General features: G+C 55.1%; 47 protein-coding genes (2 of these 47 running past the window's edge). 34 read left to right on the plus strand and 13 right to left on the minus strand.

The annotated features are described in order from the left end of the window. The 4 genes in view from ACR0AY_RS08675 to ACR0AY_RS08690 are tightly spaced (at most 53 nt apart) and all read left to right on the plus strand, a layout consistent with a single transcriptional unit that may run on beyond the window. A protein-coding gene (locus tag ACR0AY_RS08675) for an amino acid ABC transporter ATP-binding protein (RefSeq protein WP_304621969.1) crosses the window boundary here: on the plus strand, positions 1–566 show its 3' portion. The gene continues 181 nt to the left of window position 1, outside the view; only the last 566 of its 747 coding nucleotides appear in the window; its start codon lies beyond the left edge, outside the window; the stop codon is at positions 564–566. A 1-nt stretch (position 567) separates the two neighbouring features. Further along, a complete protein-coding gene (locus ACR0AY_RS08680; protein WP_170393841.1) occupies positions 568–1,410 on the plus strand; it encodes an amino acid ABC transporter permease in 843 nt (280 codons plus the stop codon). A gap of 36 nt (positions 1,411–1,446) precedes the next feature. Continuing rightward, positions 1,447–2,280, plus strand: a complete 834-nt coding sequence (locus tag ACR0AY_RS08685; RefSeq protein ID WP_170393843.1) for a transporter substrate-binding domain-containing protein — start codon at positions 1,447–1,449, stop codon at positions 2,278–2,280. 53 nt (positions 2,281–2,333) lie between these two features. Then, on the plus strand, positions 2,334–3,215 hold the full coding sequence (locus ACR0AY_RS08690) for an amino acid ABC transporter permease (RefSeq protein ID WP_170511711.1): 882 nt from the start codon (positions 2,334–2,336) through the stop codon (positions 3,213–3,215). A gap of 7 nt (positions 3,216–3,222) precedes the next feature. Here ACR0AY_RS08690 and ACR0AY_RS08695 read toward each other — a convergent pair whose 3' ends face one another. The 3 genes from ACR0AY_RS08695 to ACR0AY_RS08705 all read right to left on the minus strand — a co-directional run bounded on the left by ACR0AY_RS08695 (position 3,223) and on the right by ACR0AY_RS08705 (position 5,728). After that, entirely contained in the window at positions 3,223–3,540 is a 318-nt protein-coding gene (locus ACR0AY_RS08695) for a non-heme iron oxygenase ferredoxin subunit (protein WP_170511713.1), read from the minus strand. A 3-nt stretch (positions 3,541–3,543) separates the two neighbouring features. After that, positions 3,544–4,488, minus strand: coding sequence for a fatty acid desaturase family protein (locus tag ACR0AY_RS08700; RefSeq protein ID WP_170511715.1), 945 nt, complete (start codon positions 4,486–4,488; stop codon positions 3,544–3,546). A 154-nt stretch (positions 4,489–4,642) separates the two neighbouring features. Beyond that, positions 4,643–5,728, minus strand: coding sequence for a hypothetical protein (locus tag ACR0AY_RS08705; RefSeq protein ID WP_480454016.1), 1,086 nt, complete (start codon positions 5,726–5,728; stop codon positions 4,643–4,645). Positions 5,729–5,823: 95 nt separating this feature from the next. On the opposite strand from ACR0AY_RS08705, the gene ACR0AY_RS08710 reads away from it, so the two are divergent. Together ACR0AY_RS08710 and ACR0AY_RS08715 are read left to right on the plus strand one after the other, a co-directional pair. After that, positions 5,824–6,753 carry a LysR substrate-binding domain-containing protein gene (locus tag ACR0AY_RS08710; RefSeq protein ID WP_170511717.1) on the plus strand — a complete coding sequence of 310 codons (930 nt, stop codon included), beginning with the start codon at positions 5,824–5,826 and terminating at the stop codon, positions 6,751–6,753. Between the two features lie 96 nt (positions 6,754–6,849). Beyond that, positions 6,850–7,899, plus strand: a complete 1,050-nt coding sequence (locus tag ACR0AY_RS08715) for an aromatic ring-hydroxylating dioxygenase subunit alpha (protein ID WP_170422580.1) — start codon at positions 6,850–6,852, stop codon at positions 7,897–7,899. Positions 7,900–7,933: 34 nt separating this feature from the next. Here ACR0AY_RS08715 and ACR0AY_RS08720 read toward each other — a convergent pair whose 3' ends face one another. Then, positions 7,934–8,737 carry a phytanoyl-CoA dioxygenase family protein gene (locus tag ACR0AY_RS08720; protein WP_480454018.1) on the minus strand — a complete coding sequence of 268 codons (804 nt, stop codon included), beginning with the start codon at positions 8,735–8,737 and terminating at the stop codon, positions 7,934–7,936. 272 nt (positions 8,738–9,009) lie between these two features. On the opposite strand from ACR0AY_RS08720, the gene ACR0AY_RS08725 reads away from it, so the two are divergent. The 5 genes from ACR0AY_RS08725 to ACR0AY_RS08745 all read left to right on the plus strand — a co-directional run bounded on the left by ACR0AY_RS08725 (position 9,010) and on the right by ACR0AY_RS08745 (position 16,963). Then, complete coding sequence (locus tag ACR0AY_RS08725; protein WP_480454020.1) at positions 9,010–10,260, plus strand: FAD-dependent oxidoreductase; 1,251 nt, start codon at positions 9,010–9,012, stop codon at positions 10,258–10,260. A 14-nt stretch (positions 10,261–10,274) separates the two neighbouring features. Further along, complete coding sequence (locus ACR0AY_RS08730; RefSeq protein ID WP_170511722.1) at positions 10,275–10,532, plus strand: sarcosine oxidase subunit delta; 258 nt, start codon at positions 10,275–10,277, stop codon at positions 10,530–10,532. Next, complete coding sequence (locus ACR0AY_RS08735; protein WP_170511724.1) at positions 10,519–13,389, plus strand: 2Fe-2S iron-sulfur cluster-binding protein; 2,871 nt, start codon at positions 10,519–10,521, stop codon at positions 13,387–13,389. The genes ACR0AY_RS08730 and ACR0AY_RS08735 overlap by 14 nt, the downstream gene beginning before the upstream one ends. 1 nt (position 13,390) lies before the next feature. After that, complete coding sequence (locus ACR0AY_RS08740; RefSeq protein ID WP_170393861.1) at positions 13,391–13,879, plus strand: aminomethyltransferase family protein; 489 nt, start codon at positions 13,391–13,393, stop codon at positions 13,877–13,879. Between the two features lie 291 nt (positions 13,880–14,170). After that, the gene (locus ACR0AY_RS08745; protein WP_170511726.1) at positions 14,171–16,963 is read left to right on the plus strand and encodes a bifunctional aconitate hydratase 2/2-methylisocitrate dehydratase; all 2,793 of its coding nucleotides are present in this window, start codon (positions 14,171–14,173) and stop codon (positions 16,961–16,963) included. Positions 16,964–17,235: 272 nt separating this feature from the next. Here the strand turns inward: ACR0AY_RS08745 and ACR0AY_RS08750 are convergent, their stop codons facing one another. Further along, positions 17,236–17,997 (minus strand): aldolase/citrate lyase family protein, encoded by a 762-nt coding sequence (locus tag ACR0AY_RS08750; protein ID WP_170511727.1) that lies wholly within the window; start codon positions 17,995–17,997, stop codon positions 17,236–17,238. Between the two features lie 200 nt (positions 17,998–18,197). On the opposite strand from ACR0AY_RS08750, the gene ACR0AY_RS08755 reads away from it, so the two are divergent. Further along, entirely contained in the window at positions 18,198–19,088 is an 891-nt protein-coding gene (locus ACR0AY_RS08755; RefSeq protein ID WP_170509122.1) for an SMP-30/gluconolactonase/LRE family protein, read from the plus strand. Here ACR0AY_RS08755 and ACR0AY_RS08760 read toward each other — a convergent pair. Next, positions 19,085–20,083, minus strand: coding sequence for an ester cyclase (locus ACR0AY_RS08760; RefSeq protein WP_170511729.1), 999 nt, complete (start codon positions 20,081–20,083; stop codon positions 19,085–19,087). The two genes, ACR0AY_RS08755 and ACR0AY_RS08760, sit on opposite strands and share 4 nt — an antisense overlap. 157 nt (positions 20,084–20,240) lie before the next feature. Between ACR0AY_RS08760 and ACR0AY_RS08765 the strand changes: the two genes are divergently transcribed. From ACR0AY_RS08765 to ACR0AY_RS08835, 15 genes are all read left to right on the plus strand, one after another. Further along, positions 20,241–21,290 carry an ABC transporter ATP-binding protein gene (locus ACR0AY_RS08765; protein ID WP_170394099.1) on the plus strand — a complete coding sequence of 350 codons (1,050 nt, stop codon included), beginning with the start codon at positions 20,241–20,243 and terminating at the stop codon, positions 21,288–21,290. Positions 21,291–21,375: 85 nt separating this feature from the next. Beyond that, on the plus strand, positions 21,376–22,602 hold the full coding sequence (locus ACR0AY_RS08770) for an extracellular solute-binding protein (RefSeq protein ID WP_170394097.1): 1,227 nt from the start codon (positions 21,376–21,378) through the stop codon (positions 22,600–22,602). Positions 22,603–22,665: 63 nt separating this feature from the next. Then, a complete protein-coding gene (locus ACR0AY_RS08775; RefSeq protein WP_170394095.1) occupies positions 22,666–23,694 on the plus strand; it encodes a carbohydrate ABC transporter permease in 1,029 nt (342 codons plus the stop codon). A gap of 1 nt (position 23,695) precedes the next feature. After that, a complete protein-coding gene (locus tag ACR0AY_RS08780; protein WP_170394093.1) occupies positions 23,696–24,577 on the plus strand; it encodes a carbohydrate ABC transporter permease in 882 nt (293 codons plus the stop codon). 178 nt (positions 24,578–24,755) lie between these two features. After that, positions 24,756–25,745 (plus strand): nuclear transport factor 2 family protein, encoded by a 990-nt coding sequence (locus ACR0AY_RS08785; protein ID WP_170511731.1) that lies wholly within the window; start codon positions 24,756–24,758, stop codon positions 25,743–25,745. Between the two features lie 132 nt (positions 25,746–25,877). Continuing rightward, positions 25,878–26,414, plus strand: a complete 537-nt coding sequence (locus ACR0AY_RS08790) for an ester cyclase (RefSeq protein WP_170407056.1) — start codon at positions 25,878–25,880, stop codon at positions 26,412–26,414. A 4-nt stretch (positions 26,415–26,418) separates the two neighbouring features. Then, positions 26,419–27,750 (plus strand): histidinol dehydrogenase, encoded by a 1,332-nt coding sequence (hisD, locus tag ACR0AY_RS08795; protein ID WP_170511734.1) that lies wholly within the window; start codon positions 26,419–26,421, stop codon positions 27,748–27,750. After that, positions 27,747–28,799 (plus strand): ester cyclase, encoded by a 1,053-nt coding sequence (locus tag ACR0AY_RS08800; protein ID WP_480454023.1) that lies wholly within the window; start codon positions 27,747–27,749, stop codon positions 28,797–28,799. The genes hisD and ACR0AY_RS08800 overlap by 4 nt, the downstream gene beginning before the upstream one ends. A gap of 1 nt (position 28,800) precedes the next feature. Further along, complete coding sequence (locus ACR0AY_RS08805; protein WP_170511739.1) at positions 28,801–29,568, plus strand: SDR family oxidoreductase; 768 nt, start codon at positions 28,801–28,803, stop codon at positions 29,566–29,568. Beyond that, positions 29,568–30,587, plus strand: coding sequence for a LacI family DNA-binding transcriptional regulator (locus ACR0AY_RS08810; protein ID WP_170465610.1), 1,020 nt, complete (start codon positions 29,568–29,570; stop codon positions 30,585–30,587). The genes ACR0AY_RS08805 and ACR0AY_RS08810 overlap by 1 nt, the downstream gene beginning before the upstream one ends. Further along, entirely contained in the window at positions 30,584–31,573 is a 990-nt protein-coding gene (locus ACR0AY_RS08815) for a nuclear transport factor 2 family protein (protein ID WP_170422637.1), read from the plus strand. Before ACR0AY_RS08810 ends, ACR0AY_RS08815 begins: the two co-directional genes overlap by 4 nt. 152 nt (positions 31,574–31,725) lie before the next feature. Continuing rightward, positions 31,726–32,688: a cupin domain-containing protein gene (locus ACR0AY_RS08820; RefSeq protein ID WP_480454025.1), complete on the plus strand. Its 963-nt coding sequence runs from the start codon at positions 31,726–31,728 to the stop codon at positions 32,686–32,688. Between the two features lie 102 nt (positions 32,689–32,790). Further along, complete coding sequence (locus ACR0AY_RS08825; protein ID WP_480454027.1) at positions 32,791–33,915, plus strand: cobalamin-independent methionine synthase II family protein; 1,125 nt, start codon at positions 32,791–32,793, stop codon at positions 33,913–33,915. After that, positions 33,912–34,616, plus strand: coding sequence for an alpha/beta fold hydrolase (locus tag ACR0AY_RS08830; RefSeq protein WP_170511744.1), 705 nt, complete (start codon positions 33,912–33,914; stop codon positions 34,614–34,616). The genes ACR0AY_RS08825 and ACR0AY_RS08830 overlap by 4 nt, the downstream gene beginning before the upstream one ends. Before the next feature lie 463 nt (positions 34,617–35,079). Beyond that, complete coding sequence (locus ACR0AY_RS08835; RefSeq protein ID WP_170511746.1) at positions 35,080–35,802, plus strand: response regulator; 723 nt, start codon at positions 35,080–35,082, stop codon at positions 35,800–35,802. Here ACR0AY_RS08835 and ACR0AY_RS08840 read toward each other — a convergent pair. Further along, a complete protein-coding gene (locus tag ACR0AY_RS08840; protein ID WP_170511748.1) occupies positions 35,781–37,193 on the minus strand; it encodes an ATP-binding protein in 1,413 nt (470 codons plus the stop codon). The two genes, ACR0AY_RS08835 and ACR0AY_RS08840, sit on opposite strands and share 22 nt — an antisense overlap. Positions 37,194–37,457: 264 nt before the next feature. On the opposite strand from ACR0AY_RS08840, the gene ACR0AY_RS08845 reads away from it, so the two are divergent. The 6 genes from ACR0AY_RS08845 to ACR0AY_RS08870 all read left to right on the plus strand — a co-directional run bounded on the left by ACR0AY_RS08845 (position 37,458) and on the right by ACR0AY_RS08870 (position 50,003). Beyond that, entirely contained in the window at positions 37,458–39,233 is a 1,776-nt protein-coding gene (locus ACR0AY_RS08845; protein ID WP_170511750.1) for a type I secretion system permease/ATPase, read from the plus strand. Between the two features lie 39 nt (positions 39,234–39,272). After that, positions 39,273–40,604, plus strand: a complete 1,332-nt coding sequence (locus ACR0AY_RS08850; protein ID WP_480454028.1) for an HlyD family type I secretion periplasmic adaptor subunit — start codon at positions 39,273–39,275, stop codon at positions 40,602–40,604. Positions 40,605–40,926: 322 nt separating this feature from the next. Then, complete coding sequence (locus ACR0AY_RS08855) at positions 40,927–41,607, plus strand: hypothetical protein (RefSeq protein WP_170511754.1); 681 nt, start codon at positions 40,927–40,929, stop codon at positions 41,605–41,607. Between the two features lie 310 nt (positions 41,608–41,917). Then, positions 41,918–44,707, plus strand: a complete 2,790-nt coding sequence (locus ACR0AY_RS08860) for a calcium-binding protein (protein ID WP_480454030.1) — start codon at positions 41,918–41,920, stop codon at positions 44,705–44,707. Positions 44,708–45,062: 355 nt separating this feature from the next. Then, positions 45,063–47,657: a hypothetical protein gene (locus ACR0AY_RS08865; protein ID WP_170511758.1), complete on the plus strand. Its 2,595-nt coding sequence runs from the start codon at positions 45,063–45,065 to the stop codon at positions 47,655–47,657. A 417-nt stretch (positions 47,658–48,074) separates the two neighbouring features. After that, complete coding sequence (locus ACR0AY_RS08870) at positions 48,075–50,003, plus strand: heparinase II/III domain-containing protein (RefSeq protein ID WP_480454032.1); 1,929 nt, start codon at positions 48,075–48,077, stop codon at positions 50,001–50,003. 205 nt (positions 50,004–50,208) lie between these two features. On the opposite strand, the gene ACR0AY_RS08875 is transcribed toward ACR0AY_RS08870, so the two are convergent. The 6 genes from ACR0AY_RS08875 to ACR0AY_RS08900 form a co-directional block, all read right to left on the minus strand. Beyond that, positions 50,209–51,126 (minus strand): lysylphosphatidylglycerol synthase domain-containing protein, encoded by a 918-nt coding sequence (locus ACR0AY_RS08875; RefSeq protein WP_170511762.1) that lies wholly within the window; start codon positions 51,124–51,126, stop codon positions 50,209–50,211. A 4-nt stretch (positions 51,127–51,130) separates the two neighbouring features. Continuing rightward, complete coding sequence (locus ACR0AY_RS08880; protein WP_170511764.1) at positions 51,131–51,964, minus strand: class I SAM-dependent methyltransferase; 834 nt, start codon at positions 51,962–51,964, stop codon at positions 51,131–51,133. Positions 51,965–51,977: 13 nt separating this feature from the next. Then, positions 51,978–53,027, minus strand: coding sequence for a glycosyltransferase (locus ACR0AY_RS08885; RefSeq protein WP_170818297.1), 1,050 nt, complete (start codon positions 53,025–53,027; stop codon positions 51,978–51,980). A gap of 131 nt (positions 53,028–53,158) precedes the next feature. Further along, positions 53,159–54,835, minus strand: coding sequence for a glycosyltransferase family protein (locus ACR0AY_RS08890; RefSeq protein ID WP_170511768.1), 1,677 nt, complete (start codon positions 54,833–54,835; stop codon positions 53,159–53,161). After that, positions 54,828–55,823: a glycosyltransferase family 2 protein gene (locus ACR0AY_RS08895; protein ID WP_480454034.1), complete on the minus strand. Its 996-nt coding sequence runs from the start codon at positions 55,821–55,823 to the stop codon at positions 54,828–54,830. The genes ACR0AY_RS08890 and ACR0AY_RS08895 overlap by 8 nt, the downstream gene beginning before the upstream one ends. A 272-nt stretch (positions 55,824–56,095) precedes the next feature. Continuing rightward, positions 56,096–57,058 carry a LysR family transcriptional regulator gene (locus ACR0AY_RS08900; RefSeq protein ID WP_170511772.1) on the minus strand — a complete coding sequence of 321 codons (963 nt, stop codon included), beginning with the start codon at positions 57,056–57,058 and terminating at the stop codon, positions 56,096–56,098. 127 nt (positions 57,059–57,185) lie between these two features. Between ACR0AY_RS08900 and ACR0AY_RS08905 the strand changes: the two genes are divergently transcribed. Further along, on the plus strand, positions 57,186–57,671 hold the start of the coding sequence (locus ACR0AY_RS08905; protein ID WP_170394045.1) for a TAXI family TRAP transporter solute-binding subunit. It continues 522 nt past the right edge of the window; 486 of the gene's 1,008 nt are visible here — the first part of the coding sequence; its start codon is at positions 57,186–57,188; its stop codon lies beyond the right edge, outside the window.

The following is a 57,671-nucleotide window of genomic DNA, read 5'->3' on the forward strand; positions in this document are numbered from 1 at the left end:
CCGGGCGTCTCGTGATCGATGGGATCGAAGTCTATGAGGGTGCCAAGGAAATCCGTGAACTACGACAGGAAGTCGGCATGGTCTTCCAGCAGTTCAACCTGTTTCCGCACCTGACTGTGCTTGAAAACCTGATGATCGGACCGATGAAGGTGCGCAAGCTATCCAAGGCGCAGGCCGAGGAAACCGCGCGCAATTATCTTGATCGCGTTCACATCCCCGAGCAGGCCGACAAGTACCCGGCGCAATTGTCGGGGGGGCAGCAACAGCGCGTCGCGATCGCGCGGTCCTTATGCATGGAAACACGGATCATGCTGTTTGATGAACCGACATCCGCGCTTGATCCCGAAATGATCAATGAGGTGCTGGATGTGATGGTTGAACTGGCCGATACGGGCATGACCATGGTGGTTGTCACGCATGAGATGGGGTTTGCGCGCAAGGTCGCCGACACGATGGTCTTTATGGAGGCGGGGCAGATCGTTGAAATCTCGCCGCCCGATCAGTTCTTCACCAACCCGTCAAGCGAGCGCTGCCGTCTATTCCTGAACCAGATATTGGAACACTAACGTGACCGATCTGGGCATATCACAGGGACGCGGGCAAGCGCTGCCGAAGCCGCCACTATACAAGCGGTTCTTTGGCTCGGTGTTAGTGTCCGTCGTGATCTATGCGGTTATTGTCGGGTTGATCGCCTACGGGTCATATGTTGGCGCGCAGGGTATGGGCTATAATTGGCAGTGGTATCGCGTGCCCCAATTCCTGTACCGCAACACCGAGATTGGGTTCGAGTGGGGCGAAATCCCCATCGGACTGGTTGCCACGATCAAGCTGTCAGTTACCTCGTTTCTGCTGGCCACAGCTATCGGGTTGCTAGTGGCGTTACTGCGCTTGTCCGGCTTGGTAGTTGGCACTGCTGTCGCGGTTGCCTACCTTGAACTGATCCGCAATATCCCGCTGCTGGTTCTGCTTTACCTGTTCTATTATGTCCTGGGTCCTATCTTTGGATTTGATCGATATACCGCCAGCATCCTGACTTTGGCGGTGTTTCATTCAGCCTTGATTTCAGAAATCCTACGGGCGGGGATCAACGCCATCCCATCTGGTCAGTGGGAGGCGGCCAAGTCTATCGGTATGACCCCCTATCAGACCTACAGATATATAATTCTGCCGCAATCTGTTCGCTTTATGCTACCGCCCATGACGGGCGAGGTCGTCCACCTGATCAAATCCTCGGCTATTGTCAGCGTCATTGCCGTGGCTGAACTCACCACCTTCGGGCGCAACATCATATCCGACACATATATGAGTTTTGAAATCTGGTTCACTATCGCGCTGGTCTATCTGGTGGTGACCCTGATCCTGTCGATTGGCGTTAGCTATCTGGAGAAGAAATATGCCGTCGACCAATAACCACAAGAACTTAACCGGACAACAAGGAGAACCAAGATGAAGCTATCTCGCAGAATGCTCGGGGCGGCCCTGGGCGCGGTCGTGGCAACAGGCATGGCGACCTCAGGCTGGGCGCAAAGCGCGACTCAGGAACTGTCCCGCGAAAGTGTGATTGAAACGATCAAACAGGATGGAGTGATCCGGATTGGTCTTTCGCTGTTCGTGCCGTGGTCGATGCGCGACAAGAATGGTGATCTGATCGGGTTCGAACTGGATGTCGGTCGCAAGCTGGCCGAGGACATGGGTGTAGAGGTCGAGTTTGTACCGACCGCCTGGGATGGCATCATCCCGGCGCTCGTATCTGGCAATTTCGACGTGATCATCTCGGGCATGTCGGTGACTGCGCAGCGAAACTTGACGATCAACTTCACCGATCCTTACGCGTATTCGGGCCTGGCTATTATGGCTAACAAACAGTTGACCGATGGTATGTCTTTGGAAGATTTCAATAAACCTGAGGTCACCTTTGCCGCTCGTCGCGGTGCGACACCAGCTACGGTGATCGCGGAAAACTTCCCCAACGCGACGCTGCTGTTGTTTGATGAAGACGGTGCATCAACGCAAGAAGTGCTGAACGGAAACGCGCATGCCTCAATGGCGGCCCAACCCACACCGAACCGCGAGGCCGGTCGTCATCCAGAAACTCTGACCGTTCCGTTCGATAACCTCTATGATCCGCGTGGCGAAGCGTTCGGAGTACGCAAGGGCGATCCGGACGCCATGAATTTTTTCAACAATTGGATCGCTCAGAACTGGCGGTCGGGTTGGTTGGAAGAGCGTCACAACTATTGGTTCGCAACTGAAGAGTGGGCAGACCAGGTTGCCCAGTAACCAATTAGCCGGGGGCGGATCAGCCGCCCTCGGGCCTGAAGCGGAGCGCCCAGGTGCCTGAATTTCTTAGAAAACTCAGATGGCCAGATTATCTGATCGTGGCGGTATTGATCGCCTTCTTCGGATATATCTGGCTGTCGATCGAAGGTACGCTGAACTATAAGTGGCGGTGGGAATTGATCCCCAGCTACATCGTCGGCTGGCATACTGGGCGAGAAGAGTATTTTGCCAATCTATTGCTGCAAGGCTTGGTGGCGACGGTTCGTATCAGCATCTATTCCGGCATTTTGGCGCTCATTCTGGGTACAATTCTGGGGATCGCGCGCTGTTCTGCCAACCTGACCATACGCATGCTGGCACGCACTTATCTTGAATTTCTGCGTAATGTGCCACCGGTTGTTGTTGTCTTTATTTTCTTTTTCTTCCTGTCGCAGCAACTGATCGACGCACTAAACCTTGAACGCTGGTCACGTGGAATTGCGCGGCAGGAAGACAACCACATCTGGACATTTTTCTTTGGTGAGATGCGGCGCTTTCCGTCGCTTGTCTCAGGTGTCATCGTTCTGGCGCTGTTTGAAAGCGCATTTGTCGGCGAAATTGTCCGTGCCGGTATTCAATCGATCCCCAAAGGTCAGCGTGAAGCTGCACGCTCGATCGGGATGAGCCGTTTGCAAGAGCTTCGCTATGTCGTGCTGCCGCAGGCGATGAAAAAGGTCGTGCCGCCGCTGGCCAATCAGTTCATCTCATTAATCAAGGACAGCTCGATCCTGTCGCTGATCTCGGTTCAGGAACTGACCTACAAGACCGTCGAGTTGGTCGCTTCGTCCCGGATGATCTTTGAGGCATGGATCACAACGGCTGCATTCTATTTTGTCGTCTGCTTCGGCCTCAGCCGCATCTTTGCGCGGCTAGAGAAACGATCTGACAAGCGCTAGGTTCAGGTCACATTCGGACCTGAACCATTCCACCCTGAACCCGTGTCTCAAAAACCCGCATTGCTCGGGTCGCGGGCGCTGAAACGGGCTTGCCATCACGCACATCGAATGCGCCCTGGTGCAATGGGCATTCGATAACATGCCCATCAAAATAACCGTCACACAGATCAGCCCCGCCATGGTTGCACAATGCCAGCGAGGCATAGACACCGCTGGGCGTGTCATATACCGCAATCAATCTGGGTCCGATCTGAACCCGCGTGACCCAGTTTTCTTCCAGTTTCGATGCCTCGATCACATCGCGCCAAGATTTGTCTGCCGCCATCTCTCAGGCCTCGGCTTTGGGTTGCATGATCTGCCGCAGAATGTCGCGATGCGCAGCCAGATATCCACCTTTCTCGACGAAGATATGATCCTTTAACTTCTCATGCAGACGGGGCAGAGCGTGGAAGGGAACTGAGGCGACATAGTGATGTTCGGCATGATAGTTCATATTCCAGCATAAAAATGACATCGGCTTTGACACCAGATTGGTGCGCGTGTTTTCTGACATCTGCGCCACGGTGGGACGTCCGACATGCTCGGTCATTCGTATGAATCGCATCACCGGCTCACCCAGAAACAGGGGTATGATCCAATACCAGATCAATCCCCACCATCCGGTGAAGGCCATAGCCAGAAAGGTCAAAGCGTAAATGGCCAGCATGCGGCGCGCGTCCCAATATACCGATTGATGCTCCTCTTTGGGAATGAAACTCAACTCGGCCTTGCTGAGCTTCCCAAAGGCATGTCGGAACAGCTCGGTAAACTTACCGCGCCAATAAGGCAGGGCTGACAGGTACAAAAAGTACTCGCCAAGGGATTTGGGCAGCGGGATCAGTTCGGGATCCTCTCCGTTCAGTTGCGTATATGTGTGATGATCACAATGTTCGTATCGGAAGAACCGATGGGGCAGAATGATGATCAGCCCGCAAATCTGACCAACCAGATCATTCAACCACCGGGTGCGAAACACGGTATAGTGCACACACTCATGCTGAAGTGAGAAATGATGCACCAAGACGACCCCTTGCAGAAACATCGCGGGCCAAATCAGCCAACTGTTCCAGGCTAGGGTGATCAATGTTGTCGTGCAGGCCAGCACTAAAATCCACATCGCAAGATGACGTAACCCGGGCGCGTTCGAGCGTTGCATGAATCCCTTGAGTTCTTCGCGCGTCAGTTTTCCTTCGGCCAGAGCCTGAGTCAGCGGCGTAACAATAGCTTTTGACATGTGATTTCCATGATTTTGCCGGAGCGGGGGTCTTGCCCTCTGCGCATATTCCGGCACCGGAGACGGGAGTGCTCCGCACCATAGGGCCAACTCGAACAGACCCTATTATCTAAGAGTATTTCCACAGCTCGTGATTCGATCAAGCCGCTATTGATCAGCCAACTGCACGTAGACCGATATCCGGATCGGGATGGGCGAACAGGGCGGCCGCGCAAGGGTGCCGATCCAGGATTGATTGACCGCTAGGTAGCCGTTCGGCATGGAATGTACCGTGGTCCCAATAAGTTACGCCATCGATTTCGATGGAAGGATCAATAACGTTCCAGCTGATTTCACCGGGGGCGTACGCCCCGCAGGTGTGGAAATGCAGGATGCGTGGATTTCCGAAAGCTGAGCCGCCCCAGCGTTCATAGTTTTCGCGCATATCCCAGGGGTAGCCGCAGCCCGGATGGATACCTGCATGCCAAGAGTGCACGAAATTGCGATCAATTCCCAACTGGTTGGCTACCCGGTCATAATGCGCCTCGGCCCGTGCGGCGTTGGCGGGATCGCCGTCAAAACGCTGCAGCCGTCCATTCTCCATCATCGCAAAGACAGGGCGGTCGAATTCGATGGTGTAGTCATCGTAATACTTCGACCCCGTTCCCGTCAGAAAACTGATCGCCACACGGCCCGAGAAACTGTGGGCAGGAACCGGAGTAAAGACTGACATCGGAAAGCGCAGGATCGAGGTGTCGCCCGATGGTTGCAGGTTCATCACTGGCCGACCGCTTACATCAGTGCCCAAAGGGCAAGTGATCCGCACCTCGCTGGCCGCGTCCAAGACCGCGTTGATATCGGCCTTAAGCTCCATGAACGCATCGTGGTGGCCGTTGGAAAAACCAGACCCCAGCATTTCTTTGGTTAAAGCGAAGCTAACGATGACTTTCTTACCCTGCGGCATGTCCGAGAACCGCAACTGATCCCCAAGCCGGGCCAGAAATAGAATGATGTCTGCCGCTTCGAACCGGGCAAGCAGATCGGGCGATAATTGCGGATTGTCCGGATTGAAGCCTACATCAACCGTGTCGACCCCCAGCCCAAGTTGACGGGCCGCCTGACTGACAACATTTGCGCTGTCGGCGTCGAAATATCCAAACTCTGCAGGTTCATAGGCAATCAGCAGCCTGTCACCCGCCGCCGCGCGGGCGCAATTGACCAGCAGATTGTAAGCGCCCCGCTCTGGCGTCATGTCGGACATCGACATCTCCTGATTACTTGACATTATCAACTTACGGCCTAAGGCCGCCGGCAATCCATTTGAAAGTGATAATGGCTGACATTAGGATGACTAATATGATCTTGAATCTGCCATACTCCGCGCTGCGAGCCTTTGAGGCAGTTGTACGCCATTCCGGCTTTTCACCTGCCGCCGAGGAACTGGGGGTCAGCCAAAGTGCCGTCAGCCAGCACGTCAGATCGCTCGAAGAATGGCTTGGGCGGGATTTGCTGGTGCGCGGTGCGCGGCAATCGCGACCTACCCGCGAAGGTGAGCAATTGGCGCAGGCAATCTCGGATGGGTTGGGGCGCATTTCAGATGTGTGTGCGCAACTTCGCGATCGAACGCGTGCGGACCGGACCATCGTGATTTCATGCTTGCCGGGGTTTGCATTCAACTGGCTGTTTCCAAGGCTTCTGCACTTTGATTTGGCCCACCCGGACCTGTCTATTTCGATCGCGACGGATACGGGATACTATCCGTTTTCCGGCGCAGATTCCGATATCGGCATTCGATATGGTCTTGGTGAATATCCCGGGTTTGAAGTGGATTTGCTTATGCGGGAAAGGCTGTTTCCCGTTTGCGCGCCCGCGCTGTTGCCTGAACTGAAGCGCATTGAAGATTTGTCACAGCACACACTGCTGGTAGATGAAAATCTGCACCATGGTACGTCCAGCCCAACATGGGAGTTCTGGGCGCGGCAATCCAATCTGACATTGCCGTCTGGAGTGCGCACGCGCCGATTGGGCCAATCAAACATGGTCATACAGGCAGCGATTGAGGGGCTGGGGGTGGCGCTTGGGCGCGAACCGCTGGTTATTGATGCGTTGTGCGATGGCCGTCTGGTGCGACCGTTTCAGCAACTGACCCAATCGCCACTTTCCTATTGGCTCGTCCGGCGCCCTGATAGCAAAGACAGCCAAAAAGTCAGCGAGTTCCTGAACTGGATCAAGGCCGAAGTTGCTTCGCAGCCCGATCTGCCCCCGTCGGTAATGCTGCCGAATTAGCTTGCCTTATATGTATCATTACAAATCCAGAATGGTGTATTGCACTGACGCTGCCATAATGGCGCTAAGCCAACTGATCAAATTGGAGAGCAAACCATGTACCTCAGAAATTGCTGGTATGTTGCCGCCTGGAGCAAGGATATCGGGCGTGAACTGAAGGCTGAGACATATCTGGGTGAGAACATTGTGCTCTATCGTCAGCAGGATGGGACGCCCGTTGCGCTTGAGAATGCCTGCCCGCATCGCAAGCTCCCGCTATCCGATGGCAATCTGAAAGGGGATCTGGTCGAATGCGGCTACCACGGGCTGACATTCGATTGTTCGGGCAAATGTACGGACAGCCCAACGCAGCGGGGGATGACGCCTCGGCGCGCGGTGGTGAAGTCTTATCCAGTTGTCGACCGCTATCGCCTGCTCTGGATCTGGATGGGCGATCCTGAACTGGCTGATCCGGATCTGATTTTCCCAATCGAAAACTTTGATGACACGAGCTGGGGCCTAACCGATGGCGGGGTGATGGATATCGATTGCCATTATCTTTGGGTTTGCGACAACCTGCTTGATCCCAGCCACGTGGCCTGGGTACATGTCTCGTCATTCGCCGGCGCGGGAACGGATGAAGAGCCTCTGGACGTCAAAAAGACAGATCGCGGCGTGATTGTCTCGCGCTGGATCGAAAACAAACCTCCATCGCCTTACTATGCCAAACTGGTCTCGTTCGACGGCGATTGCGACCGCTTGCAGCATTACGAAATGTGCATGCCCGCAATCGGGCTGAATAAGTCCATCTATACTCCGGTTGGCACGGGTGGATATGACAAAGATCCTGTCGATGAGACATTCATCAACATCTCTTACAACTTCATGACGCCAATCAACGAGGATCAGACCAGGTATTTCTGGTTCCAGCATCGCAACTCTGATCCGGACAATGCCGAGGTTTCGAAATTCATGAATGATGGTGCGCGGATGGCGTTTCTTGAAGACAAAGATGTGCTGGAAAAAGTGCACAAGGGCATGAAAAACGCTCAGACACCGCATATTGATCTGGGTTTGGATGCCGGGGCAAAAACATACCGACGCGTGCTCGACCGAGCGATCGAGGCCGAGGCCGCTGTGCCAGAGGGTGCAATTCGGCAAGCCTAAAACTTGAACAGGGGCCAGTTCCCGGCCCCTTATCTTAGGTGTTGCTACAGATGACAGGGAAGCGCCCACCGGCAAAGGGAGCACCCGATTTCAGGTCGTCATCATGCAGCCATTCAGTAACGCTATCGCGCGGTTCATAGGTGGCACCTTCAACGGCAAAACGTACCGCATATCCACGCCTGCGACGGGTCGAGGTTCGGTTGCCCATCGCCGAATGCACAGTCATTCCATCGAAGGCCAGGGCATCGCCAGGTTCCATCTGTTCATAGTGGAATATGTCATATTTAGTGCGATCCGCCTCGAAATCGGGCATGTCGATATAGTCCGGGTTATCCTCTTCCAGATAGTGAAGAAACTTGCCAAGTTGGTCAGTTTTGAAAGGCCGGTATTTTGCGCCCCAAGCGTGCGAGCCACGGACAAATTCCAGCGCTCCATTGTCTGGGTCGACAGGATCAAGTGCGATCCACATTGTCATGATGGGACCGGCCACAGGCCAATAGGGCTGATCTGTATGCCAGCCGGTCTGGGTGCGTGTGCCAGGTTCTTTCACGAAAATTTGGTCATAGATCAACGAAGTCCAGGGGCTGCCCGCCACCTCGGCCACGCGCTTTCCAATATCTGAGTTCAGACAATAGTCCTGAAAGATACCCGGTTTTTCACGCATATTTTTATAGGCAAAATACCGGTCACCCTTTTTGACCTCTTCGTCCACGGCATCACGCAACTTATTTAACCAATCGTCCCTGAGGATGTTTCTCAATAAAACGACGCCGTCGCGCGCATACGTTTGCTGAACAGTATCTGTATCCGGTGTGTTCATCATAGTTCTTCCATCCATAGCAACCGCCTCATTTCCCGGCGGGTTTGAATTCAGGCGCAAAGCGCCACGGTCTGCATGGAGTCAGAGAGAGGGTGAACTGCGGCAGTTTATGATAAAGCAGGGCCAGCGGGATCGGGCCGACCATTTGCCAGCAAGATTCCGATGAAACTGTTCAATTTTGAAGGTCATGCGCCATGGTAGCCCACGACCTTTGATTGCCCAAGAATTTTTGCTTAACGGTAAATATATTTATTGATGATAGATTATTTTTAGTAAATATTATGATTGCTATGCAAAAATATTCGGCATTCTCACTCGCGCGAAACGCACTTTCGGGCCACAAAAACTGGGCTCGGGCTTGGCGAAGCCCTCCGCTCAAAGATCAATACGAAGTCGTGGTGATCGGGGCAGGGGGTCACGGGCTGGCCACGGCTTATTATCTGGCCAAAGAGTTTGGCATAACCGACGTCGCCGTGCTGGAACGGGGCTGGTTGGGTGGCGGAAACATAGCGCGCAATACGGTTACGATTCGGTCAAATTACATGCGTGACGAGTCGATCCCGTTCTACGTCAAATCCGTCGAGATGTACGAAGGGCTGACGCATGAGTTGAACTTCAACATGATGCATTCCAAGCGCACCATGGTGGATGTGGTGCAGACCTGGCCCAAACTGCGAGAGTTGCGGCGACGGCAATTGGTCATGGACATCTATGGCTCGACATATGAACAAATCACCGCAGAAGAATTGCGCAAACGCATACCTGCGCTGACAGGCGGTGGGCCAGATGCGCGCCTGCCGATCATCTGCGGAATGGTCCACACAGATGCGGGTGTAAACCGGCATGATGCGGTGGCCTGGGGCTACGCCCGCGCGGCGGATGCGATGGGGGTCGAGATGCACCAGCAGACCGCCGTGCAAGCATTGATCCGTGGCGCTGATGGGCGCATCGAAGGTGTCGAGACCAATCGCGGCACCGTGCGGGCGAAAAAGGTTGTGGTGGCCGTATCGGGCCATACCAGGACATTGACCGAGACAGCGGGGCTCAAGCTGCCATTGCGCACGATGAACCTGACGGCCTTTGTGTCCGAACCAGTGAAGCCTTTGGTGGATGTCATCGTAAATTGCCCGGACAGTGGGTTCTATTTCAGCCAGTCTGACAAGGGCGAGATGGTGATCGGCGGCGCTCCTGATATGGGGCAAAGCTTTCGTCGCGACACCAAGCAACATGTGTTCGAAGACACTGTGACCGCGATGCTGTCGCTTTTCCCGAGCTTCAAGAAACTCAAACTAATGCGCCAATGGGGTGGGCATCTTGATATTGCCCATGATGCCTCGCCCATCATGGATCAGACTGACGTACCGGGGCTGTTCGTGACCGCTGGCTGGTGGGGCGGATACAAAGCCATTCCTGCGGGCGGACTGACGCTTGCGCATCTGGTCGCCAAAGGCGAGCCGCATCCGCTGATGGCCTCGTTCACTTTGGACCGCTTCCGCCATCTGGAATTTGTGATGGAAGCCGGGACCACGACGACGAGATAGGAAGGGACAGGATCATGATGCTCATCCCCTGCCCATTCTGTGGCAAGCGCAATGAAAGCGAGTTCGTCTATGGCGGCCCGGTCGGTGCTGCTCGACCCGATGCCAACGCCGTCAGCGATGCTGATTGGGTCGAATACCTGACCATAACGCCCAACCCGATGGGGCCTGTGCAAGAGCGGTGGTGGCACGCACGGGGCTGCGGCGAGTGGCTGACAATCTGGCGGGATACCGTGACACATGACATTGTGGAGGTGCCCGATGGCGCAGATTAATCGCCGCGCAGTGGGTGGTCGTGTTGATCGAAGCCGCCCTCTGACGTTCCAGTTCAATGGGAAAACTCACGAAGGGTTCGAAGGGGACACTCTGGCCTCGGCCCTGCTGGCGAACGGGGTACGAGTAACAGCCCGTAGTTTCAAGTACCACCGCCCACGCGGCATTGTCGGACACGGGCCTGAAGAGCCGGGAACACTTGTGGAGCTGGAAGGCGAGGACGCCTCGGGCAACCGTCCAGCGACCACGGTTCCATTGCGCGAAGGGCTGAACGCACGCTCGGTCAATTGTTGGCCTTCACCCGAGTTTGATCTGGGTGGGATCAATCAACTGCTGAGCCGTTTCATTCCTGCGGGCTTCTACTACAAAACTTTCAAATGGCCTAACTGGCATCTGTTTGAACCGTCTATTCGCAAGGCAGCGGGGCTGGCCGCAGCGCCTGCGCACCCGCCGTCATCGGGGCATTTCGAAGCGCGCTACGCGCATGCAGATGTCTTGATTGCAGGTGCAGGTCCCGCTGGCCTGCAAGCTGCACTTGAGGCTGGTCGGGCGGGCAAGCGTGTCTTCCTCGCAGACGAGGGAACCGAAGCGGGCGGCAGCCTCGTGAACCGCACCCTGACCATTGGCGGGCGTCCGGCGATGGATTGGGTGGGCGAAGCGGTTCAAGAACTAAGCCAAATGGCAAACGTCACCCATCTTCAGAACGCGACCGTATGGGCCTATCGCGAACACAACCTAGTGATCGTCAATGAACGCGAGCCGGATCAGGCCAGCATTCTAGAACGCAACTGGCGGGTCCGTGTTGCTGAGGTGGTGATTGCCACCGGGGCCACGGAACGGTCGATGGTGTTTGCCAATAATGACAGGCCGGGCGTCATGTTGGCCTCATCCGTGCAGGCCTATGTTAATCGTTGGGGCGTGACACCCGGTCAGAGTGTGGTTCTGTTCACCAACAACAACAGCGCTTACGCAGTGGCCGCCGATCTGGTCGCAGCTGAGGTAACGGTTAACGCGATCCTCGATAGCCGCGACACGGTTCCAAGGGAAGCTCTTGATCTGGTGTCGGGGATAACCGTCCATGCCGGAACAGTAGCCGCCGATATCCGAGGGTACAAAAGCATCCGTGCTGTCAAGGCCGTTCCCAAGTCCGGAGGCGCAGGCACCTGGATCGACTGCGACTTGTTGGCTCATTCCGGCGGTTGGAATCCGACGGTGCACCTGTGGTCTCAGTCCCGTAGCACACTTCGGTTTGATGAAGAACTCGCTGCGTTTTTGCCCGATCAACCGATTCAATCCTGTCGGGCCGTCGGCGCGGCGGCGGGGGATCTCACACTGGATCGGATCATCGATGACGGTTCAGAGCTGCCTTATTCGATTGAACCGCTATGGCGCGTAGATGTGCCAGGGCAACGCGGAAAGGCATTCCTGGATATTCAGAACGATGTTGCGGTCAGCGATGTGCATCTGGCGCTGCGTGAAGGATATGACAACGTGGAACATGTCAAACGCTACACCACTGGCGGGATGGGCATAGATCAGGGCAAGACGGGCAATATCAACATTATTGGCACCGTTGCTCTGCAAAAGGGCGTTCCATTGCAAGATGTTGGCACGACGACATTCCGCTCTCCCTACACGCCGGTCTCATTCGGTGCGATTGGGGGGCTGCGTGAGGACTCGGTGTTGTTCCCCTACCGGCACACGCCGGTGACCCAATGGAACAAGGATTATGGCGCAGTGATGTATGAGGCTGGTGCCCGATGGCGCCGTCCGGGGTTTTTTCCCAAACCCGGTGAGGGCCTGCAAGAGGCGGTGAACCGGGAATGCCGCGCGGTGCGTGAAGGCGTTGGCGTATACGACGGTTCGCCGCTCGGCACGTTCGAGCTTAAAGGGCGCGATGTTCCGCGCTTTCTGGATTTTCTGTATTCGAACATCATGTCCAGCCTGAAGCCCGGCGATGGTCGCTATGGTCTTATGTTGTCGGATGACGGTCTGATCATAGATGACGGGGTGGCCTTTCGGCTGGATCAGCACCGCTGGATGATCTCGACCTCAACAGGTCACGCGGACGCCATCAACCAGCACATGGAAAAGCTGCTTCAGACCGAGTTTCCTGACTGGCAGGTCATGATCACAACTGTGACAAGCCAGTGGAACAACGCCACCATTTGTGGACCCCGCGCGCGCGATGTCATGCTCGCGCTGTGTACGGATATCGATCTGTCGCCCGAGGCATTCCCCTTCATGTCGTTCCGGGACGGTACGGTTGCGGGGTTCCCTGCGCGGGTTGTGCGCGTCAGTTTCACCGGTGAGCTATCCTATGAGGTCAACGTTGCCCCACGCCACATGGCCGCCTTGTGGAACAAGGTGATGGAGGCAGGCGCGCCTTTTGGCATTCTGCCTGTCGGATCGGAATCCAGTCATGTCTTACGCGTGGAAAAGGGGTTTCTGTCGCTAGGGCATGAGGTCGACGGCACCGTGGACGCCTATGACCTGGGCATGGGCTGGGCAATGTCGAAGAAAAAGCCCGACTACCTAGGCAAGCGCTCGGTCCACTTGCGCCGTGAAGCGGTAGGGGAACGCCGGGAATTGGTCGGCATCTTGCCCGAAGACCCTGACAAGCAAGTGCCCGAAGGCGCGCCACTGACCCCTGAAGGTCGCAAAGAAGCGACCGAAGGATTGGTTACCGCCTGCGTCTGGAGCGTTGTCAACAATCGCTGGGTTGGCCTGGCGTTGCTGAAGAACGGGCAGGAGCGACACGGGCAAACCGCGCATGTTCGGCTGAAAGACGAGGTGATCCCGGTGACCATCACAAAGCCTGTATTCCATGACCCCGAGGGTCAGCGCCTGAGGTCCTGAGATGAGCTACGACGTCAAGATCGAACGCCAAACCCTGAATGCGCTGTTTGACCTCAAAGGGGATCCCGAGGTTGTTCAAAATTGGGCCGAATTTTCTCTGCCAAACCGCCCCAACACAAGGGCGATGCAGGAAGCGTTTGAGGTATATCACATTGGACGCAATCACTGGATTGTACGTGCTTCGCTGGAACTGGAAGAGGCACTGGAAGCACAGCTCAAACCAACGGATTGCCCTGCGGACATCAGTATAGTGCGGATATCGGACACCCTTACCTTCTTTAGTGTCGCCGGACCCCAAGCCGCTGAAGTGATGGCTATTGCCTGCCCGCTTGATCTGCATGTCACTGCTTTTGATGAAGACGCAGTAACCTATTCCGAGTTGTTTGGCCTAAAAGCACTTGTGATGCGCTGCGAGGCTGGTTTTGAGTTTGCGGTTGAACAGAGTTTTGGCGACATGGTTCAGGATTATCTGACCCGAGCAACTGCCTGACGCAATTCGAAGCAGGGGCGGTTTACGCCTTATGGCTATTCATTATCTCGGCGGTCTATATGCATATCGTCCGGGAACAGGGTTCAGATAAGGACATAGCGGACTTATCGAAAATCATTGGCTGGCACAAAATCCTTTGTGAAGTGTTGCTTTTAGACGGGACATCGCGCCACAGGTGCAAGGCTTGCAAGTTCCGATCATTTAGTATACCGCCGCATACAATTAGGATCCTCGGGCGTTCATAACGTCTTTGAGCCCCTGCTAATCGCGCCACATATACCGGAAAGAGCCATGAGCCTTTACACCAACTACCTCGACGAAATTGAAGCCCGCAAAGCGCAGGGTCTGCATCCGAAACCGATTGATGACGGCGCGCTTGTCAAAGAGCTTGTTAGGCAGATCAAGGACGTCGATCATGCGCATCGTGCGGATTCTCTAAACTATTTCATCTATAATACGCTGCCCGGCACGACCAGCGCCGCTGGCGAGAAGGCACGTTTTTTGAAAGAGATCATTCTTGGCGAAGCGCTGGTTGACGAAATTTCAGTACCCTTTGCCTTTGAACTGCTGTCGCACATGAAAGGCGGTCCTTCGGTTGAGGTTCTTCTTGATCTGGCATTGGGTGGTGATCCCGAGATCGCAAGGCAGGCTGCCGAAGTGCTGAAAACACAGGTCTTCCTGTATGAGGCTGATACGGATCGTTTGAAGGAGGCGTTTTCTGCCGGAAATCCGGTCGCACGCGACATTCTTGAAAGCTATGCGCGGGCCGAGTTCTTTACCAAGCTGCCCGATATCGAGGAAGAGATCAAAGTTGTCACGTATATCGCTGCCGAGGGCGATATTTCGACTGACTTGCTTTCGCCGGGCAACCAGGCACACTCGCGCTCGGATCGGGAGCTGCATGGCAAGTGCTTAATCTCGCAGCAAGCGCAAGATGAGATTCAAGAATTACAGCGCCAGCACCCAGATAAACGCGTGATGCTGATTGCTGAGAAAGGGACAATGGGCGTTGGCTCGTCCCGGATGTCGGGTGTCAACAACGTTGCGCTTTGGACAGGCAAGCAGGCCAGCCCATATGTGCCATTCGTAAACATTGCCCCGATCGTGGCCGGCACGAACGGTATCTCTCCGATCTTTCTGACCACCGTTGGTGTGACGGGCGGGATTGGTATCGATCTGAAAAACTGGGTCAAAAAAGTCGATTCCGAGGGGAATCCGATCCTCAACAATGACGACAGCCCTATCCTGGAGCAAAAGTACTCGGTCGAAACCGGGACAGTGCTCACGATCAATACGAAAGACAAAAAGCTTTATGACGCCGATGGCGCCAATGAGCTTGTTGATATTGCCTCGTCCTTCACTCCGCAAAAGCAGGAGTTCATGAAGGCCGGCGGATCCTACGCCATCGTGTTCGGCAAGAAGTTGCAAACATTTGCAGCACAGACACTGGGAGTCGAGCTGAAGTCTGCATTTGCGCCGTCGAAAGAGATCAGCCGAGATGGGCAGGGCCTGACCGCGGTTGAAAAGATCTTTAACCGCAACGCTTTGGGAGTAGCGGAAGGCACGGTCTTGCACGCCGGGTCGGACGTACGGGTCAAGGTCAACATCGTAGGATCGCAGGACACCACTGGCCTGATGACCTCGCAAGAGCTCGAGGCGATGGCGGCGACCGTGATTTCTCCAACCGTCGATGGGGCGTATCAGTCCGGTTGCCACACCGCCTCGGTCTGGGACAAGAAGGCGCAAGCCAACATCCCGAAACTGATGGCGTTTATGAACAATTTCGGCCTGATCACAGGGCGCGATCCCAAGGGTGAATATCACTCGATGACCGACGTGATCCACAAGGTTCTGAACGATATCACCGTGGATGATCGCGCCATCATCATTGGGGGCGACTCGCATACACGCATGTCCAAAGGTGTAGCTTTCGGGGCGGATTCGGGCACCGTTGCCTTGGCACTGGCCACGGGCGAAGCAACCATGCCCATTCCGGAATCCGTGAAGGTGACGTTCAAAGGCAAAATGGCCGACCACATGGATTTCCGCGACGTGGTCCACGCGACACAGGCGCAGATGCTGAAGGCGTTCGGCGATAACGTGTTCCAGGGGCGTATTATCGAAGTTCATATCGGTACCCTTCTGGCGGATCAGGCTTTCACCTTCACCGACTGGACGGCCGAGATGAAGGCGAAGGCTTCGATCTGTATTTCCGAAGACGAGACCCTGATCGAGTCACTGGAAATCGCCAAAGGTCGGATTCAGATCATGATCGACAAGGGAATGGAGAATGAGGCACGGACCCTGAAAGGCCTGATCGACAAAGCCGACGCACGTATAGCCGAGATCAGATCCGGCGCAGTTCCAGCACTGAGGCCGGATGAAAATGCCGAGTATTTTGCCGAGCTGGTCGTTGATCTGGACGAGATCAACGAGCCCATGATCGCCGACCCTGATGTGAACAACGCGGATGTCTCCAAGCGTTATACGCATGATACGATCCGGCCTGTTTCCTACTACAAAGGGGAAAAGAAAGTGGATCTGGGATTTGTCGGATCTTGCATGGTCCACAAGGGTGATCTGATCATCGTGTCGCAGATGCTTAAGAACCTTGAGAAGAAGGAGGGCAAGATTGAATTCAAAGCCCCTCTGGTCGTCGCGGCGCCAACCTACAATATCGTTGATGAGTTAAAGGAAGAAGGTGAGTGGAGCATTCTTCAGGAATATTCCGGTTTCGAATTCGACGATCTTTTCCCCAAGACATCAGCGCGAACCGAATACGAAAACACGCTGTATCTTGAGCGTCCGGGCTGCAACCTTTGCATGGGCAATCAGGAAAAGGCTGAGAAAGGTGATATTGTTCTGGCGACATCTACCCGCTTGTTCCAAGGGCGTGTTGTCGAGGACTCGGAAGATAAGAAAGGTGAATCCCTTCTGGCTTCCACACCGGTAGTTGTACTGTCTGCCATCCTCGGGCGAACTCCGAAAATCGAGGAATACAAGGCCGCTGTCGAAGGGATCGACCTGACCCGCTTTGCACCTCCGGTCGCCAAGCCCGCAAATTCCAATTCGGCACATTTCTGATTGGAGAAGGCCGGTCGCCGCTAAGGCGCACCGGCCTTATGCTGTTTAACAGGATCCACTCTGAATCAATAAGCCTAGCAATACTGGTTTTGCGGTATGAGATTTTGGCCCCCTTAGGTAGAGTGCCACGCTGGAAATCTAAGACTATACAATGCGAATAATCCGCAATCGCGCATCGCATTTCTAGCAAAGAAAGTACTGTCGTCGCAGCATTTACCAGCCCGCGGATATTTCGACCCCAAGGCCCTTTCCACTAAAAAGCCCTGTGCGTTTCACGTCCTCGCGGTGCCATGGAAGTTCTCCGCTTCCGCGTTTGCAGCGCGAAGCATGAAGGCGTGTTCTGAAGCGACGAAGATCATGGTCACCCCATAGTCGCGCAGCTTGAGTCCGGCTTCTGCGCTGGCTGCAAAGGTCATCAGCGTCTTGCCATGTGCTTTGGCTGCATCGCCCGAGCGTCGCATTGCATCAAGAACCTGTGGGTCGGACTGATCAGTCACGCCGTAGCACACCGCAAGATCCGCAGGCCCTACAAAAATCCCGTCGATGCCCTCGGTCGCGGCGATATCATCGACTTCTGCGACGCCTTCTGGTTCTTCGATTTGGGCAATGATAATTGTCTCTTCTTCGCTTTGCTTGAGGACATCAGCCATAGATCGCGTCGCAAACCCTGCCCACCGGGTTGATCCGGCATAGCCGCGGCCACCATGGCCAAAACGACCCTCGCGCGCAATGCGACGGGCCTTTTCGGCGCTGTCGACATGCGGCACAACAATACCTGTCGCGCCACTGTCGAGCGCCTTGAGAATCTCGTCCGCCGACCCAGTCGGCACCCGCACCAACGTCGGCAACCCCAGAGCCCGGGCGACGGCGAGGCAAACATCCAACCGACCCCGGTCAAAGGGTGCGTGTTCCGCATCCAGGCACAAGAAGTCCAGTTTTGACCTGGCAATTATCTCGACCAGTTCATGGGCTGGTGTCTTGAGAAACGTTCCGACGAGAGGCTCGCCAGAAAGCATGCGTTGTTTGAAATTCATGGGAAAGTCCTGACGGTTTTGTTTGGGCGGCACATGGCAATTGGCAGCCAAGCGGTTTGGAAACATCGGCCATAGCGTAGAGCATTGAAGTTGGCAGGGCCAGACTATCGAACAGTCGTTATTGCGTTTTCACCCGAAACGCTGTTCTTGTCGAGGCTTGCCGGTAGTGTTGGCAGGCGCAACTCTGAAAAGGTGTTCACATGGTATTCGATATCCGTTCCAAATGCTTCACAGATCTGGTGCACCCTGACGCTCAACTGGAAGAAATCGCTAGCGGTCTGGGGTTTACCGAAGGGCCAATATGGCACCCCGAAGAGCATTGGCTGGTATTCTCGGACATTCAGGAGAGCCATCAATACAAGTGGAGCGAGGGTGAGGGAGTTCGCGTTTTTCGCACCCCTTCCAACCAAGCAAACGGAAATTGCTTCGACAAAAGTGGGGCAGTGATCTCTTGCGAGCACGCCAGTTCGCATTTGGTACGCCATGATCACGGCGGCAAGCGGGTTACTTCGATCGCCACGCATTTTGATGGCAAAGAACTAAACAGCCCCAACGATGTTATCTGCGACTCGCACGGTCGGATTTGGTTCACTGATCCCAGTTTTGGTCGTATCCGAGAGGATCTTGGCATTCTGAGAGAGCAGGAACTGCCGGTGCAAGGCGTGTTCCGGCTGGATCCCGACGGCACGTTACACCTTGTCGCGGATGATTTTCAGCAACCCAACGGGTTGTGTTTGTCAGCCGACGAAACAAGGCTGTTTGTCAATGACAGTTGGGGTGGCCATATCCGCGTCTTTGATGTCGCCACTGATGGCTCACTGACCGGTGGGGTGGTCTGGGCCGATGTTGTTGGCGATGGGGAAGGGGTACCGGACGGTATGAAGTGCACCCGCGACGGCCAGATTTTGTGCAATGGTCCCGGCGGTGTACATCTGTTTGATGCCCAAGCGCACTGCCTTGGTGTCATTCTGACGCCGCAGAAATCTACCAACTTCTGCTTTGGTGGAGCCGAGTTCAGCATGCTGTACATCACTGCCAGCACGTCCGTTTACCGTATTCCGACCAAAATGATCGGCCTGCCTATGATCTAAGAACCACCGTGGGTCATGCGGTCCAGAATATCGACACCCTGTTGCTTCCAGAAATGAAGCAGATCGATGAAAATCCAGTTCTCGGCCAGTTTATCACCTTTGCGACGATAAATGTCTATCACCCGGAACTCACCGGCTTTGTCAGTGGCAGGCATCCCCATGAACCCGCCGGTTGGTCGGGCGGTAAAGTTCGGCCAGCCAAAAAAGCCGCCATAGTGGCCCTCGGCGATGCGGCAGATATGGTTGGTTTTTGACCGGTCGGCAAACCCAGCACGGAACGGGCCTGCGTGTTGTTTGGCGTAACGTTCGATTGTGTAGGTCGCACCGATACCGGATGGCCCCCACCAGATCATGTCTTCGCACCATGTGCGGCGCAACTCATCTTCAAGGCTGAGCCCGCTGTCCCACCGCCCAAGATCGGAGATCATCGCGTTGATAGCGGCCAATGTCATTTGGCCGTCTTCGGCGGGTTGAGGCGTGAACATCAGGCCGTCATGGGTCATGGGCCCGGGCTGGACAAGTTCTGCAGCGGTCTGCGGCGGGAAGGGCCGCAACCCAGCCTGCATCATGAAATGCGGGATGTCGAAATACATCGCGGTTTCGACAATCTTACCTTTCTCAATCCTGTTGAACTCGCAATAGCGCAGTAAGGCCATTTTTCCGGTTGGCGCAATGCCCAGCCAGTCCTTGTCGAACAGCCCCATGAGATGGCCCATCGAAACAACCCAGACTGAATTGAACCCGTCGATTTCATTTTGACCAGCTATGAAAACGTCCATCCGACGCTGCAAGTTAGTTAGGCTGTGATTCAGCGGCTGCCAGAATTCTTGCGCCACGTTGCTAGCGCCACGCTGCTCGTTGAATGGGTGAAAGCCGCGCCACAGGAGGTCCTCGGCGCAATACTCAGAGATCACATCAGAGAGGGCTGATTCCTCTGCTTCGCTCAGAGCTTTGTAGAATTTCAGGACGATTTCTTTCTCGGCTTCGTAAGACATATTTTTTACTTTCAATGCTTTGCCCGGAGGGAAGCGTCAGTCTTTAGCAAGATTGCGGGCGCTTTTGCATTCGCTTGCAAAAAATACTTGCCAGATGTTCCTTTGGATGTCTATGCTTTTGCAAACGTATGCACTCAGGTGCAACTGGGAGGACAGTATGGCCGAGATTCAACTGCGCAATGTTGGAAAACGTTGGGGTTCTTTTGTTGGAGTGGACAATTTCGACCTGACAATATCCGACAAGGAATTTCTGGTGCTTCTCGGCCCGTCGGGTTGTGGCAAGACCACGACGATGCGCATGATCGCAGGTTTGGAAGACGCAAGCGAGGGTGATATTCTGATCGACGGTACCCGCGTCAACGATATGGAGCCAAAAGACCGCGACGTCGCGATGGTGTTCCAGTCTTACGCTTTGTATCCGAACATGAATGTCTACGAGAACATTCGTTTCCCGCTGAGGGTACGTGGCATCGACGCTTCCACCCATGACGAAAAAGTGCGCCGTGCGTCGGCGATGGTAGAGTTGGACGACTTTCTGCATCGTAAGCCGGCAGAACTGTCAGGTGGGCAACGTCAACGGGTGGCTCTGGCGCGTGCGATTGTACGCGAGCCCAACGTGTTCCTGATGGATGAGCCGTTGTCCAACCTTGACGCAAAACTGCGCGTTTCGACTCGCGCGCAGATCAAGAACCTTAGCCATGAACTGGCGGTGACTACGATTTATGTGACACATGACCAGATCGAGGCGATGACACTGGCCGATCGCGTGGTGATCATGAAGCAGGGTGTTGTCCAGCAGGTTGGCTCTCCGACGGCGATCTACGACGAGCCTGCGAACACGTTTGTCGCCAGCTTTATCGGCAACCCGGCGATGAACCTGGTTGATGGCGATGTTCAGGGCGGTGTGTTCCGCGCGCAGAATACCGAAGTGCATGGTCTGAATGCTCCGGATGGCCCAATAACTTTGGGTTTCCGCGCCGAGGACGCCAATGTCGTAGAAAGCGGGGGCGAGATTAACGCGCCCATCTATACGCAGGAATTGCTGGGGGACAGCACCATGGTCTCGGTTCGGATCGGCGGAGCGCTGGTCTCGGTCAAGGCCGACAAAACCTATCGTGCTGAAATCGACGATCAGGTGTCGATTCATATCCATACCGATCACTGTCACCTGTTCGATGCGCAAACCGGCGCGCGCCTTGAGATCTGAGAGACGAAAACCAATCCCGCAATGACGGGACAATCTCGGGTGCAGGCTTCGAAGATGCACCCAATCACCTAGGGAGGAATCAAAAATGTTTCTAAAGAAAATCGCATTGGCCGGGTCACTGACCGCCTTTGCTGCGAGCGCGGGTTATGCCTGCGAGATCACGGATCGGGTCAACATCGTCGGCAACGAATTTGCCGCCATTCAGGCTGTGGCCGCTGCCGCAAAGGAATGCACGGGCGCATCTGTTGAATCCAACCTGACATCCGAACACCAAACCATCAACGTGGCCGGTCTGTCGGGCAATCCGTCGGAATACACCTCAGCCATCATCGCCAACAGCTCGATTGTGGCGTTGATGAATGAAGACGTCATCCGACCGCTCAATGACCTGGTCGAAAAACATGGTCAGAACCTGCAGCCGGGACAGTTAATCAAGATCGGCGATGACATCATGGCCATCGCCTTCATGGCCAACGCTCAGCACCTGATGTACCGCAAGGACGTTCTGGAACAGGCAGGCGTCGAAGTGCCGACCACGTATGAAGAACTGCTCGAAGCGGCCGAAGCCATTCGCGCGCAGGGCATAATGCAAAACCCGGTTGGTGGTGCTTACGCTGCGGGATGGAATCTGGCGCAGGAATTCAACAACATGTTCCTTGGCTATGGAGGTACTCATTTCAAGCCCGGCAGCGCAGAGCCCAACGTCAATACCGAGGCCGGTGTCAAAGCGCTGAACATGATGAAGGCTTTGTCCGAGTATATGAACCCCGACTTTCTGACCCATGATTCCAATGCCACCAACGCGGAATACCGCGCGGGCAATGTGGCGATCATGAATATGTGGGGGTCACGGGCGTCACAGCAGACCACAACCGAAGGTGTCTTGCAGGAAGTAATCGATGGCCATGCCATTGCAGCGCCGCTGACCGTGGGTGGCGGCACGACTCCGGCCTCGACCCTTTGGTGGGACGGATGGACCGTCGGCAAGAACATCTCAGATGAAGAGGCTGAGGCGACTTTTGTCGCGATGACGCATGGCGTCCGCCCCGAAATGTTGAACGATGAAACCACGCCGCTGGCAGTCTGGTTGATCGAAGGGTACGAACCTGCAGACGACGCGCAGGGTGTATTTGACGCTGCCAAAATGGGCACGACTCCTTATCCGATGCTGCCCTACATGGGTTTGATGCACAGTGCACTCGGCAATGAACTTGCCGATTTCATGCAGGGCAAGGAAAGCGCTGAACAGGCGCTGGCCGATGTCGAGGCCGCCTATCGCGCCGCGGCAATCGAACAGGGCTTCCTACAGTAAAACGCCCCTTGCGGGTGCCCAATTCGGGCACCCGCCCAATCAAGCCGACACGGGAATTGCGACATGCGCCATAAGACATTCCTTTGGTTTTTCCTGCCCACAGGACTTGCAATGCTGCTGTTCATTGCAATGCCCATCGTCTCGGTGGTGATCCAATCCATTTACGCCCCACACCCGGCGGTTCTGGTGGAAGTCGAAAACTGTACTCCGCTTGTCGGGTGCACAACCGAGACCACCATCGATCAGGAAGCTACCGCAGCGCTTCGCGCCGAACAACCATTGGGCAGATTTGTCGGGCTGGATATCTACTTTGATCGCGGCCACCTGGCGATACAAGAGGTTGGCGAAATCTGGGCGGCGAGTGACACGTGGGGTGACCTTTTCTCAGAGGTCGGAAACTTGCCCTTCTATCGGGCCATGGCCTTTACGCTGACCTTCACATTCATTGTGACACCCCTCACGATCATTCTGGGGCTGGTGATTGCGCTGGCGGTCAACTCACTGCACCGGCACCTCAAGGGTTTGATGATCTTCTTCTCGCTCTTGCCCATGATTGTGACACCGCTGATCGGCTCGCTCATTCTGTTTTGGATGATTGACAGTCGTGGCGTCATCGGCAACGCCCTTGTAAACTTGGCCGGAGATCCGGATTTCAGTCTAAAGGCTTCGACCGGGCTGATGTGGGTGGCGCTGATGGTTTATGGCGTCTGGAGCTCGGCCCCCTTTGCCTTCGTGGTGTTCTATGCCGGTTTGCAAACTTTGCCCAAAGATCAGATCGAGGCGGCCCAGATCGATGGGGCAACCCGCTGGCAACAGGTCAAATTCGTGGTTGTTCCCCATCTCATGCCCCTGGTTACGTTTGTTGCGCTGATCCAGTTGATGGATAATTTCAAGGTGTTTGAACCGATTATTGGCTTCAGCGCCGGTGCCCATGCGCAATCGCTCAGTACTTTCATCTTCAACGACCTCGGCGGTGAAACGCGACAACTGTCCTCTGCAGCCGCTACGTCTGTGATCACGATTATCGGGGTCGCCATTCTGTTGTCGCCCGTGCTTGTCCGCACCTGGCGTGACTTCAAAGGAGCAAGATAACATGGCCAGCCGTGCGCAAAGAATGCCCAAAAGCCTTCGGATTGCTTCGTCGCTTTTTGTGATCCTTTGGTTCATCCTGGCCGCTTTCCCGTTCCTCTGGACGGTTTGGGGGTCGTTCAAGGTAGAGCTGGATTTCTTCTCGATCGCCGATTGGACCAACGCCTTAACCGGCGCGCGGACCGAGGCAGTTTATGGCTCACCCTTTACCACCACCGGTTACGAAGGGGCTTGGATTCAGGAAGAATTTTGGCGGAATGTTCTGAACACGGGGATCGTTTGCGTCTTTGTGGTCGCCATCTCGCTGACCATCGGAACGCTGGGGGGCTATGCGCTTTCACGGTCGAGCTATAACTACACATTCTGGCTTTTGATCACGGCGCTGATCTTCCGCGCAATGCCGCCGATCACGTTGGTCTCGGGTTATCTGCTGCCCTTCTTTGAATGGAATATCTGGGGGATACTTCCGACGACAATTATCGTACTTGTCGCGATCAACCAGCCGTTCACCCTGTGGATGCTACACGCCTTCTTCAAGAACATCCCCAGCGAGCTTGACGAAAGCGCAAAGGTCGACGGCTGCAACCAGTTTCAGGCCTTCCGCCGGGTGATCATTCCGGTGATGTGGCCGGGTGTGATCACCACGGGGCTGTTCTCGTTTCTTCTGGCCTATAACGACTTTGCCGTTGGGGCGATGCTGTTGTCAGAAAGCAACCGCACAATGGTTCCAGCCATCGCCGCGTTCCTTGGTACAACGCAAACCGAGGGCAACGTAATGTTCGCCGTTGCGGCCGTGGTTTCTGCGACGGTTCCGCTGTTCATCTTGGTGATGTTCTTCCAGCGTCAGATTGTGGGCGGTTTGACCGCCGGGGCTGTGAAAGGCTGACGCTGATGGGACGCACGCATCCTCAGTCCGTATTTGCCCATGCGCACGCAGCCAGCCTGAATATGGCTGCGTGCCGGGCAAGGCGACCAGGGCGAATTCCTTTTGCTTTGATGCGCGCAGGGCCTTGCGGGGCGTTTCTCCGCAGACGCCTTGAACAGATCCTACAGAGACAAAGTTAATGGAACGCCTCGACCGTAAACCCTTTCTGAATTTCACCGCCGCGCAACGCCATCCAGGCAATTTCCGACCGGCCTATGAGGGATTCTTCGCCCCCGGTGCACATGTCAACGTGGTGCATCCTTTCAACGAGGTCGCGGGTGGCCTCGGGCTGCACGATCACGTCATCGCCCCGCTCGCAGCCTCCTTCGATGGGCTTTTTCGGCGCGATGATATCGTCATGGCCGGTGTATTTGAAGGACAGGGCTGGATCAGCGCCACCGGCTATTTCGTCGGTCGGTTCTCGCGCGACTGGCTTGGTATCCGCGCCACAGGTGAGCTTGCCTATCTGCGCTTCGGCGAGTTCCACCGTATGCAGGATGGCAAGGCGGTGGAGAGCTATATCTTCTTCGATATCCCAGAACTGATGCTGGCTGCAGGGCAATGGCCGATCACCGATAGCCCGGGCAAGACCCGTGGCTTCACCGGGATGATTCAGGGTCCAGCAAGCCATGATGGCATCTTGACCACGCCGCAAGACCCAGTCGAGGGGGCCAAGAGCTATCGTATGGTCACAGAAATGCTGGCCAAGCTTGCCACCCAGAACGAGGCCTGGCGCCCGTTCTGGCATGACAACATGGTCTGGTACGGCCCCGGCGCCTTCGGTTCTTTCGTCGGGCTCGAGAGTTTTGCAAGCTTCCAGGTGCCTTTCGAGGCCACCTTCGAAGGTTGGTCCGGAGGTAGTGCGGGAAATGGCATGACTGCGCATTTCACCCGCTTCGGCGAAGGCAATTACGTATGCTCGGGTGGCTGGCCTTCCTTGACTGGTGTCCAGGTGAAACCCTTCCTCGACCAGCCCGCAAGCGAAAAACGCGTCTTCATGCGGGTCTGCGACTGGTGGCGTCGAGAGGACGATCTGTTGGTCGAAAACTGGGTTTTCGTCGACATCCCGCATGTCTTGTTGCAGCTGGGATATGACCTTTTTGCCGACATCGCCGAGCAAGCCGCATGAGCAGCTCTGCAAGACATAACGCCGTTGGCCGCCACCCGGCGCTCAACCGGATGCCGAGGGATTTTCTGTCAGCTGATTGAGCTAACCGATGAAGACAGAATTTCTATTGGCACCAATACAAGGATGAGAAAGATGAAGGGTTCCCGCCCGGAACAGGCCGTGCTGACACGTGATACGGACCTCGACAAAACAGAAGACACCCGCCGTGTGATTGAAACCATGGTGGATGGTCTGAACGATCACCGTATCGATGACATCGGCGAATTCTTCTCGGAAGGCTTCCGCTGGATGGGCAATCAGGGCTGTGGCACAAAAACTGGCCTGAAACAGTTTCAGGACAATTGGCAACGCCCGTTTCAGGCGGCTTTTTCGGACAAGACCTGCATCGACGAAGCGCGCCTTTACATGGGCGAGTGGGCGGCTGCGTTTGGCCGACAGGAAGCAACCCATTCGGGTGAGTTCCTGGGGATCGCCCCCACCGGAAAGCGGGTCGAGATCCGATATATGGATTTCTGGAAAGTGGTCGACGGCAAGATCGTCGACAATTGGGTGAATGTGGATTTCGCCCATGTAGCGGCACAGCTGGGTGTCGATCTGTTTAACGGTGAAGGCTGGGAAGCATTTGACCGGGGTGAGAAGTCTCCGCCCCGGCCTGAAACTAAGGATTAGGACAATGACAATCGAGTATCTGAAACGTGGTAAGTCCGATGCTGACCGGGCCGAGGATGACGCCAAAACACGCGCTGTCGTCGAAGCGACGCTGAAAGACATCGAAACACGTGGCGATGCTGCGGTACGCGAGCTAAGCGAGAAGTTCGATAACTATTCGCCAGCATCGTTTCGGTTGTCTCAAGACCAGATCGACGACCTGATCAATCAGCTGACGGATCGAGAGCTGGCGGACATCAAATTCGCGCAGGAACAAGTGCGCAACTTTGCACAAGCTCAGCGCGACTCGATGCTGGATATCGAAGTTGAGACTCTGCCGGGCGTCATTTTGGGCCACAAGAACATCCCCGTACAATCGGTGGGCTGTTATGTGCCCGGTGGCAAATTCCCGATGGTGGCCTCGGCGCATATGTCGGTGGCGACCGCCTCGGTGGCGGGCGTACCACGCATCATCGCCTGCACCCCTCCGTTTCAGGGCAAACCCAATGCAGCGGTGATCGCCGCCATGTATTTGGGTGGGGCGCATGAGATTTACGTGATGGGCGGCATTCAGGCTATCGGCGCCATGGCGTTGGGAACCGAGACGATTGATCCAGTCCACATGCTTGTCGGTCCGGGTAACGCCTTTGTCGCAGAAGCTAAACGTCAGCTATTTGGTCGCGTCGGTATCGACCTGTTTGCCGGCCCGACCGAGACCATGGTGATTGCTGATGAGACCGCCGCAGACGCAGAGCTATGCGCGACCGATCTTCTGGGTCAGGCCGAACATGGTTATAACAGCCCCTGCGTTTTGCTGACCAACTCGCGCAAACTGGCCGTGGACACGATGGCCGAGGTCGACCGGCTGCTGGGCATTCTGCCGACAGCGGGCACTGCAAAAGTGTCGTGGGAGGAATATGGCGAAGTGATCGTCTGCGATACGTATGACGAGATGCTGCAGGTCGCCGATGACATTGCATCTGAACATGTGCAGGTCATGACCGATCGCGACGACTGGTTCCTTGAGAACATGACTTGTTATGGCGCATTGTTCCTTGGACCGCGTACCAATGTCTCGAACGGTGATAAGGTTATTGGCACCAATCACACGCTACCTACCAAAAAAGCTGGCCGCTATACTGGTGGTCTATGGGTCGGTAAATATCTGAAAACACATAGCTATCAAAAGGTTCTGACTGATGAGGCGGCAACCTTGATCGGCGAATATGGTTCGCGCCTATGTATGCTCGAAGGTTTTGTGGGGCACGCCGAGCAATGTAACGTCCGCGTAAGGCGTTACGGCGGCATCAATGTCCCCTACGGCGCGCCTGCACCCTACAGGGACGCCGCAGAATGAGTGACAGGCATACTGAGCACAAGACCCTGATCGCACAGGTCAGGGCTGCGATGTATGACTTTACCGAAGCCGGTGTCCGGCAGGCGTTGGATAAGATTTGTTCTCCCGACGCTGTGTTCCATCTGAGCTATCCGTTTGGCGACACCAAAGGGATTAATGCTTATTACGATTGTTGCTATCGCGATCTTCTGACCGCATGGCCCGATCTTGAGCGCCGCGATTATATCGTCATGGCTGGACCTGATGAATTCGGGGCTGATTGGGTTGGATGCGGCGGGTACTATACCGGCACTTTCGCGGGGCCATGGCTGGAGATTCCGCCGACAGGCCATCAGGTCACCATGCGGTTTCACGAGTTTTACCGGATCGAAAATGGCAAAGTCGCCGAGGTGCAGGCGCTTTGGGATATCCCCGAAGTGATGATGCAAGCGCAGGCTTGGCCCATGGCACCCGGTTTGGGGCGGGAATGGCATGTTCCGGGACCAGCGACGCAGGACGGGCTGGTGCCCGGCCCGTATGACAAGGCCAAGGGCAAAGAGACCTGCCAGCACATTGTCGACATGCTGGATCATCTGACCAAACATCCCGCAGAAGGTGGTCCGGAGGTGATGGAGTTGGAGCGGTTCTGGCATCCTCGGATGAACTGGTACGGCCCCTCGGGGATCGGCACAGGGCGGGGTATTGCGGGGTTCCGTAATTGGCATCAGATTCCATTCCTCAACGCAATGCCGGATCGCGGGCAGGATGTAGATGACATCACCTGTCATTTCTTTGGCGACGGTGACTATGCGGCTGTTACGGGTTGGCCCAACATGACCCAGACTGTCACCAATGATGGCTGGATGGGGATCGCACCGTCGGGCAAGAAGATCACGCTGCGCAGCCTCGATTTCTGGCGGCTTGAAAATGGCAAGATTCGCGAGAACTGGGTTTTAGTTGATCTGCTGGATACCTATCGCCAGCTGGGTGTTGACGTGTTCGCCCGTTTGCGAGAGTTCAACAAGGCGCGCGTTCCGGGCCGCATTCCATTTCAGGTTGGCGAGGTCTGATATGTCCCAATTTCCCAGCACCCCAAGTTTCAATCTTAACGGCAAACGCGCATTGGTCGCGGGCGGGTCGTCCGGTATCGGCATGGCCTGTGCCGTAGCACTGGCAGAGCATGGTGCCGAAGTGACACTGGCGGCGCGGCGCAAGGATGCGTTGCAGAATCTGGCAACAGAGATGACCGCTCGGGGATGGTTGGCGAATATACTTGAACTGGATGTTTCTGACGTTGCAGGCACTGCTGATGCTGTGGCGCAAAACGGGCCGTTTGATATCCTGCTGAACTCAGCCGGTCTGGCCCGACACAGCAGGGCCGTAGACACACGGCCCGAGGATTTTGATGCGGTAATGGATGTCAATGTCCGAGGGGCCTATTTTCTGACCCAAGCGGTGGCGAAAGGACTGTTAGAAGCTGGGCGCCCCGGATCGCTGATGAACATCTCCAGCCAGATGGGCCATGTAGGCGGGCGAGAAAGGGCCGTCTATTGCGCTTCAAAATTCGCGGTCGAAGGCTTTTCCAGGGCGATGGCGCTGGAGTTCGGTCCTGCAAAAATTCGGGTCAACACGATCTGCCCAACTTTTATTTTGACCGATTTGACCAAGTCGACTTTTGATGACCCGGACAAGCGCGCATGGATATTGGACAAGATCAAGTTGGGCCGCCCGGGCGAGATCGAAGACATCATGGGGGCAGTGGTTTATCTTGCCTCGGATGCATCGGCTTTGGTGACGGGCACCGCGTTGATGATAGACGGAGGTTGGACAGCAGACTGATGGCGGCGCAAAAAGTTACATCCATGGAGGTCGCCCGCCTCGCCGGGGTCAGTCAGTCTGCCGTTAGCCGTGTGTTCACTCCGGGGGCGTCAGCCTCGAAGAAGACGATTGAAAAGGTGCGTCAGGCCGCCAAGCAACTGGGCTATCGGCCGAACGTCCTTGCGCGTGCCGTAGTGTCCGGCAAAAGCCGGATCATTGGGCTTGTTGTGGCGTATCTGAATAATCAGTTTTATCCTGAAGCACTGGAAAGGTTGACGAACACGCTGCAGGAGCGCGGCTACCATGTGATGATATTCATGGCGTCGAACCAAGCCGAAAACGTCGATAGCGTGGTTGAGGAATTGCTCGACTTTCAAGTCGACGGCATAATCGCGGCATCGGTGGCCCTGTCGTCGACCTTGTATGAACGTTGTCGGACCGTGGGTGTACCGATGGTGTTGTTCAATCGGGCACAGGATGACCTCACTATGTCATCGGTTACATCCGACAATGTCGCCGGTGGCCGAAAGGCAGCCGAGTTTCTGCTGGCTGGCGGTCATGAGAAGATCGGATATATCGCCGGGTGGGAGGGCGCTTCGACCCAGCGCGATCGTGAAGCGGGGTTCGTAGCGGCCCTGCAAGAGGCGGGTGTCAAACTGCACGCCCGTGGAGCCGGAAACTTCATCGCAGAACAGGCGCGTGAGGCAACGCTACGCATGTTCGCGTCCGATCCACCGGACGCTGTGTTCGTGGCCAATGATCACATGGCGATCTCTGTGATGGACACGCTGCGGTTCGAGTTGGGCCTGCAAATTCCGGCCGACGTCTCGGTTCTGGGATATGACGATGTCGCCGTTGCCTCTTGGCCAGCCTACAATCTGACAACTATTCGTCAGCCTGCCAATCGGATGGTTGCCGAAACCGTCGATATTCTACTTAGCAAGATCGAAAATCCCGCTGCTGCGCCCCGCCGCACCGAGATTGACGGACCTTTGATCGTTCGCGGCTCCGCCCGCATACCTGAAGGATGGAAGACATGAAGGGATTTGATCCCAAATTCAAAGATTTCCCGGATTATATCATCGGCATCACCAAAGAGATTTGGGAAGACCGTGGCATTGCGACTCTGCATCAATATTACAGCCCAGACATCGTCGTCCGCTCGCCCGGTTCGGTTGTGTTGGGTAACCAGAATGTCATTGGTGCAACAATGGCCACGTTGGCCGAGTTCCCCGACCGTCAGCTGCTAGGCGAGGATGTGATCTGGTCGGGCACCCCGGAAGAAGGCATGCTGAGCTCGCATCGTATCCTGTCGACCGCCACGCATCGGGGCAATGGTGTCTATGGCAAAGCCACCGGAACACGCTTGCGATACCGAATTCTGGCCGACTGCCACGCCATCGACAACATGATCGATGACGAATGGCTGATCCGAGATCAGGGTGCGATTGTCCGGCAAATGGGCTGGGATCCCAAGGAATATGCCGCCGATCTGATAGCGCGTGAAGGTGGGGCCGAGGCCAGTGTGAAGCCTCTGTCACCCAAGAACGACATCGAAGGCCCCTACAAGGGGTACGGCAATGACAATGAATGGGGACACCGCCACGCGGATCTGCTGACACGGATAATGAATGCAGATATGGGCGCGATTGAACGAGAGTATGACCGAGGCGTGCAGACCGAATATCCCGGCGGTGTCACGGGCCATGGCTGGGATTCGGCTGATCGGTTCTGGATGTCTTTGCGTGCAGCCATGCCAAGCGCAACCTTCACCATCCATCATCAGATCGGGCGCGATGATCCGAATATGCCGCCCCGCTCGGCCCTGCGCTGGAGCTTGCATGGCAAGCATGACGGTTGGGGCGTGTTCGGCAAACCAACAGGTGCTGAGTTGTATGTGCTGGGGATCAGCCATGCCGAATGGGGCGAGTTGGTTGGAGGCGACATCAGGCTGCGACGCGAATGGACCTTGTTCGATGAAACCGCGGTCTGGAAACAGCTTCTGTTGGAAACCGGGGATCTCTGATGCCTCAAACGCGCGTCGCATTGGATGCCAGTGAAGGAACCCGGCGGTACCACGGCCACCGGGCGTCCTTGCGGGCGCGGCGGCTGAATAATCGCCCTCCGGGTGCATGAGGATCGAGACCTCTTGTACCAATTCAATGAACGGAGACTATTATGAGCACGATCCAACAACGCATTGTCCGCTACGGCGAACTGCAGCCTTGTAAAACCGCATTTATTGACGCGCACACGCCCGGTTCGGACCAGAAGGAAAACTTTACCATCGTAGGCGGTGGCGTATCCGAAAGCCCCGATCAGCATGTCCACATCACCGACAAAATCGGTTTCAATATTGGCGCGGCGGGGCAACCTCCGAAATGCCGGAATTCGCTGCACAGCCACACCACGGCCGAGGTGTTCTTTGTCGCCAAAGGACGTTGGCGGTTCTTCTGGGGTCGCTATGGCACTGCGGGTGAGTTTATTGCCGAGGAAGGTGACATATTTAACATTCCAACTGGCATCTTTCGCGGTTTCGAAAATGTCGGGCAGGATTATGGGATGATCATGTCGATCCTGGGCGGCGATGATGCGGGTGGCGGTGTCACCTGGGCACCACAGGTGATCGAAGACGCGCAGGCGCATGGGCTGATGCTGGGCGACAATGGCGTGCTGTATGACAGCAAGAAGGGTCAGGAACTGCCCCACAACGTGCGCCTCATGCCGCTGCTGACCGAAGAAGAGCTTAAGAGCTATCCGGAAGTTCCGGTCGAAAATGTTATCGGCAAATATGTGGCACGCTATTGGGATCTGATGGCGCTTTCCGCTAACAAGCCAGCCAAAGTTATTGGCGAAGATGCCCTGATCAAGGATAAGCCGGGGTTTGAGGTCGATTTCCTCGGACGCGGCTCTTGTTTGAACGAACCCGTCGCGGCGCATATGCCCGTCGTCCTCATGCCTGCGAGTGGTCATTGGCGGATTACAGTCGATGGCTATGAAACAACTTTGTCCGCAGGCGATACAGCGCTGGTTCTGTCAGGTGAAAGCTACAGTATCGTGCCCTCAATGACCGGAGAGGCCGGTCTGTATCGTATCACGGCAACGGACGATCCCGCCGGTACTACCTGGACCGGTGCATAAAGGCAAAGCTGCGCGCTCCGATCTTTTTCGGGGCGCGCAGTATGTGACCCGTGCTTCACTTTGGACTCGGCACAGGGAAGTAATTGAATTGGAGATGACAAGATGACCCGAATTTCAACCACCCATGTGGGAAGTCTGCCGCGTAGTCAGGAAGTCGTCGATTTCATCTTCGCGCGTGAGCGGGAGGAACCGTTCGATCAGACAGATTTTGATGCCTGCATGACGAACGCGGTGTCCGAGACCGTAGGCAAACAGGCTGCAGCGGGGATCGATATTGTATCGGATGGCGAGACCTCGAAAATCTCTTACGCGACCTATGTCAAGGACCGCTACACCGGGTTTGCAGGCGACAGCCCGCGCAACGCTCCGGCTGATCTGAAGATGTTTCCGGGCCTTCTTCAACGTTTGGCGAATGATGGCGGAACTCCGCAATACGCGCGGCCCATGTGCGTAGGCGATGTGCGCTCGAAAGGGCAGGGCGAGTTGCAGAAGGATATCGACAACCTCAAAAGAGCCATGGTTGAGCACGGGATTGAGCGCGGATTTATGAATGCTGCCAGCCCGGGTGTGATCTCTCTTTTTCTGCAGAACGACTATTACCCGACGCGCGAGGCGTATTTGGCCGCGCTGGCCGATGCGATGAAATCCGAATATGAAACCATCGTCGCGGCGGGCCTGGATCTTCAATTGGATTGTCCCGATCTTGCCCTGTCGCGCCATATGCTGTTCACCGATCTTTCTGACGAGGAATTTGTCAGTATTGCCGAAATGCATGTCGAAGCGCTGAACCATGCATTGCAGGATGTGCCCGCCGACAAGGTTCGGGTTCACATCTGCTGGGGCAATTACGAAGGTCCGCATTGCTGCGATATCGGAATGGACAAGGTGTTCTCGACTTTGATGTCAACCAAGTCGCGCTATGTGCTGTTTGAAACCTCGAACCCGCGCCATGCACACGAATGGTCGGTGTTCCGCGACCGCAAGTCCGAGATACCGGATGACAAGGTACTGGTGCCGGGCGTGGTCGATACCACCACGAACTTTGTCGAACACCCTGAATTGGTCCTGCAACGCCTTGAGCGGTTCGTGAATATCGTAGGAGCGGAGCGGGTGATTGGCGGATCGGATTGCGGTTTTGGCACTTTTGCGGGGTTTGGCGCTGTCGATCCTGATATCGCCTATGCCAAACTGGGTGCGCTGGCCGAAGGGGCTGCTCTGGTCAAATGACACCACTTGTCCTTTTGCCGGGCATGATGTGCGATGCTCGGCTATTCTCGCCGCAAATTGGTGCATTGTCTGGCAGATATCCGATATTTGTCGCGCCCATTGGTGCGCATGATACGATGCAGGCTCTGGCCGCCGAGGTTTTAAGACACGCGCCCGACCGGTTCGCATTGGCCGGTCTTTCCATGGGAGGCATTGTTGCGATGGAAATGCTGCGGCAAGCACCGGGGCGTTTAGCGGGGATGGCGTTGATGGACACCAACCCGCTGGCAGAGGCGGATCAGGTCAAGGCGAGGCGTGAGCCCCAGATAGAGGCGGTTAAAAACGGTCGGCTACGCGATGTGATGGCCGAGGAAATGAAGCCCAACTATCTGACCGATGGCCCTGATCGACAGGCAATTCTGGACCTATGCATGGATATGGCTATGGCCTTGGGGCCGGAGATTTTTGTTAACCAATCCAAGGCCCTACGAGATCGCCCGGACCAAAGTCACACATTGCGCGCTTTCAAGGGAGCTGCGTTGGTCCTTTGCGGCCGTCATGACGCGTTATGCCCAGTCGAACGCCACGAATTGATGCATGACCTGTTGCCGCGAAGCCGGTTGGAAGTCATCGAACACGCGGGCCATTTGCCAACTCTGGAACAACCGCGGCAAACCACGGCGGCGCTGCTGCGCTGGCTGGAGACAATCGAAGCAATCTAAGCCGGATTTCCGCAAGGCCGTAGATAGCTCTGGTGGAAACTGACTACGATATTACTCTGTCGGACTTGGAGCCTCTTTCGTAGCGTGGATGCAGCAGTAACGTTTAAGGGTTTCAGAAGCACCCAAATCTTGTTCAGAGCCTACTGTCGTGATCAAAACTGCACTTAAGTCAGGGTGCACGCGATACACCAAATACAAGGCCTGCTACCAAGTCTCTGACGACGATTGCTTCGTTGCACTCAGCCACCTGCGGAATGTGGTGGAAGAGGGAGAAATTTGCTGTTCGGCGTAACAAACTTTTTAATCGTCCGGAATGCGCCAATCGATGATTGTCTGGTCTAGCCATGAGTGGCGATTGCGGTCGCTGCATACCGGACAGTTTGATCGTTCTCTGCAACATTGACAGCTTCGAATAGCAAATGTTGTTATCGTAACGACAGGCATCGTCCCGAGGAGAAGAGCTATGCAAGACGTCGCGGATCAATCCGCTGGCTATGATGAGCACATTCTGATTTGTGACGATGACATCGAGTTTGCTCAGGGTGTTTGTGCATTTCTGACTGACAAAGGGTACAAAATCGAACATGCGCAAGATGTACCCGCTGCGCGGTTGATGATGGCTGATGAAACCTACAGCTTGTTTCTGCTGGACCTCGTGATGCCAGGAACTAGTGGTAAGGTGTTATGTCACGAGATCGCTTCGCGCATAGATGCCGGGATCATCATGATCAGTTCGATTGATGACGACGCCGAGCGGATTTCCCTGCTGGAACTGGGCGCGGATGATTACATCATTAAACCATTCAACGAGTTGGAACTCCTCGCGCGCGTGCGTGCTGTGCTGCGCAGGCGTGCTGGTGGAACGCAGGGAAAATCCCGGGTTACCCGGTTCGGAGAATGGGAGCTTGTTGAAAACGAGCGGCATCTCAAAAGCGAGGATGGTCGGCTCATCACCCTCACCTCAAGTGAAGTGCGCGTCATGCGGTTTTTTGCTGAAAATCCGGACGTGTTGTGCACCCGAGAAGACCTTCTTGCCGTCGCTCGAACGCGGCAGCATGGCGGAGCAGGGGACAGGAGCGTTGATGCTCTGATCAAACGGTTGCGGTCGAAGATCGAGAACAATCCATCAAATCCGGAATATATTCGAACGGTCTGGGGGCAGGGTTACATCTTTCGTCCAGGCTGAACTCCGGAATCAAGCGGCAAAAGCACATTAGCCCTAAGGCCCCCGCTAGGGCGGTTTTCAAGCGTAACAGTGCCCCCCTGATCGACAACAATCGCCCGGACAATAGCAAGGCCGAGGCCTGTGCCGGGTTCGGTGGCTCCAAGTCTCTGGAAAGGCTCAAACGCTGTTTCAAGTTGTTCGGCTGGGATACCTGGTCCTTCATCGTCTATGTGAATTGCGGCCATATCATTCGAGGTGGTCAAAGAGACACTTGTTCGGCCCCCGTATTTGACCGCATTTTCCAACAAGTTTCTAAGAACCCGGGCTAGCGCGTTGTGTCTTCCTTTGACCACCGCAGATTGTTCGATGGTGCAGGTCACATCGCGACCCGCCTCAACCTGCTCGTCTACCAACGCCTCAACCAGTGAGCGCAAATCCAGGCGTGCAAGCTCTCCATCGTGATGCGTTTCACGATTGAGGTCGGTGACGGAGTTCACAATATCGCTGATGGTTTCCAACCGCTTGAGCAGTTGCTCTTTGGGTGCTGTTGGTTCCAATTTCTGGATCGCATCGTGCATCCGGGCAATCGGTCCCTTCAGGTCATGCCCGAGGCTACGAAGCAAGGTTGTCTTGTACTCAAGCGCCAGAACAATCCGGGCTTCCATGCGATTGAACGCAATAATTGTGTGGCGGATATCAATGGCACCCGCCTCGACGAGTGGGCCGACTTCTTCACCCCGCCCGATCAACTCGGCATTGACGGCCATCGCGCTCAGTGGTCGCATCACTTTCTGAATAAGAAACGCAAGTGCGCAAAGCAGGGTAAGCGCGACCAGACTGTCGATTGAGCCAACGATGACCAAAGGTACAATGTTCTTGTTTTTCATAAGCAAATAGCAGTTCAGCCATTCGTCATCATCCTTGAGCCGGACCGAAAAAACGCTCACCAGAAACGCGTCAACGCTTTCTGCATCGATAGGTTCGCCCGAGTGGCTCTTGAACAGTTGCAACAGCGCGCTTTGGTCGTGTTTGGCGTCAACGACCGTGTCTGCCACGGACAGTTCCGCGACGGCGATCCCGCGGTGTTCCAGCCGCGCCGTCAGCCAGTTAGCCAGATTCGGGCGGTCGCGGCCATTGGCCAAAGTGGTTGCTGCATCCTGCGTGCCGACCCTGACACTCCATTCTGCAGGAAAGAAACCAAGCGCTGCTTCGGAGCGGCTGTCAGGAGGCACGCGGGCCAGGGTTGAAACCACCTGCGCAAGAAAGGCATCGCCCCTGTTTCGGATCTCTTCAGCGCGAGAGTTTCGGATCTGGACCACGTCGGTGACTACCGAGAACACGCCGACAATCGTCCAGCTGATAAGCACGATGCTCATAACTTGTGTTCGAAGTGTCAGATCATTCCAGCGCATTGCGCGTAGGCTCCCTGTCCCATCCCCCTCACTTGGGACGCTAATTCAAATACCGCCGCATTCCCAAGCGGAAATTGCAACCACCATGCCGCTGATGACGCAAAGGGGTTTCGCCCGCCGGTACCGCACTCCCAGGCACGCGGTTTCGCCAGCTCGGCAAACAACCGGCCAAATTCGTCAATTGAATCAAAGTGTGACAAGCCCTTGGGGCATCGGCGGCTGGTCTCCAAGTATCACCCACAGAGTTTTTATTGGGAGCCAGCTATGTCAAAGCATTCATCCGTTCATCCACAACTTGCCAGCGCCCGGCGCGCGCTGAGGGGCAATCTGATTGCCACCGGCGTTTTCAGCGGTGTTGTGAACCTATTGATGCTGACAGGGCCGATTTTCATGCTTCAGATCTATGATCGCGTGATGTCTAGCCAAAGCGTGAATACGCTTGTCGCGCTCAGCACACTTGTCGCCGGTCTGTACTTGTTCATGGCCTTGATTGACGGCGCGCGGACCCGTGTGCTGGTTGCCATGGGGCATCGCTTTGAACAAAGGCTCGCCCGCACAGCGTTTGATTGCACTTTGTCCGAGCCGTCGCGCAACCGTCCGGGTGGCAACCCTGCGGCGGCAATTCAAGATGTCGAAAAAATTCGCGGTTTCCTGTCGGGTCAGGGTGCCGGAGCTTTGTTCGATCTGCCGTGGATCCCGGTCTATCTGGGATTGGTTTTTGCCATGCACATGTGGCTGGGTATGGTCGGTGTAATTGGCGCGCTGGCATTGGTTGCCATTGCCATCGTTACGGATATCAAGGTCCGCGCTGCCGCGTGCGTTCAGTCTGAGCATTCAGCCAAGCGCAATCGTCTGGCAGAAGCCGGCCGCCGGAATGCCGAAATGGTTCGCGCGATGGGGATGCAGTCCAATCTGGGCAAGACCTGGCAGGATGTGAACGATCTCCACCTTGGTGCGAGTGCTAAGGCGGCCACTACTGTCGGAGTGTCTGGTAGCTTTACCAAGGTGTTCCGCCTGGCACTTCAGTCCGCCGTTCTTGCGGTCGCCGCTTATCTTGCCATCCATGGACATATATCGGCTGGCTCAATCGTTGCGGCATCGGTCATCATGTCCCGTGGCTTGCAGCCTATCGAGACTCTGGTCGGTAGTTGGCGCAATCTGGTTGCTGCCCGGCAAGCATGGGCTCAGCTGAAGCAAACTCTTTCTGGTGACGAAGCTGTCCGTCGTATTTCCATGCCCAAGGCACAGAAGTCGCTGACCGTTGACGGCCTGATCGCTGCCCCTCCGATGGCCACTGCCGCTGTTCTCAAAGGTGTTGGTTTCGATATGAAAGCTGGCGAGGCACTGGCTGTGATTGGGACGACCGGCAGCGGAAAATCAACCTTGGCGCGCACACTTGTTGGTGCATGGTCGGCGGCCAAAGGCAGCATCAGTCTCGACGGTGTGCCGATCGACCAGTACCTGCCTGAGGAGCTTGGCCCCCAGATCGGCTTTCTGCCGCAGGATGTTGAGCTCTTTGACGGAACGATCGCCCAGAATATCGCGCGTTTTGATCCCGAGGCGACGGACGAGTTGGTGATTGCCGCCGCCAAGGCAGCGGGTGTTCACGAACTGATCGCTAGCTTCAAAGACGGCTATGCCACCTCGGTTGGCGAGCGTGGCGCGGCCTTGTCCGGTGGTCAGCGACAGCGTGTTGCCCTTGCACGAGCGCTTTATGGTGATCCATTTCTGGTGGTTCTGGACGAGCCCAACTCGAATCTGGATGCCGTGGGTGAGGCCGCACTGAACCATGCTATTCTCGCCGCCAAGGCACGCGGGGCGATTGTGATCGTCATCGCGCACCGGGCGAGCGTGCTGGGTTCAGTCGACAAGATTCTGATCATGGAAGACGGTCGCGCCGGAGATTTTGGTCCTCGAACAGAAGTGATGGAGCGGTTGCGTCAACGCAATCAGGCCGCCGCCGGAGCTGCACAGCCTGCCGCTGAACAGAAGACCGTCGAACAACCCCAACAAATAGAAATCGTTGCCGCCACGGGTTGACCCAGGCCGGCGCTGTAAACAGAATGAATGGAGGAAGTCATGAATACCAACAAGAATTCCAACACGAAGACCGAAGGGTTTAGGGATCGTTCTGCCCGATCCATCGGCTTTGGTCTGGTCGCAATTGCAGCGCTCGCCATAGGATTCGGTGGTTGGGCGATGAAAGCCCCGATGTCCGGGGCGGTCGTGACGGCTGGTAGCGTGGTGGTCTCGTCCGACCTCAGAGCTGTGCAACATCCCGACGGAGGTATTGTCGGCACCATTCACGTCAAAAACGGAGATAGGGTTGAGGCTGGCGATGTTGTTCTGACACTTGATGATCAGCTGTTGTCAGGCAGCCAAGCCTTGGTCGATGACAGGCTCGTGGCGCTTGAAGCGCAGTTAGTTCGTTTGACGGCCGAGCGCGATGGTCTGGACGATCTCGTACTGTCCGAGGAGCTTGCGTCTCGGAAAGACGAAGACAAAATTGACCGCGCACTCGCAACGCAGCGCGCGGTGATGGAAGCACGTCGTCTGTCGCAGGATGGTCAGGTCGCGGCCTTGGAAGAGAAAATCGAACAGGCAGAGCAGGAAATTGTGGGCCTGGAGGCGCAGCGCGAAGCTTCCGAAGAAGAGATCAAACTGATCGACAGCGAATTGGAGGGTCTGACGCAGCTCTTTGAAAAGGGTTTAGTGCCAGGCACCCGGGTGACGACTTTGCAGCGTCAAAGAAGCAGTCTTGTCGGTAATAGTGGCGGCCTGACCTCTCGGATCGCAGTCGCCCGTGGTCGTATCAGCGAGACGCGTATCCATATCCTGCAACTGGAAAAGACTTTCCGCGAGCAGGTGATGAACGAGATCTCCTCGCTGGAGGTCGAACTGGATGGCTTGAAAGAACGTCGGAGCGCGGCCGCGTTGCAGCTGGCGCGGGTTGACCTTCGGGCTCCGGCGGATGGCATCGTGCACGAGTTGGGTGTGCATACAATCGGCGGCGTGGTGTCTCCGGGCGAAACGCTGATGCAGATCGTGCCCGAGGATGACGGGTTGGTGGTGACCGCTAGTGTCATGCCACAGGACATCAACAATGTCGCCTTGGGCCAGGCTGCGAGCGTTATGATCGGGGCGTTCGATCAACATGTTGCCCCTCGGTTGGATGGGCACGTTGAGTTTGTCTCGGCTGATTTAAAAACAGATCAGATGACTGGCTTACCCTACTACGAGGCGCGGGTTGCTCTAAGCGAGGAGGCTGTCGGACTTTTGTCTGACCGCCAGTTGAGCCTGCTGCCGGGTATGCCGGCTGACGTCTTCATCGAAACCGGCGAACGGACCCTGTTACAGTACCTTCTTGATCCTCTCAGTAAGCAAATCCGGACCACGTTCCGGGAGGTCTGATCGATCCGATGATGTGAGCTGCCCAATAGGAAGAAACAGCTAAAACCAGCGCCAGAAATGGCGCTGGTTTTTTCGATCCTAAAGGCGAGGAGGGGCGTTGGTGGTACCTGAGCGGGTGCTGGTTCACATCTTGGAGGCGCTCCTGTGTGAAAAGAGATGATGTCCGGCTTGGGAGCCTATTTTTGTCATACTTTGTAACAATTTAGCCCCCTTTTTCGCGTTGTAATGAAGGGGCCGGATAACCACCTTTTTGTTATACCCGAGGAGGAAGTTTCTAAGATTTTTTGGGTGCTAAACAAAGTGTGTAACAAGGAGAAATACAATGAAACATGTAACCACTACGAGCTTCGAGAAAGCCAACGACGATGTCATCGCCGTGCCCCCGATTCAGCCTTTTCCAAAGTGCGGAACCGAGGTGCCAAATGATGGTGAAGACCTGGTGGCTGTAAATCCGTTGCCAATTGATCCGCTGGTTGCCGATCCCATCGAAGATCTGGTTGCCGTGAACCTGCTGCCTTTTGGTGCGGTTCCTGCCGGTGAAGCTGACGACGTCACCGCAGTTTCCCCGATCATGCCTGACCCCCGGTGTGGTACCGAGGTTCCGCAGGATGGTGAAGACCTGATCGCAGTAGCCCCGCTGCCTTATGGTGCGGTTCCTGCTGGTGAAGGTGACGATGTGACCGCAGTTTCGCCGATCATGCCTGATCCCCGTTGCGGCACCGAGGTGCCTCAGGACGGTGAAGACCTGGTTGCGGTCGCGCCGCTGCCCTATGGTGCAGTTCCTGCCGGAGAAGGCGACGACCTGATCGCAGTAGCCCCGCTGCCCTTTGGTGCGGTTCCTGCTGGCGAAGGTGAAGACCTGATCGCTGTGAACCCGATCATGCCTGATCCGAGATGCGGCACCGAGGTTCCGCAGGATGAGATGGAACTGTCGGCAACGACACCTCCGCCGCTGTGCGAAATCGTTCCGACCGACAGCTTCTTCGTTGATCTGGTCGCGTAAATGGAGCGAGAAGGTAGCGATCCGCTATCGCTGCATAGCCAAACTCCGAGCGCTCTGGTTTCGATCGAGCCAGGCGCTCGGGCAACCAAAGGGAAAGACAGAACTCACCGGTTGGAGCCTGAAACGGCGCCAGCCGGGTTGTCTGTTTTCTCATGCTTTGATTTCTATTTTTGTCATACTTTGTAACAGCTTAGACCTCCCTTCGTTGTTGAGATGCGCGCCGGGAAAGACCACATCTTCTTTATTATCTGTGATGAGGATTGGCCCGATTTCCGTGTGCCGAACATCCAGAATAGTGAGGAGAAAGAAAATGAAACATGTAAACAAATCCAACCATCACCCTTTTGCGATGGGTTCGGTCAAAACGGGTGAGTTTGTCGAAGAACAGAACAAAGAGCTTCTCTCGGTGAGGACGAGCGGTGAACTGCCAGAGTCTTCTGGGCAGGCGTCGCTTGCTAACTCCGATGCATCGATCTTGCCAGAAATCAGCGCAGACACGTCCCATGAGGTTCAGCTGTCAGGCGCGGCCAATGAAGTTGATCCCGAGATTGGGATGACCCCCGATCAGATGCACTTCAACGGCTATGATCATGAGTATTGGTCCAAGAAGTCTTACCAGTATCCAAACAACTGGAGCCGGATTGAAGTGACCGAAATGGTCAAGGCCGGCTATGTAAAATGGATGGGGGAGAACGAGACCAACTTCACCAATAACATCTTCCATCATTTTGACCACAAGAAAGGCGGCAAAAAAAGCGTCGTTTATAGGGTCGAAGAAGGCGTGATCGGGAATGACAATTCCAATGTAATCTATGGCGCGGACACGCATCGTGGCAGCTCGTACAAGCACGACGACAAGATCTTTGGCATGGGCGGAGATGACATGATCTTTGGCCTCGCTGGCAATGACACGCTCAGCGGTGGGTCAGGCCATGATTATATCGATGGCGGCGCTGATGACGACTTAATTTATGGTGGCATCGGCAACGACGTTCTGTTGGGGGGAACCGGCGTCGATACGCTTTATGGCGGTGCCGACAATGATTGGCTCTATTCCGGTAACAGGGATGGTCAGGTCGGGCATGACCAGTTGTGGGGCGGCTCTGGCTTTGACACATTCGTGCTTGGCGATGCAAATGCGCCCACAAACGATGGCAAAGACTTTACGGACTACATGGCCAATGGATTGTGGAAAGGCATGGGTGCGGCTGCCAGTACGATCCTGCCCGGGCCGCTGGGCGGCTTGGTGAAGCTGTTCTTTGGAATGGGAGAAGCGCTCTCGAATATGGGCGGCCAGGTCGGCGGCGAGTTCCAAGATGGCAATGCCACGCATGTGCGTGATTTCGATCCGACACAGGATACGATCATCATTCCATTGACCGAGGACAACTTTGACGACATCACAATCAAACATGATGGTCTGCCAAAGGCACAGGCGTTTCGGATCTACGATGAATCGAACGACACACCCAAACTGATCGCTGTCATCTACTGGGACGATCTGAAAAACTCTTTCCCTTCAAGTTTGGATTGGGATAATCTAACCACCCGGAAGGCTTGGGCAAATCAGATCATCGAAAGCGCGCTTTTCATCGACAAAAACGGTGTCGACATGAACTCGGGCCAGTCCTTTGATTTGCCAAACGGATCGCTTGACGCATTGGGCAGCAGCAAGTTCCTGATGCTGGGCGCCTATGGCGGCACCGAGATTTATGGAGAAGATGGTGTTGCTGATAAACTCTTTGGTACGGATTACGGCGATATCCTTATGGGATATAACCGGTTCGGCAAAGACGGTGAGGCAAGTAAGGCCGGTGATGACAGCTTTTGGGGCTTTGGCGGCGACGATCTTTTCATCGCCGGGTCTGGTTTCAACCACATCTACGGTGGCGAAGGCGACGACACCATTGCGTATCTGGATGCCAGCAGTGGCGTCACCGTGGACATGCGCAAAGAAGACGGCAAAAGCTACTTCGAGGTGAACGGCGTTGAATATGACGGTCAAACAAACGCGCAATGGCGTGACTATGTCTACGAGATGGAAAATGTCATTGGCAGCCAGTTCGATGACCATCTGATCGGCGATAGTGGCGACAACATCCTGAACGGGATGGATGGAAACGACATCCTGGATGGCGGAGCAGGCGACGACACGTTGGTTTCGGGTGAAGGCAACGACATTTTGACCGGTGGCAGCGGGAAAGACACTTTCGTTCTGAACGGTGGTGAGAACACGATCACCGATTTCGACGCCAGCGAAGGCGATCGGATCGAGATCGACCTCGACGCTTACGGGATGTCCGGCTGGTTCGATTTGGATCACCGCATCGAAAACGGTCAGATCGTTCTGTTCAATAAGCTGACAGATGAGATCATCGTGCGCTATGACGATGACGGAAACGGTTTTGACCCGTCCTACATCGACCTGCGCAGCCTGGTTGGCGACGACAAAGGCGGTTATCAGGTTGTCTATGAACCGCCCTTTGGCGCAAACACGCTGGAGTGGTTCGAGAAGTACGGCAACCGGATTGATGCCGAGGTGGGCGAAGAGATCACCACCGTAGATGGCACCGATAGCTGGGACTATATGGTTGGCGATACCGGCAGCGGTGGATTGACCCTGAATGGTGGTGCTGGTGATGACTACATTGTTGGCGGTGCGCTCAATCAGTTCGCTACTCTGAACGGCGGCGACGGCAATGACACCATCGTGATCCGCAAAGGCGCGATGATCACCAATGCAAATGGTGGAGACGGCAACGACGTCATCATCCTTGATGCAGACCAGTCTTCAGAAGCCGGGTTTGCCAATATGTTCGGTGGCGAAGGCAGCGATACTTTTGTCATCACCGGCCCGGGCAGCCAGTATGGTGGTCAGGTGATCCGGGATTTTGAGGCTGACGACTCGATTGTTATCGATCTGGAAGGGTTCGGGATCTCGTCTCTGGATCAACTTCAGATCGAATGGCGTTCCAGCACTCACTGGGTCACGGCAAATGGCCAAAAGGTGATCAGCGTACAGGGTGTTGATGAGCATTTCGATGTCATGCAGCACATCAGCGAGCTGACGGCTCAGCAATCACAGGATTGGGGTCTCTGATCATCGCCTGATAACAAAAAAAACGCCTCAGCCGGTCTGGATCGGCTGAGGCTTTCTTAACAGTTCGATCTGGCAATAATGCAAAGTTAATTATTGCGACATTCCAAATTTGGCGAAGACTCGCGCAACTACACCGATCTTTTGCTCAAACCCCGCCATAACCCACTGACCTACAGCGTTTTTTAGCGCATCAAAAGGTTGGCCTAGGCCCGCATCCGCTCAGATTAATTCGTTAATGAACTCTTAACGTGTCCTGAACTTCTGACTTGTTACGCAAGTTGGGCCTGAATTCATCGGGCTAATAAAGCCGAAATACTTGGGCTGAAACAACGACAAGATGGGAGTCTGTTTCAAGATGAGTAATGGAACATATGAAGAATTTCGCGACGCTTTGCGTGCATTTGAATCTGGTTGGGATCGAGATCGATACGACGCAGGAATCATTCAGGATTGGCAGCTGAACCAATGGGCGGGAGGGGCCGTTGCCGACTTCTATCCAAGCTATTCCAGCTGGTCTGATCTAAGCAGTGATGAATGGGACGCGATGTCCTATCGCTCGATGAACTCGCTTGGTTTTGTTGGATATCAGTTCGGCGAGGCGCTGTTAATTGACCTCGGGTATTACACCGATGATGTCTATTATAGGAATGGCGCGGCTTCGAACACCTGGGATGGCACATGGACCGGTAAGAACGGGGTGAATTCGCTGGCAGAGTTCACAACCGCCGAAGCGCAGGAGCGCGCGATTCAAGAAGCTTTTGGCTACAATCTTCAAGTCATCGAAACCGGGCTGGGCTATCAGGGAGAGAGCCTGTCCGACTATCTCGGCACGACACGCACTTATCTGGAAAATGGCCAGGCCGTCTCTGTCACGCTCAGTCTTACTGGCATAATGGCCGCCGCGCACCTGCGGGGGGCATGGGGTACGTTGGCTCTGCTTCAGGGTGGAAGTGTATCCACCGATGAATACGGTACTTCGATCCTGCGGTATGTCTCGCAATTCGGCGGTTATGACGCGCCGAGTATCGAAGACGCTATCAAGGTATACACCGACGGTGTCTTGCCCACGGATACAAATGGCGGCACCGATAACGGGAATACGTCGCCGCCCGTTGTCCCACCGGTAATACATCCGGAACCCACGGAACCGACCGGCAACGGGACTGCTGACACCACAGAAGATACTGCGGATGTGGTGATTAACTGGGCTTGGGGCACGAATGCAACGATCCCGGATTTCGACCCTACGACAGATACGATCTTCATCGCATGGGTCGGTGCCGACGCGTTGGAGGTTGCCGAGGTTGATGGCGCGGTTGTGTTCTCGATCCCGTCCAATAACCAGGCCACGACCCTCAGCGGTGTGACACTTGCTGAGCTGAGCCCGGCAAACTTCGCTATTCTGGACAATACCGCCGCAGCTGAAGTGCTTGGGCTGATAGGCACTGATGGTTCAATGCCGACCAGCGGTGGCGATGGTGGCGGAGATGGTGGTGGCGGTGGCCATAGCCACCAACATATGCACGTCATGCTGGGCCTTGCCAGCGAGGCACAGACGGTCGAAGGCTTCCTGCCCGCGATGGGAGATGTCATTGAAATCGGACCGGACATTGGGACTGATAACTTCTCGATTTTCGAAGAGAGTGGGGACGCTCTGGGGCAGACCGTTAGAATTGAGCTGACCTCGGGCAATGTAACCAAGCAGATCGTATTCACTGGCTTTGGCCTGTCCGATCTTTCGCTCAGCAATTTCTCTATCACGGATCAGACGGTGTTGAACGAAGTGTCCACAGCTTTGGGGCAAGTTATCGTCTCGCCGGGAGACGGAGAGGGCTATGACCTCAGTTATGATGCAGACGGGTCAAACCCGCCCGCGATCACCGGCAATACAGACACGGGCGGGGTGAAATACCGGGCCGATAGCAACGCTGACGACATAACCGGATTCCGCCCCGGTGTGGACGAGTTGGACTTTGGCGGTACGTCGGTTCACGGCATGATCGTCACCAAATCCAAGGCCGGCGAGATTGTTATCGACAGCCCATGGTCGGACGCGGCGCAAATCGTGCAAGGTGTCACCTTCCAGGACGTGACCATCGACAGCTTTGGTGTGGTCGGCAACGAACACCTCCGTCAGGATATGGGCGGCGTTCTTAGTTGGGAGCAGGGCGTAGGACCTCGCGATGCTGACACAGTCTATGTTCGTAGCCACGAATATGGCGTGCACGAAGTTATTGACGGCTTTGATCCTTCAACGATGAAGATCAGCTTCCTGTATTTCGGAACCCGCGAGCGGCTTAGCGTCGAGGACAGTAGCGATGGTCTGGTGATCTCATCCTTGCCGACCGGACAAAGCATCACGCTGACCGGCGTGACCAAGGCTGACCTGATCCCGGGTCTGGTCGAATTCCATTTTGATCAGGTGATGGAAGACAATCTCGAGGTACCATTTGGCTTTGACCAGAACGATGTGACGTTGGTTGCTCGCACCATACTGCTGACCCCACAGGCTCCTGTCGGGGCGACGACAGACGGTTATCAGACACGGGTCGGAGATCTGACAGGGGGATCGACCCAACCAGATATCGGTAGTGGAACCAACGAACCCGGAAACAGCCAAACCCCAGGAGTTGTGACCTTCGGCGCTGAAGTGGATGTGGCAGAGCTTACCTGGAACTGGGGGGTAAAGACCCAGATTATCGGTTTTAATGCCGATGAAGATATCATCGATTTCAACGCTTTGAGCGAAAGCGATGTGTCGGTCACCGAAATTGATGGCGATCTTATCTTTGAAGTTATCGGAAATGGCGGCCATACCGTTACACTTCAGGATGTTCAGGCCGAGGATCTGGATCTTGGCAACCTGACGGCTGATGACTGGAACAGTGTTGCCGAAGCAGAAAGCGCCCTGACAGACCAACTTGAAGCGCTCGGCATGTCCATCGCCTGAGGCACTCCAATAAGTGGTTCCCGGTCTGCGCTAGGCCGGGAACGAAAACAAACACATGAAAATCGATGGGCACTGGCCTCGTTTCCGGTTCGGTTCCGTGATCAAGCCATGCGACCATAATATTAATGCTCGGATCGCTTGCGCTAGGTTCTCGTGGCTGGCTTTCTTATCGTTTGTCCTTCCGGCTCTACTTAAACACTACTCCAATAGGCTGCCGGACGGGGCGTTTAGCATATCAATTTGCTAAGCCGAACTAATCGGATGTCTTTGACAGAATTTGGCCACCGCTGCAGAGTCGGGTTGCAGGTGTTTCCAATGCGGAAGAAGTCCATGATCGCGACCGTTAGAAGTGTGAATCCGATTAAAGCCTTCTTTTTGTTCGTTTTGTCCTTCGCTTGTTTTTGCGCTACAAGCGCTTTGTCCCAAAACTCAGTGCCGCAAGTCGTTCTAACGGATGAGATCGTCCAGCGCATAGAAACACAGCGCGCAGCCGATCAGGTGTTCGCGGCTGACTATCAGGCATTGATTGAGAGTGCAGAAGCGCATTTGCAGTCGCCTACTATTGTTGAGGCAGTTCGGAATGGAGATGGTCAGCTTCACGAAGCTTTTCGTGGATTTGGACAACGTCCGGTCGAACGCCTCACCACACTGGCTTTGGCTTGGCGATTGACCGGTGACAGTCGCTATGCCGATCGCGCCAGAACCGAACTCTTGCAATTTTCGGAACTGGAGACATGGCAGCCCGCACACTTTCTGGGATTAAGCCGTGTCACATTGGCGGTGTCGCTCGGATACAGTTGGATTAGTGACAATCTGGACGAAGAGGATCATCAAATCATTCGATCGGCACTTGTCGAGAAGGGGTTGAAAGAAGCCGCCAAAATCTACGATCTGGATACGCATTATTATGACAAGGGTTGGATCGCCCCCCAACGCTGGGTGAACCCAGTGTCTGTTCCCGCATCGCTTCCTGATGGGACGGCTACCGCAGATATCGCCTGGCCCGTTGCTTCCTTCAACTGGAACATCGTTTGCAATGCAGGAATGATCGTCGCTGCTCTGGTTGTGTCAGAAACAGAACCGGAACTGGCTGATCATATTATTGAGCAAGCGCAGGTTTCACTTAGAAATGGGTTGGCAATGTTTGCTCCGGATGGTGCATGGCCAGAAGGACCGATGTACGGGGCTTTGTCCGCCCGGGACGCGGCGGTGGCGTTTGATGCGCTTGTTTCCGTCCTCGGGCATGATTTTGATCTCTCTAGAATGGTAGGGTTGGAGGATTTTGGGGAGTTCCTGATCCATGCATCTGGGCCAACTGGCATGCTGTTTAACTTTGGAGACAGCGATACAAGCACTGACCTTGTTGTGTTGACCTGGTTGGCGTCGCGGTTCAATCGCCCGGGCTACGACATTAAAATGAATAGCAAAATGCGGTCTTCCCTTCCAGCATTCGAGCTGATCTGGCAGCAGCGAAGCAATAGTGAACCAATCACTGCCCGATCAACATCCTATTGGTCTGGAGGGCTTGGGATCGTAACCATGCGGTCTGGTTGGAATGACCCTAAGGCCAGCTATATCGGCCTCAAGGCTGGGCCGCTTAGCAGCCATCACAATGACCTTGATGCGGGCACCTTTGTGCTTGAAGCTGACGGTGTACGTTGGGGGGTGGATCTTGGGCTCGGAAATTACCAATTGCCCGGCTACTTTACTGACAAACGTTTTGACTATTATCGAACCGCCACGATCGGGCAGAATACGCTGACCTTTGACATGGCAAATCAAATCGAAACGGGGCGGGCCTATGTTGAGGAGTTGGCGCAGTTTCCAGGCTTCGATTTTTCAATCGCCGATCTTTCAGACGCCTATGGAAAGCCCAAGGGAACGGTCAGACGAGGCATAGCTCTTGTCGATGGAACGACAGTGTTGGTTCAGGATGAAATTAGCCCTGATCAACGGGGGCGGGTGGCGTGGGCAATGCATACCGAAGCGCAGGTAACGGTTGATGGCTCCAAGGCCACATTGCGTCAGGATGGGAAAGAACTAACCGCGCGCATACTGTCGCCGCCAAACGCCACCTTCTCTCAACTTTCAGCCAATCCTTGCGAAACGGCATTCAATTCTGACTGTGCGATGCAGAATCCGAATTCAGGCGTTACACGGCTCATGATCCAGCTTGATCTTGATGAAAGCGACAAGCGTGAAACCATTGCCGTTACTTTTGAACCTGATGCACAGGCCGCAAACAAGCCGGTCATCCCGTTAGGTGAGTGGCGACTGAACGCGACCCTCTCGAACGATGTTGCGAAAAAGCACATTGATCGGTTGCCTGCTGAAAACTCACGATAGGTTTGGGTCAAACTTTGAACGACCTCAACCCTGGCTTTGGGCGATACTGGGTGCGCTCAAGGAATGTAGTACGCACCAGAAGTCGCACTATGTTTGGAAACGAATAGAAGACGGCACCCTAGCGCCTGAGGCAGCGCATGGCGACCTTCAGATACGATAGACTCCGCAGCAAATTGTCTGGTTGACCTGATCCAAATTTTGAAACCTATACAGCTTCGTGCTCACCACTGCTTAGATATCGGCGCAGGGTTACGCCAAGCCCAAACACAGCTACATCCCCCAGAACCGAGATCGCGCGATGCGCGATCGCAGCGCTTAGACCGACTCCCTGATCAATGAAAAGGCCAAGTCCGAGAGCAATAATTCCGTCTCGAATACCGATACCACCGGGTGCGCCCGGCATCAGAAAACCGATGACCCAGGCTGTCGAAAAGATTGCGATGCATTGCAATATACCGGCACCACCCTGAGGGTAGATCGCCCGTGCGACACACCAAAGTGACAAACCCAGCATCAAAAAGTTGAAGCTATGCAGAAACAATAGGATCAGGCATTTTGAAAATGTAAGTTTCGGTTTTCCCGCTTTGCGCCAAATCACAATCTGGCCAATCATTATGCAGGCCAGAATTCCGAAGAAGATGATTATCATCTGTCCATCGAGCCAGGATTCTGGAAGGTCTGCCGTCACTGCGGCGACAAGATCAGGCATGATCAAGAACACAATTCCGACGACCAGAGCACCGCTGGCGAGCAGAAAACCGATCTCGAGCAACAGAGATGACGTAATAATTGCGGATGGCACTCCATCACTCCGTGCGAGGGCGAAACGTCCCAAAAGGTGGGCAACATTGCCGGGGATGTATTTCCCGATCTGCGATACCATTAACTGACTTTCAGCGCGTGTGCGCGTTAGGGCAACGTCATAGATGTTTAGCGTCATCCCCCAAGCCACAGCACCTACGAGCTGCGACAGCACATAAAGGGTAAACCCACCTAGCAGTGCATAACGGGCGCGGCCTGACCCGAAGTCGAGCACTGCAATGTCTCCTGCGTGTCGAACCAGAATGATTCCGATGAAGATCAGGGCAGCAGCGGTGCCGATATAGCGCAGGGCGGTAGCCATGTGTTTACGTTTTGCGCGCCACTACAAGAAAACCATTTCCAAATTCGGTGTTAAGGAACGGGCGTTGTAGCTGGAAAAAAAGCCGCATGACCGTGACTGCGGGTACGGAAGAAAACACAGGCCAGAAGCGCCGCTCAATGGAACGATCGCTACCGCTCTCGTTGGTAAGGTCGTTCGCTGTTTTACCAGATTTGGCGTTGGTTTCTAATATCTGCCCATAGGCCCGAGCACGCCAATACTCCATAATATTGGCCAAAGGAAAACCGTAGCACTCAACAGTTTCGACGGTGAAGCCGGCGTCCTGAACCGAATGTACTAAAAGTTCTTTACTGTAGCGTCGAACATGCCCTGCCCAAACGTCGGCCGCATTCCAGCGGGATGGGTGCGCAGGCGTCGACAAGATCATTGTTCCACCGGGTTTCAGATAAGTTTGCCATTCTCTCATGGCCTCAATATCTTGCTCCAAGTGCTCAATCACTTCAAATGACATGATCAGGTCGAAGGAGTTTTTCCAGTCCGGGTCAAGCTCGGCCAACAGTGTCATAGGGCTGGCTTGAGTGTTGAGCTTATCTGCCAGTTCAAGGGCCTGCTGCGAACGATCTACGCCATAAGCTTCAAAACCCTGTTCTGCCAGTTCTGACAATAGCGCAGCCGGTCCGCACCCGATATCAAGCACTCTGCAAGGCATCAGATTTTTGAGATGCCGCATAACCCGATCACGCCTTAGAAGATACCGCGGCGCGGGCACCCAATTGGATTGCGGCAGGGCCGGGCCAAAGTGCCTGTGATAGATGGCAGAAGCACTATGCTCTGCGGAATTAATGGCGGTATCAGTCATGTCGACCACAGTTTTATCCGGCTTGAGGTGCACAATGAAACAAGTATCCGCAAAGAGTCCGCGCAATCTCATGCGGCTGGGCCATTTTCAGTTTGTCTTCAGGCATTACCGGATAGCCCTCGTGCCTCAATTCAGCGATGGCATCCAGCAGCGCTTCGGGATTTGAATGAGGGATAAGCTTCACCCCGAGAGCTTCGGTGCCGAATGTTTCGATCATGGCAGGTGAGCTTCGGGTGATCACTGAACGCCCTGACAACAGCGCCTGATAAACCTTGTTCGGCACCACTGACGCAGCCTTGCCAGAGGCGCCAAAAATGCCGAGGCAGATGTCGGCATTTGAAATTGCCTCGGTCAGTTCCTCATAGGGAACCCACTTCTGCCAGGAGATATGATTATGCTCCGCATCCACCAGAGCTGTCTCGAGCAATAGGCGCTCTTGCCCGGTGCCAATCAGGTGCCAATTGATATCGCGACCTCGATCCGAGGTAGCAGCCGTCAATATCGTTTTAAGCCCATGCAGCGGGATGAGCTGTCCGTAAAACAACACTCTAGTGGGACCGTCGTGGCGCGCAGGAGGAGGCAGACGCTGGAAGGATCCCGGCTCAGCTCCCACCGGCACTGCTCCAATCCTGGATTCAGGCAAATTGAAGATCCGTGCAATATGCTCGGCATGCGCCTTCGTATCGAGCAAGACATGATGCGCTGCCCGGCAGGCCAGCCATTCAGTGACCCAAAGCATCCGGCCCGGCAGTGACTTGGCCCCAACCATACTTCGATCGTTAACGACAGTGTCGTAAAGCGAAAGGAACATGTCCCAGGTGATCTGCCGCCGACGTAGCAGGGCAAAGGGCCACAACACCAATGTATCGAGCGCGCCAAGATAGGGAACCATCACTGCATCATGACGAGGCGCACGCAAATAATGCAGGATCAGAAGCGGATAGGCCAAGAGCGCGCTGAACAACACTCGGATCATTACAGCCATGTTCAACTGGCTTTTATCCGCGTGTTTGGGCCAAATCTCTGCGTGGATTTCAATTACTTCTACGCCGAGCTCTTGCAATCCAGTTCGGAGAATTCGAGTACGCGGTTTGCTGAGATCATATGTTCCCCAAAAAATCACCCGCTTGTTGCCGGGCTCAGATGGTATCGGAGTGGTGCTGACCACCGGAGGGGAAAGAGGCATATCGGCATTCATGGCGAAAGCATCCGGAAGCCGGTATAAACCTCTCGATCCAAGCTTTCTGGCGCAACCGGAGCCACACCAGTATCCCAGATCAGCCTGACAGCAACACGTTTCGGTCCGTTGATTGTTACTGCCTCGGCCCCAATGCTGAGAATGTCTCCAGATGCGACGGCACTTGTATCAATCTGTACTGGCTGGCTGGTTTCGACCCGATACCGCCCGGGGAACGGAAGTGCCAATTCAACCGGTTCGCCGGTCAGCGTCACTGATCCTCCGGCAAGCCAGATCGATCCCGAATAGTGCACATATGACTCGCGTAATATCTTGTGGTCCTCAGGCAGCAGCACAGGCTCGGCTCCATTGGCCGAACTTGGGTCCATCGTCAGCGTCAGAGCAGTTTTGTTGGCGATAAGTAGAGGTGGCTGCTGTTCTGCGATGATTCTGGCATATACGGGCTGGCCCGCCGCCTGATAGCGTGCAACGCCCCAGCCTGACATGAAGAAACCAGGATTCGGGAAACTTGCGATCATGTGGCTGTCATCAATATAGGCGACCTGATCTGGGAACAGGCGATGAATTTCCGCAATAGTGGCGCGTTGGTTTCCTGCACGATCTTGCAGTGCTAGGGCTGCCTGGACAAAAAGCCCCGCAAGCATCACTATCACCAGTTGTGCCGAGCGTCGTGATGATCCAAGCAGCTGTGCTCCGATCGCGACGGCTACCATCAGGAGTGGGGTAGCGAAGGGGTAAAAATAGACAAAGGCATTGCGATAGATCACCACCGAGAGGAGCGGTGCAGCAAAGAGCGCAATCAACATAACCCGCCGAGCATTCCGACCGGCACACAGTCCGATCCCCACAAGAATGATCTGTGGGAGACTGAGCATAGCCCAACTCATGAATTCAGTTGATCGTGGGAATATGCCGCTTTTCAACAGCGTCGTATTCAGCGCGTCCTTTGCATTGTTTGCCGTCTGGTTGCCTTCGGCGACGCGGAGGCCAGACGCATGCCAGAGGTAGAATGACACGCAAATGCCAGCCGCCAATATACCCGTGATAATGATTCGCCGTACCGCTATTCGATCTTCGATCCTCCATATCAGCACGGCCAGAAATGCGGGCAGATAGAGTGCCGATTTGATCGTAACCAGTACGGCTAGAGCGCTCAGAAGCGCTGCCGCCAGTGTTTGCCAGACAGACAGGCGCGTGGTCAGCAAGATTGCAATCGAAGAAGTCAGTAATGCCGCAGCAATGGGATCGGCACGGAAACTGGCGCCATAGGCCAAAACGTAGCCCGAAGTCAGGAAACCCAGAGCAGCGATATCGGCAAATCGCTGTTCGGTAAAATACAGGGCGATACGGTGCACAGAAATTGTGGTCAGCCCGACGCATGCAACCATCACAAGCCGGGCTGCAAATATCTGTTCCATCTCATGACCCGGCAGCGCATCGAGCCATGTGAAACCATGCACGAAGAAGGTCTGCATTGGACGGTCCAATCGACCGTCGAGGAAGGCATGGACATGTGACAGGAAATAGAATTCGTCCCAATTCACATTGTGAGTATACGCCAGCACCAGCATAAACACGAAGACAACGACAATGCTCGCTCGTACCACTCGATCAAGAGTGATAGCCCCTACCAATCCGGCGTTTCGCTGATCGCCTAGCGCCGGATTATCCATTCTCTACCGCCCTGACCTGGTCGAGGGTAATTACTTCAGTAGGTCTAATCGGCGCGCGCAGTAACTCTCGGGCCCGGATGTCTTCCAGCAGATTACGGTTGGTGGCGATAAGATCGGCGAGGATACCAACGGCGAACAGTATCGTGGCCATTGCCAGCAGCACACCGGACAGAACCAGAGACTGAACATGCCCGGCCCCCCCGTCTGTCGCGTAATAATAGAGAAATCGCCCAACCCCGATTAAGCCAGGCAAGGCGAATACTGCCGAAAGCGTCAGGAAGAACTTCAATGGTGCGTAGATCACAAAAACGCGCAGAATAGTTCTTGCTGAGCGGGTGACATACTCTCCGATACCTCTGAACAGACGAGACGGGCGTGTTACCTTGTTGACCCGAACAGGCACCGAGGTCATCGGGATATGTTTGCGTCCGGCCTGAATGATGGTTTCCAGAGTGTAGGTATAAGTGTTGACAACACAGAGGCGGGCAGCGGCATCTCGGGAATAGGCGCGAAATCCGCTGGGCGCATCAGGGATTTCTGACTTGCTAGCCAGTCGCACGACCCAACTGCCCAGCCGTTGAAGGGTTTTCTTCAACGGCGAGAAGCCCTCGATCTCTCTGATCGGGCGAGCGCCGACCACGATTTGTGCCTTACGCTTCAGTATCGGATCAATCAGGGCCGGAATGTCGTCAGCGCAATACTGATTGTCTGCATCGGTGTTGACGATCACATCCGCGCCCAATGAAAGTGCATACTCGATGCCGGCACTGAACGCACGGGCGAGGCCGACATGGCTGCTCATTTCCAGAACGTGATCAGCTTTGGCGTTCCAGGCGACTTCAACGGTCCGATCGGTGGAGCCGTCGTCGATGACCAGTACTTCAACTTTGCTGACGCCAGGAATCGATCGGGGAATTGCCGCGATCGCTTCGGCAAGGGTTTCCTCCTCGTTAAGCGCCGGTATTTGGACGACAAGCATCATGATCATGCCACATTGATAACTATTGAGTGCAATTACATTTTATTTTGGGACAAAATTGTGTCCAAAAGGGGTAATTGTTGAGCCATCTGAAACGGTTGAAACGCTCCTTTGAAACAATTCGTATGAATACTCGATGGTTGGTGCGTCATCGGTGTCGACCGAAAACTGCGTTACTCTAAATCCGTGAATTGCGACCAGCCGTCTTTCTTCTCAAATCAACTTGACGCTGTAAATCGCTTCGAGCGATCAAGAGATCAACTCATTGGGGCCGATCAGTTTTACTCACGCCCGGCCTGGAAGATCCATTCTGTGTGAGGATTCGCCTTCACGTCTTCCAACATTTTTAAGACCTCGGCTTTCCATCCAGCTTTGATCTTTAAAGCCAGTTGAGACGGCGGCCGGTGGTTGGGTTCAAGGATCGCGTATTCATATCTGAGCGGTTTCTTGAATGGCAAAAAAGCGACCTTTCCGTCGGACAGGTTCAATTCTTGCTCGGTCACGACGGTCAGCGGATCAACGATGCTGCAACATTGCCCGGAGCTGACGAAGGGGATGAGCGGCTGAAAATACTGGCAGGTCACTGTCGGATTGTACTCAGCACCGACCTCCTCGAATTCCTGCCGGATTTTGCGCTGGAATGGGTGTGACGCATGCAAGCCGCCCATGGGCGTATCGTTCAGATCAGACAGTGTCAGGCTCTTACGCGAAGCAAGTGGGTGGGTGCGGTCAATGGCACAGAAGCAATCTGCTTTGATTAGTTCGGCAGAGTACTGCGGTTCTTTGCCCGCTGAATGTTCGAAATCAGCAAATCCGAAGTCGATGTTCTGGGTCCCTGCAAGCTCCATAATCTGAGGTGAACTGCGGGTGGAAAGAGTGATGCGAATATCGGGGTTTTCTCCGACCGACTGGCTGATGAAACGCGGGAACAAAAAGGCGGACGGGCCAGGCATCGTTGCGATGTTCAGGCTGCCTGCATGCCCTTTGATCAACCCCTCCATTGTGCTGGAGATGGTGGCGAGACGGTCCAGAATGCCTGTGGTTTCGGCCAGAAGGTAGTGCGCTTCAGGAACCGGAACCAGGCGTCTTCCCTTGCGTTCAAACAGGGTCAGTCCCAGCGTTTTTTCCAAGTTTTTCAACGCAAGGCTAATCGCCGGCTGAGTGCGATTCAGTTTCTTGGCAGTTTGCGAGATAGAGCCGGTCTCCATCACTTCGCGAAACACTGTGAGCTGCATAAGGTTCATGGTTAATGTATAAATAAAACCTTAGTTTTGTGAAGTATAAAAAATTTGCATTTATGCGAATCGTCTCTACGCTGAGGAGATCGAATTCGGGAAAACCGAATCCAGCGATCCAACAACGGAGATGACTATGAAATTCGTGAAATGTTTGACTGGACTGGCCTTGGCAGGCGCGCTTGCCGCCCCTGCGCTGGCGCAGGATCCAACATTCTTCCGCATCGGGACCGGTGGCGCAGGCGGAACCTACTTCCCCATCGGCGGCACCATCGCCAACGGAATTTCCGCCCCTCCGGGATCGCGTCCATGTGAAGAAGGCGGCCAATGTGGCGTTCCGGGGCTGATCGCGATTGCGCAATCCACAACAGCGTCTGTATTCAACAACGCCGCCGTGCAGAATGGTGAGCTTGAGGCCGGTCTGGCCGCGGCTGATGTGACCCGATCGATGTATCTGGGTGAAGGCAAGTTCGAGGGTAAACCTCATCCCAACCTCCGCATCGTTGCAAATCTGTTCCCCGAGGATCTGCATCTCGTACTGCCCGCTGGTCAGACGATCAACGACCTGGGCGATCTGGAAGGCAAACGCGTCGGTATCGCACAGGCCGGATCGGGTACGCAG

The organism is Ruegeria sp. A5 (assembly GCF_056543005.1).

Bases quoted from the DNA above. Each gene is read 5' to 3' on its own strand.
- ACR0AY_RS08685 (WP_170393843.1), top strand. From the start codon at position 1,447: ATGAAGCTATCTCGCAGAATGCTCGGGGCGGCCCTGGGCGCGGTCGTG.
- ACR0AY_RS08695 (WP_170511713.1), bottom strand. From the start codon at position 3,540: ATGGCGGCAGACAAATCTTGGCGCGATGTGATCGAGGCATCGAAACTG.
- ACR0AY_RS08700 (WP_170511715.1), bottom strand. From the start codon at position 4,488: ATGTCAAAAGCTATTGTTACGCCGCTGACTCAGGCTCTGGCCGAAGGA.
- ACR0AY_RS08705 (WP_480454016.1), bottom strand. From the start codon at position 5,728: ATGTCCGACATGACGCCAGAGCGGGGCGCTTACAATCTGCTGGTCAAT.
- ACR0AY_RS08710 (WP_170511717.1), top strand. From the start codon at position 5,824: ATGATCTTGAATCTGCCATACTCCGCGCTGCGAGCCTTTGAGGCAGTT.
- ACR0AY_RS08715 (WP_170422580.1), top strand. From the start codon at position 6,850: ATGTACCTCAGAAATTGCTGGTATGTTGCCGCCTGGAGCAAGGATATC.
- ACR0AY_RS08720 (WP_480454018.1), bottom strand. From the start codon at position 8,737: ATGGATGGAAGAACTATGATGAACACACCGGATACAGATACTGTTCAG.
- ACR0AY_RS08725 (WP_480454020.1), top strand. From the start codon at position 9,010: ATGCAAAAATATTCGGCATTCTCACTCGCGCGAAACGCACTTTCGGGC.
- ACR0AY_RS08730 (WP_170511722.1), top strand. From the start codon at position 10,275: ATGATGCTCATCCCCTGCCCATTCTGTGGCAAGCGCAATGAAAGCGAG.
- ACR0AY_RS08735 (WP_170511724.1), top strand. From the start codon at position 10,519: ATGGCGCAGATTAATCGCCGCGCAGTGGGTGGTCGTGTTGATCGAAGC.
- ACR0AY_RS08740 (WP_170393861.1), top strand. From the start codon at position 13,391: ATGAGCTACGACGTCAAGATCGAACGCCAAACCCTGAATGCGCTGTTT.
- ACR0AY_RS08745 (WP_170511726.1), top strand. From the start codon at position 14,171: ATGAGCCTTTACACCAACTACCTCGACGAAATTGAAGCCCGCAAAGCG.
- ACR0AY_RS08750 (WP_170511727.1), bottom strand. From the start codon at position 17,997: ATGAATTTCAAACAACGCATGCTTTCTGGCGAGCCTCTCGTCGGAACG.
- ACR0AY_RS08755 (WP_170509122.1), top strand. From the start codon at position 18,198: ATGGTATTCGATATCCGTTCCAAATGCTTCACAGATCTGGTGCACCCT.
- ACR0AY_RS08760 (WP_170511729.1), bottom strand. From the start codon at position 20,083: ATGTCTTACGAAGCCGAGAAAGAAATCGTCCTGAAATTCTACAAAGCT.
- ACR0AY_RS08765 (WP_170394099.1), top strand. From the start codon at position 20,241: ATGGCCGAGATTCAACTGCGCAATGTTGGAAAACGTTGGGGTTCTTTT.
- ACR0AY_RS08770 (WP_170394097.1), top strand. From the start codon at position 21,376: ATGTTTCTAAAGAAAATCGCATTGGCCGGGTCACTGACCGCCTTTGCT.
- ACR0AY_RS08775 (WP_170394095.1), top strand. From the start codon at position 22,666: ATGCGCCATAAGACATTCCTTTGGTTTTTCCTGCCCACAGGACTTGCA.
- ACR0AY_RS08780 (WP_170394093.1), top strand. From the start codon at position 23,696: ATGGCCAGCCGTGCGCAAAGAATGCCCAAAAGCCTTCGGATTGCTTCG.
- ACR0AY_RS08785 (WP_170511731.1), top strand. From the start codon at position 24,756: ATGGAACGCCTCGACCGTAAACCCTTTCTGAATTTCACCGCCGCGCAA.
- ACR0AY_RS08790 (WP_170407056.1), top strand. From the start codon at position 25,878: ATGAAGGGTTCCCGCCCGGAACAGGCCGTGCTGACACGTGATACGGAC.
- hisD (WP_170511734.1), top strand. From the start codon at position 26,419: ATGACAATCGAGTATCTGAAACGTGGTAAGTCCGATGCTGACCGGGCC.
- ACR0AY_RS08800 (WP_480454023.1), top strand. From the start codon at position 27,747: ATGAGTGACAGGCATACTGAGCACAAGACCCTGATCGCACAGGTCAGG.
- ACR0AY_RS08805 (WP_170511739.1), top strand. From the start codon at position 28,801: ATGTCCCAATTTCCCAGCACCCCAAGTTTCAATCTTAACGGCAAACGC.
- ACR0AY_RS08810 (WP_170465610.1), top strand. From the start codon at position 29,568: ATGGCGGCGCAAAAAGTTACATCCATGGAGGTCGCCCGCCTCGCCGGG.
- ACR0AY_RS08815 (WP_170422637.1), top strand. From the start codon at position 30,584: ATGAAGGGATTTGATCCCAAATTCAAAGATTTCCCGGATTATATCATC.
- ACR0AY_RS08820 (WP_480454025.1), top strand. From the start codon at position 31,726: ATGAGCACGATCCAACAACGCATTGTCCGCTACGGCGAACTGCAGCCT.
- ACR0AY_RS08825 (WP_480454027.1), top strand. From the start codon at position 32,791: ATGACCCGAATTTCAACCACCCATGTGGGAAGTCTGCCGCGTAGTCAG.
- ACR0AY_RS08830 (WP_170511744.1), top strand. From the start codon at position 33,912: ATGACACCACTTGTCCTTTTGCCGGGCATGATGTGCGATGCTCGGCTA.
- ACR0AY_RS08835 (WP_170511746.1), top strand. From the start codon at position 35,080: ATGCAAGACGTCGCGGATCAATCCGCTGGCTATGATGAGCACATTCTG.
- ACR0AY_RS08840 (WP_170511748.1), bottom strand. From the start codon at position 37,193: ATGCGCTGGAATGATCTGACACTTCGAACACAAGTTATGAGCATCGTG.
- ACR0AY_RS08845 (WP_170511750.1), top strand. From the start codon at position 37,458: ATGTCAAAGCATTCATCCGTTCATCCACAACTTGCCAGCGCCCGGCGC.
- ACR0AY_RS08850 (WP_480454028.1), top strand. From the start codon at position 39,273: ATGAATACCAACAAGAATTCCAACACGAAGACCGAAGGGTTTAGGGAT.
- ACR0AY_RS08855 (WP_170511754.1), top strand. From the start codon at position 40,927: ATGAAACATGTAACCACTACGAGCTTCGAGAAAGCCAACGACGATGTC.
- ACR0AY_RS08860 (WP_480454030.1), top strand. From the start codon at position 41,918: ATGAAACATGTAAACAAATCCAACCATCACCCTTTTGCGATGGGTTCG.
- ACR0AY_RS08865 (WP_170511758.1), top strand. From the start codon at position 45,063: ATGAGTAATGGAACATATGAAGAATTTCGCGACGCTTTGCGTGCATTT.
- ACR0AY_RS08875 (WP_170511762.1), bottom strand. From the start codon at position 51,126: ATGGCTACCGCCCTGCGCTATATCGGCACCGCTGCTGCCCTGATCTTC.
- ACR0AY_RS08880 (WP_170511764.1), bottom strand. From the start codon at position 51,964: ATGACTGATACCGCCATTAATTCCGCAGAGCATAGTGCTTCTGCCATC.
- ACR0AY_RS08890 (WP_170511768.1), bottom strand. From the start codon at position 54,835: ATGGATAATCCGGCGCTAGGCGATCAGCGAAACGCCGGATTGGTAGGG.
- ACR0AY_RS08895 (WP_480454034.1), bottom strand. From the start codon at position 55,823: ATGATCATGATGCTTGTCGTCCAAATACCGGCGCTTAACGAGGAGGAA.
- ACR0AY_RS08900 (WP_170511772.1), bottom strand. From the start codon at position 57,058: ATGAACCTTATGCAGCTCACAGTGTTTCGCGAAGTGATGGAGACCGGC.